General features: G+C 32.5%; 58 protein-coding genes and 1 other annotated feature (1 of these 59 running past the window's edge). Of the genes, 2 read left to right on the top strand and 56 right to left on the bottom strand.

Going from position 1 to position 57,671, the window contains the following annotated elements; genetic code table 11:
• From CDO51_RS04720 to CDO51_RS04705, 4 genes are all read right to left on the bottom strand, one after another.
• Positions 1 to 135, bottom strand: partial view of an alpha/beta-type small acid-soluble spore protein gene (locus CDO51_RS04720; protein ID WP_089023156.1) — the 5' portion only. Its footprint begins 90 nt before the window's first position; only the first 135 of its 225 coding nucleotides appear in the window; the start codon lies at positions 133 to 135; its stop codon lies off the left edge, out of view.
• Between the two features lie 144 nt (positions 136 to 279).
• Positions 280 to 1,119 (bottom strand): DegV family protein, encoded by an 840-nt coding sequence (locus tag CDO51_RS04715; protein ID WP_089023155.1) that lies wholly within the window; start codon positions 1,117 to 1,119, stop codon positions 280 to 282.
• 18 nt (positions 1,120 to 1,137) lie between these two features.
• Positions 1,138 to 2,805 carry a DAK2 domain-containing protein gene (locus CDO51_RS04710; protein WP_089023154.1) on the bottom strand — a complete coding sequence of 556 codons (1,668 nt, stop codon included), beginning with the start codon at positions 2,803 to 2,805 and terminating at the stop codon, positions 1,138 to 1,140.
• A 17-nt stretch (positions 2,806 to 2,822) separates the two neighbouring features.
• On the bottom strand, positions 2,823 to 3,182 hold the full coding sequence (locus CDO51_RS04705) for an Asp23/Gls24 family envelope stress response protein (protein ID WP_089023153.1): 360 nt from the start codon (positions 3,180 to 3,182) through the stop codon (positions 2,823 to 2,825).
• A 227-nt stretch (positions 3,183 to 3,409) separates the two neighbouring features.
• Between CDO51_RS04705 and rpmB the strand changes: the two genes are divergently transcribed.
• Positions 3,410 to 3,601, top strand: coding sequence for a 50S ribosomal protein L28 (gene rpmB, locus CDO51_RS04700; RefSeq protein WP_089023152.1), 192 nt, complete (start codon positions 3,410 to 3,412; stop codon positions 3,599 to 3,601).
• A 41-nt stretch (positions 3,602 to 3,642) separates the two neighbouring features.
• On the opposite strand, the gene spoVM is transcribed toward rpmB, so the two are convergent.
• The 21 genes from spoVM to CDO51_RS04595 form a co-directional block, all read right to left on the bottom strand.
• Positions 3,643 to 3,732, bottom strand: coding sequence for a stage V sporulation protein SpoVM (spoVM, locus tag CDO51_RS04695; RefSeq protein WP_089023151.1), 90 nt, complete (start codon positions 3,730 to 3,732; stop codon positions 3,643 to 3,645).
• A gap of 150 nt (positions 3,733 to 3,882) precedes the next feature.
• Positions 3,883 to 4,551, bottom strand: a complete 669-nt coding sequence (gene rpe, locus CDO51_RS04690) for a ribulose-phosphate 3-epimerase (protein WP_089023150.1) — start codon at positions 4,549 to 4,551, stop codon at positions 3,883 to 3,885.
• Position 4,552: 1 nt separating this feature from the next.
• Positions 4,553 to 5,425, bottom strand: coding sequence for a ribosome small subunit-dependent GTPase A (gene rsgA, locus CDO51_RS04685; RefSeq protein WP_089023149.1), 873 nt, complete (start codon positions 5,423 to 5,425; stop codon positions 4,553 to 4,555).
• Positions 5,426 to 5,440: 15 nt separating this feature from the next.
• Positions 5,441 to 7,378: a Stk1 family PASTA domain-containing Ser/Thr kinase gene (gene pknB, locus CDO51_RS04680; protein WP_089023148.1), complete on the bottom strand. Its 1,938-nt coding sequence runs from the start codon at positions 7,376 to 7,378 to the stop codon at positions 5,441 to 5,443.
• A 5-nt stretch (positions 7,379 to 7,383) separates the two neighbouring features.
• Positions 7,384 to 8,148 (bottom strand): Stp1/IreP family PP2C-type Ser/Thr phosphatase, encoded by a 765-nt coding sequence (locus tag CDO51_RS04675; RefSeq protein WP_089023147.1) that lies wholly within the window; start codon positions 8,146 to 8,148, stop codon positions 7,384 to 7,386.
• A gap of 5 nt (positions 8,149 to 8,153) precedes the next feature.
• Complete coding sequence (gene rlmN / locus CDO51_RS04670) at positions 8,154 to 9,200, bottom strand: dual-specificity RNA methyltransferase RlmN (protein ID WP_089023146.1); 1,047 nt, start codon at positions 9,198 to 9,200, stop codon at positions 8,154 to 8,156.
• Between the two features lie 115 nt (positions 9,201 to 9,315).
• Positions 9,316 to 10,680, bottom strand: coding sequence for a 16S rRNA (cytosine(967)-C(5))-methyltransferase RsmB (gene rsmB, locus CDO51_RS04665; RefSeq protein ID WP_089023145.1), 1,365 nt, complete (start codon positions 10,678 to 10,680; stop codon positions 9,316 to 9,318).
• Positions 10,681 to 10,684: 4 nt separating this feature from the next.
• Entirely contained in the window at positions 10,685 to 11,368 is a 684-nt protein-coding gene (locus tag CDO51_RS04660) for a zinc metallopeptidase (RefSeq protein ID WP_089023144.1), read from the bottom strand.
• A complete protein-coding gene (locus CDO51_RS04655) occupies positions 11,332 to 12,141 on the bottom strand; it encodes a DUF116 domain-containing protein (RefSeq protein ID WP_089023143.1) in 810 nt (269 codons plus the stop codon). Before CDO51_RS04655 ends, CDO51_RS04660 begins: the two co-directional genes overlap by 37 nt.
• A gap of 14 nt (positions 12,142 to 12,155) precedes the next feature.
• Positions 12,156 to 13,094, bottom strand: coding sequence for a methionyl-tRNA formyltransferase (gene fmt, locus CDO51_RS04650; RefSeq protein ID WP_089023142.1), 939 nt, complete (start codon positions 13,092 to 13,094; stop codon positions 12,156 to 12,158).
• 16 nt (positions 13,095 to 13,110) lie between these two features.
• Positions 13,111 to 13,575 carry a peptide deformylase gene (gene def, locus CDO51_RS04645; protein ID WP_089023141.1) on the bottom strand — a complete coding sequence of 155 codons (465 nt, stop codon included), beginning with the start codon at positions 13,573 to 13,575 and terminating at the stop codon, positions 13,111 to 13,113.
• A gap of 33 nt (positions 13,576 to 13,608) precedes the next feature.
• Positions 13,609 to 15,825: a primosomal protein N' gene (gene priA, locus CDO51_RS04640; RefSeq protein ID WP_089023140.1), complete on the bottom strand. Its 2,217-nt coding sequence runs from the start codon at positions 15,823 to 15,825 to the stop codon at positions 13,609 to 13,611.
• A 47-nt stretch (positions 15,826 to 15,872) separates the two neighbouring features.
• Positions 15,873 to 17,102 carry a bifunctional phosphopantothenoylcysteine decarboxylase/phosphopantothenate--cysteine ligase CoaBC gene (coaBC, locus tag CDO51_RS04635; protein WP_089023139.1) on the bottom strand — a complete coding sequence of 410 codons (1,230 nt, stop codon included), beginning with the start codon at positions 17,100 to 17,102 and terminating at the stop codon, positions 15,873 to 15,875.
• A gap of 15 nt (positions 17,103 to 17,117) precedes the next feature.
• Entirely contained in the window at positions 17,118 to 17,309 is a 192-nt protein-coding gene (rpoZ, locus tag CDO51_RS04630; protein WP_089023138.1) for a DNA-directed RNA polymerase subunit omega, read from the bottom strand.
• Positions 17,299 to 17,913, bottom strand: a complete 615-nt coding sequence (gene gmk / locus CDO51_RS04625; RefSeq protein WP_089023137.1) for a guanylate kinase — start codon at positions 17,911 to 17,913, stop codon at positions 17,299 to 17,301. The genes rpoZ and gmk overlap by 11 nt, the downstream gene beginning before the upstream one ends.
• 27 nt (positions 17,914 to 17,940) lie before the next feature.
• Positions 17,941 to 18,210, bottom strand: coding sequence for an extracellular matrix/biofilm regulator RemA (gene remA / locus CDO51_RS04620; protein ID WP_089023136.1), 270 nt, complete (start codon positions 18,208 to 18,210; stop codon positions 17,941 to 17,943).
• An 85-nt stretch (positions 18,211 to 18,295) separates the two neighbouring features.
• On the bottom strand, positions 18,296 to 19,174 hold the full coding sequence (locus CDO51_RS04615; protein ID WP_089023135.1) for a YicC/YloC family endoribonuclease: 879 nt from the start codon (positions 19,172 to 19,174) through the stop codon (positions 18,296 to 18,298).
• A gap of 14 nt (positions 19,175 to 19,188) precedes the next feature.
• Complete coding sequence (locus CDO51_RS04610) at positions 19,189 to 20,040, bottom strand: energy-coupling factor ABC transporter ATP-binding protein (RefSeq protein WP_089023134.1); 852 nt, start codon at positions 20,038 to 20,040, stop codon at positions 19,189 to 19,191.
• The gene (locus CDO51_RS04605; RefSeq protein WP_089023133.1) at positions 20,037 to 20,726 is read right to left on the bottom strand and encodes an energy-coupling factor transporter transmembrane component T family protein; all 690 of its coding nucleotides are present in this window, start codon (positions 20,724 to 20,726) and stop codon (positions 20,037 to 20,039) included. Before CDO51_RS04605 ends, CDO51_RS04610 begins: the two co-directional genes overlap by 4 nt.
• Before the next feature lie 10 nt (positions 20,727 to 20,736).
• A complete protein-coding gene (locus tag CDO51_RS04600) occupies positions 20,737 to 21,444 on the bottom strand; it encodes an energy-coupling factor ABC transporter permease (protein ID WP_158212322.1) in 708 nt (235 codons plus the stop codon).
• A gap of 420 nt (positions 21,445 to 21,864) precedes the next feature.
• Entirely contained in the window at positions 21,865 to 24,552 is a 2,688-nt protein-coding gene (locus tag CDO51_RS04595; protein WP_205842105.1) for a calcium-translocating P-type ATPase, SERCA-type, read from the bottom strand.
• A gap of 170 nt (positions 24,553 to 24,722) precedes the next feature.
• Here CDO51_RS04595 and CDO51_RS04590 point away from each other — a divergent pair, with 170 nt between their 5' ends.
• The gene (locus CDO51_RS04590; RefSeq protein WP_089023130.1) at positions 24,723 to 26,450 is read left to right on the top strand and encodes an Rqc2 family fibronectin-binding protein; all 1,728 of its coding nucleotides are present in this window, start codon (positions 24,723 to 24,725) and stop codon (positions 26,448 to 26,450) included.
• Positions 26,451 to 26,462: 12 nt separating this feature from the next.
• Here the strand turns inward: CDO51_RS04590 and CDO51_RS04585 are convergent, their stop codons facing one another.
• The 31 genes from CDO51_RS04585 to mraZ form a co-directional block, all read right to left on the bottom strand.
• On the bottom strand, positions 26,463 to 27,383 hold the full coding sequence (locus CDO51_RS04585) for an RluA family pseudouridine synthase (RefSeq protein WP_089023129.1): 921 nt from the start codon (positions 27,381 to 27,383) through the stop codon (positions 26,463 to 26,465).
• A 27-nt stretch (positions 27,384 to 27,410) separates the two neighbouring features.
• Positions 27,411 to 27,863 (bottom strand): signal peptidase II, encoded by a 453-nt coding sequence (lspA, locus tag CDO51_RS04580; protein ID WP_089023188.1) that lies wholly within the window; start codon positions 27,861 to 27,863, stop codon positions 27,411 to 27,413.
• 70 nt (positions 27,864 to 27,933) lie between these two features.
• Positions 27,934 to 28,584: a TraR/DksA C4-type zinc finger protein gene (locus CDO51_RS04575; RefSeq protein WP_089023128.1), complete on the bottom strand. Its 651-nt coding sequence runs from the start codon at positions 28,582 to 28,584 to the stop codon at positions 27,934 to 27,936.
• A gap of 16 nt (positions 28,585 to 28,600) precedes the next feature.
• Entirely contained in the window at positions 28,601 to 28,894 is a 294-nt protein-coding gene (locus tag CDO51_RS04570) for a DUF5665 domain-containing protein (protein ID WP_240503490.1), read from the bottom strand.
• A gap of 109 nt (positions 28,895 to 29,003) precedes the next feature.
• On the bottom strand, positions 29,004 to 31,778 hold the full coding sequence (gene ileS / locus CDO51_RS04565) for an isoleucine--tRNA ligase (protein WP_089023126.1): 2,775 nt from the start codon (positions 31,776 to 31,778) through the stop codon (positions 29,004 to 29,006).
• 47 nt (positions 31,779 to 31,825) lie between these two features.
• Positions 31,826 to 32,035 (bottom strand) — a binding site (T-box leader).
• 66 nt (positions 32,036 to 32,101) lie between these two features.
• On the bottom strand, positions 32,102 to 32,635 hold the full coding sequence (locus CDO51_RS04560; RefSeq protein WP_089023125.1) for a DivIVA domain-containing protein: 534 nt from the start codon (positions 32,633 to 32,635) through the stop codon (positions 32,102 to 32,104).
• Positions 32,636 to 32,659: 24 nt separating this feature from the next.
• Complete coding sequence (locus CDO51_RS04555; protein WP_089023124.1) at positions 32,660 to 33,457, bottom strand: YlmH family RNA-binding protein; 798 nt, start codon at positions 33,455 to 33,457, stop codon at positions 32,660 to 32,662.
• Between the two features lie 15 nt (positions 33,458 to 33,472).
• Positions 33,473 to 33,760, bottom strand: coding sequence for a YggT family protein (locus CDO51_RS04550; RefSeq protein WP_089023123.1), 288 nt, complete (start codon positions 33,758 to 33,760; stop codon positions 33,473 to 33,475).
• Between the two features lie 14 nt (positions 33,761 to 33,774).
• Complete coding sequence (locus tag CDO51_RS04545) at positions 33,775 to 34,245, bottom strand: cell division protein SepF (protein ID WP_089023122.1); 471 nt, start codon at positions 34,243 to 34,245, stop codon at positions 33,775 to 33,777.
• 2 nt (positions 34,246 to 34,247) lie between these two features.
• Complete coding sequence (locus CDO51_RS04540) at positions 34,248 to 34,955, bottom strand: YggS family pyridoxal phosphate-dependent enzyme (RefSeq protein ID WP_089023121.1); 708 nt, start codon at positions 34,953 to 34,955, stop codon at positions 34,248 to 34,250.
• Positions 34,956 to 34,970: 15 nt separating this feature from the next.
• A complete protein-coding gene (locus CDO51_RS04535; RefSeq protein WP_089023120.1) occupies positions 34,971 to 36,161 on the bottom strand; it encodes a biotin/lipoyl attachment domain-containing protein in 1,191 nt (396 codons plus the stop codon).
• Positions 36,162 to 36,248: 87 nt separating this feature from the next.
• Positions 36,249 to 37,064, bottom strand: a complete 816-nt coding sequence (gene pgeF / locus CDO51_RS04530) for a peptidoglycan editing factor PgeF (RefSeq protein WP_089023119.1) — start codon at positions 37,062 to 37,064, stop codon at positions 36,249 to 36,251.
• A gap of 123 nt (positions 37,065 to 37,187) precedes the next feature.
• Positions 37,188 to 37,463: a YlmC/YmxH family sporulation protein gene (locus CDO51_RS04525; protein WP_089023118.1), complete on the bottom strand. Its 276-nt coding sequence runs from the start codon at positions 37,461 to 37,463 to the stop codon at positions 37,188 to 37,190.
• Positions 37,464 to 37,639: 176 nt separating this feature from the next.
• Positions 37,640 to 38,428, bottom strand: a complete 789-nt coding sequence (sigG, locus tag CDO51_RS04520; protein ID WP_089023117.1) for an RNA polymerase sporulation sigma factor SigG — start codon at positions 38,426 to 38,428, stop codon at positions 37,640 to 37,642.
• Between the two features lie 76 nt (positions 38,429 to 38,504).
• Positions 38,505 to 39,215 (bottom strand): RNA polymerase sporulation sigma factor SigE, encoded by a 711-nt coding sequence (gene sigE, locus CDO51_RS04515; RefSeq protein WP_089023116.1) that lies wholly within the window; start codon positions 39,213 to 39,215, stop codon positions 38,505 to 38,507.
• A 1-nt stretch (position 39,216) separates the two neighbouring features.
• A complete protein-coding gene (locus CDO51_RS04510; RefSeq protein ID WP_158212321.1) occupies positions 39,217 to 40,098 on the bottom strand; it encodes a sigma-E processing peptidase SpoIIGA in 882 nt (293 codons plus the stop codon).
• A gap of 156 nt (positions 40,099 to 40,254) precedes the next feature.
• Positions 40,255 to 41,352: a cell division protein FtsZ gene (gene ftsZ / locus CDO51_RS04505; RefSeq protein ID WP_089023114.1), complete on the bottom strand. Its 1,098-nt coding sequence runs from the start codon at positions 41,350 to 41,352 to the stop codon at positions 40,255 to 40,257.
• A 52-nt stretch (positions 41,353 to 41,404) separates the two neighbouring features.
• The gene (gene ftsA, locus CDO51_RS04500) at positions 41,405 to 42,631 is read right to left on the bottom strand and encodes a cell division protein FtsA (RefSeq protein ID WP_089023113.1); all 1,227 of its coding nucleotides are present in this window, start codon (positions 42,629 to 42,631) and stop codon (positions 41,405 to 41,407) included.
• Positions 42,632 to 42,723: 92 nt separating this feature from the next.
• Positions 42,724 to 43,491, bottom strand: a complete 768-nt coding sequence (locus tag CDO51_RS04495) for a cell division protein FtsQ/DivIB (RefSeq protein WP_089023112.1) — start codon at positions 43,489 to 43,491, stop codon at positions 42,724 to 42,726.
• Between the two features lie 26 nt (positions 43,492 to 43,517).
• A complete protein-coding gene (gene murA, locus CDO51_RS04490) occupies positions 43,518 to 44,819 on the bottom strand; it encodes a UDP-N-acetylglucosamine 1-carboxyvinyltransferase (protein ID WP_089023111.1) in 1,302 nt (433 codons plus the stop codon).
• A complete protein-coding gene (gene murB, locus CDO51_RS04485; protein ID WP_089023110.1) occupies positions 44,812 to 45,735 on the bottom strand; it encodes a UDP-N-acetylmuramate dehydrogenase in 924 nt (307 codons plus the stop codon). Before murB ends, murA begins: the two co-directional genes overlap by 8 nt.
• Positions 45,736 to 45,848: 113 nt before the next feature.
• Positions 45,849 to 46,958: an undecaprenyldiphospho-muramoylpentapeptide beta-N-acetylglucosaminyltransferase gene (murG, locus tag CDO51_RS04480; protein WP_158212320.1), complete on the bottom strand. Its 1,110-nt coding sequence runs from the start codon at positions 46,956 to 46,958 to the stop codon at positions 45,849 to 45,851.
• 19 nt (positions 46,959 to 46,977) lie between these two features.
• Positions 46,978 to 48,084, bottom strand: a complete 1,107-nt coding sequence (gene ftsW, locus CDO51_RS04475; RefSeq protein ID WP_420811480.1) for a putative lipid II flippase FtsW — start codon at positions 48,082 to 48,084, stop codon at positions 46,978 to 46,980.
• Positions 48,077 to 49,465 (bottom strand): UDP-N-acetylmuramoyl-L-alanine--D-glutamate ligase, encoded by a 1,389-nt coding sequence (gene murD, locus CDO51_RS04470; RefSeq protein ID WP_089023107.1) that lies wholly within the window; start codon positions 49,463 to 49,465, stop codon positions 48,077 to 48,079. The genes ftsW and murD overlap by 8 nt, the downstream gene beginning before the upstream one ends.
• Before the next feature lie 34 nt (positions 49,466 to 49,499).
• Entirely contained in the window at positions 49,500 to 50,462 is a 963-nt protein-coding gene (mraY, locus tag CDO51_RS04465) for a phospho-N-acetylmuramoyl-pentapeptide-transferase (protein ID WP_089023106.1), read from the bottom strand.
• A 12-nt stretch (positions 50,463 to 50,474) separates the two neighbouring features.
• The gene (locus tag CDO51_RS04460; protein WP_089023105.1) at positions 50,475 to 51,848 is read right to left on the bottom strand and encodes a UDP-N-acetylmuramoyl-tripeptide--D-alanyl-D-alanine ligase; all 1,374 of its coding nucleotides are present in this window, start codon (positions 51,846 to 51,848) and stop codon (positions 50,475 to 50,477) included.
• A gap of 1 nt (position 51,849) precedes the next feature.
• Complete coding sequence (locus tag CDO51_RS04455) at positions 51,850 to 53,313, bottom strand: UDP-N-acetylmuramoyl-L-alanyl-D-glutamate--2,6-diaminopimelate ligase (RefSeq protein WP_276206989.1); 1,464 nt, start codon at positions 53,311 to 53,313, stop codon at positions 51,850 to 51,852.
• A gap of 92 nt (positions 53,314 to 53,405) precedes the next feature.
• Positions 53,406 to 55,568 carry a penicillin-binding transpeptidase domain-containing protein gene (locus CDO51_RS04450; protein ID WP_089023103.1) on the bottom strand — a complete coding sequence of 721 codons (2,163 nt, stop codon included), beginning with the start codon at positions 55,566 to 55,568 and terminating at the stop codon, positions 53,406 to 53,408.
• Between the two features lie 12 nt (positions 55,569 to 55,580).
• Positions 55,581 to 55,943, bottom strand: a complete 363-nt coding sequence (locus tag CDO51_RS04445) for a septum formation initiator family protein (protein WP_158212319.1) — start codon at positions 55,941 to 55,943, stop codon at positions 55,581 to 55,583.
• Positions 55,944 to 55,961: 18 nt separating this feature from the next.
• Positions 55,962 to 56,906: a 16S rRNA (cytosine(1402)-N(4))-methyltransferase RsmH gene (gene rsmH, locus CDO51_RS04440; protein WP_089023101.1), complete on the bottom strand. Its 945-nt coding sequence runs from the start codon at positions 56,904 to 56,906 to the stop codon at positions 55,962 to 55,964.
• 11 nt (positions 56,907 to 56,917) lie between these two features.
• Positions 56,918 to 57,349, bottom strand: a complete 432-nt coding sequence (gene mraZ / locus CDO51_RS04435) for a division/cell wall cluster transcriptional repressor MraZ (protein ID WP_089023100.1) — start codon at positions 57,347 to 57,349, stop codon at positions 56,918 to 56,920.
• Positions 57,350 to 57,671 lie beyond the last annotated feature (322 nt).

The raw sequence follows: 57,671 nt of genomic DNA, 5'->3' as shown, positions 1-57,671 counted from the left end.
AGAAGTTAGGTTACCCCAATAGTCACTTTGAGGAGGCTGAATTCCCAATTCATTAGCTACCTCATACTTGAACTGGTAAAGACCTTTTTCAGCCCCTTCCACTAGGGCTTTGTTTCTCTTTTGTCCTTGGCCCATTTTTTCACCTCCTTAATAAGTTTCTATTCATAGTGTTTCTCAGTAACAGAGATTAATACTAGAAGTGTTTTCCTAACAAAAAAACACAAAGGCAAAATACCTTTGTGTCAGAATTAATTCTTTTTTTTTTCTAAAAATACTTTTTTATAGTAAACATACACCTAAAGCATCCGGACCTACATGAACACCTATAACAGAACCAAAAGGATGATCTATAATTTTTTTGCAATTGAATTTTTGTTTAATCTGATCTATTAAAAAATTACGTTCCTCTTTGGATCCGCTATACAAAACACCTACTGTCACAGGTTGATCACCTTTTTCTTCATACAAAAAGTCAAGCATTTTTCTAATAGCCTTCTTTTTATTTCTAACTTTTTCTAAAGGAGTAATTTGTCCATCAGTCAAAGTTAATATAGGCTTTATATCTAAAAGTGTTCCTACCAATGCTTGTGCCTTTCCAATTCTTCCACCTTTTTGTAGGTACTCTAAAGTATCTACCAGGAAGTTTAAAGTAATTTCGTTTTTTGATTTTTCAATTTTTTCCAATATTTCGCTAGATGAAGCACCTTTATCTTTTTCTAAAGCAGCTTTTATTACAAGTAATCCCATAGCAATAGAAGCTGTTTCTGAATCTACAACTCTAATATCATAATTAGGTAACATATCTTTCGCCAAATTAGCTGACTGATAAGTACCACTTAATTTTGAAGACAAATGTATCGAAATAATCACATCTTCTTCATTTGCAATTTCCTGATATTTTGAAACAAAGTCACCTGGTGAAGGCTGAGATGTAGACGGGTGAATACTCTCTTTATTCTCAATAAGTTTTTTATAAAAGTCATTAGCCTCAAGTTCTAATTTATCTTTATAGCCCTCTTCTCCAAAATGAACATTTAGTGGGACATAATGTATGTTTAGTTCTTCTAGAATTTCATTTGGTAGATCACAAGTACTATCAGTTACAATGTGTACAGTCACTCAACTCATCCTCCTTTATTATTCAATAGCAAAAGTGTAATAATATAGAGGCTGACCACCAAAATGATACTCTACATCACATTCAGGCAACATTCCCTCTATTTCTCTAACCATATTTTTTACTGTTTTTGATTCAACATCTTTTCCATAAAATAAAGTAATTATTTCATGTTCATCTGTAACTGATTTCTTTAAAGCTTCTTTTAAAACTTCTTCTATACAGTCACCAAAGCTTTTTATCTCGCCGTCTATTATTGCAATTATGTCTCCTTCACTTATATTCATGCTTTCAAAGTTGGCATCTCTTACTGCATAAGTAACCTGTCCAGATACCACTTCGTTTGATGATTCTATCATCTCCTGAGTCATTTTAGCTAAATCTTCACCGTCTGGGTTATATGCAAGTAGAGCACTAATACCTTGAGGAATAGTTTTAGTAGGGATAACAGCAACTTCTTTCTCTGAAATTTCTTTTGCTTGCTCACAAGCCATAATAATATTTTTGTTATTTGCTAATAATATTACTTTATCTGATGAAGCTTTATTAATAGCATTTACAAAATCTTCAGTACTAGGGTTCATAGTCTGTCCACCGACTACAACATTTTCTACTCCCATACTTTTAAAAATGTTTGAAAAACCTTCGCCACTTGCTACTGCTATTACACTAATATTTTTATCCTCCACAGTTGTATCAGTATCTTCTTTCGTATTTGCTTCATTACCTTGTTGTAAAACTAGGCTATGGTGCTGATCTTTCATATTATCAATTTTAATATCGTTTATTTCTCCATAGTTCATAGCCTTTTCAATTATGTATCCTGGTCTATTAGTATGTATATGAACTTTTACAATATCAGAGCTTCCAACAATAACAAGAGAATCACCATAAGTTGCGAGATCTGCTTTTAGTTCACTTTCAGTAGTTTCTACACTTTCCACATTAGAAATCATTAATTCAGTACAGTATTGGTAAACTAAACTCTCATTTCTATCAGGACTTTCATAGCTTTTAGATTCAAAAGCAGTGACACCATTTTCTCGTTTTTTTAGAACATCTAATTCACCAGTTAGAGCTAATAAGAAACCTGTATAAATATAATAAAGGCCTTTTCCTCCTGCATCAACTACTCCTGCTTCTTTTAAAACTGGTAGTTGTTGCGGAGTTTTTTCTACACTTTCTTTAGTCTTTGTAATAACTCGTTCTAATAATTCCGTTAAGTCAGGATCGGTTGTATCCCTTAAATACCTTTGTCCTTCTTTGCTAGCATCTTTAGCTACAGTAAGTATTGTCCCTTCCACTGGTTTCATAACCGCTTTGTATGCTGTATTAACACCTTCTGTAAGCCCTTTTACGAAAAGTTTTCCATCAACTTCAGACTTATCTTCTAATATCTTTGAAAAACCCCGAAACAATTGACTCAATATCACACCAGAATTGCCTCTAGCTCCCATTAGTGCTCCTTTTGAAAGAGCCTTGGCCACTTCCCCAGCATGATTAGAATCAACCTTCTCTATTTCCTTCTTTGCTGATTGTATAGTTAAATTCATATTTGTTCCAGTATCACCATCAGGTACTGGGAATACATTTAAAGCGTTAATCTCTTCTTTTACATTATCTAAAGAAGAGGCCCCACCTAAAATCATCTGTTTTAATTTTAGACCATCGATTGTTTCTTTACTCAATTTCCTTCGTACCTCCTTTACTCCTGAACCCTAACTCCTTGTACATTGATGTTCACCTCTTCAACTTCTAGGCCAGTAAAATATTCAACAGTATACTTTACCTTTTCCATAACATTGTTAGCTACTACTGATATTTGAGTACCATAACTGACAATTATATATAGCTCGATAGATAATTTACCTTCATTATTTAGAATTTGTACACCTCTACTCAAATCTTCTTTTTTAAGTAATTCATTAATACCATCTTTTAACCTTCTTGATGCCATTCCAACTAAGCCGTAACATTCTATAGCTGAAGTGCCTGCAATTGTTGCTATTACACTTTCAGAAACATGTATTTGGCCATATTGATTTTCAATTACATTTCCATTCATATTAAACCTGGACAGTGCCAGGATTCACCTCCTTTAAACTCGATGTATTAATTTTAAATTTTATATTTAACTTAGCTGTATCCCACTATTTTATTCAATATGCTTACCATTAATTCCTTCTTTTCTTGTCAGTTTGCATATATTATGCTAAAATACTCATAGCTTGGGTACTAACTCAATACACTTAATAGTACATTATAAAGTTTATCGATAAGGAGGGACAATTAATGGCTAAAGCTTGTGAAATTTGTGGAAAAGGTTCAATGACGGGCTCTAACGTTTCCCACTCCAATAAAAAGACAAAAAGAAAATGGAAGGGAAATATACAAAAACTAAGAGCTATGGTAGATGGCAAACCTACAAGAGTAAAAGTTTGTACACAATGTATTAGATCAGGAAAAATTGAAAGAGCTTTTTAATTTATTTTAAAGTAAAAAAGCGCTTTAAACAAGCGCTTTTTTTATTGTTTACTCTTTTCTTCGGATTTTCCTGAAAAAATTCTTAAAAGTTTAGCTAAAAATTTTGGTAGTTTTATGGTATAAAATTTCATAAACTATACCCCCTCCCAAAAAAGTTCCCGATGAAAACCACAAATAAATAGGGTAGTATTATTTTATTAACGAAAAATCAAATTTGTGACAAATCAATACACTTTTTATATATGCGTATGCGAAAATTTAACAACTATGATGAAAATATGTTAAACATTTGCAGCTTTAGAAGCGTTTTTAAGTAATTGTACAGACTTTTCAATCCCTAATTCTGATGAAAAAACTGATGACCCAGCTACCAATATATCCGCTCCAGCCTTGACTACATCAAAAGCATTAGAATTTGTTATACCACCATCGACTTGAATAAAAAAGTCCAACCCATTTTCATAACGAATTTTATTTAGTTCCTTAATTTTATCTAGAGAATAGTTTATAAACTTTTGTCCTCCAAAGCCTGGGTTTACACTCATAATTAGAACTAGATCAACTTTAGTTAAAATCCATTTAATTTGCTCTATAGGTGTGGCTGGATTTATAGAAACTCCGGCCTTACAACCATTATTTTTAATTTTAGCAATATTTCTGTCCAAATGAGTTGACGCTTCTTGATGTATTGTCACTATTTCTGCTCCTGATTCACAAAAATCGTCAATATAGTTTTCAGGTCTCTCTATCATTAAGTGAACGTCTCTTTCTAATGAAGATACTTTACTTAAAGACTTTACTATCCAAGGACCCATTGTAATATTTGGTACAAAATGACCATCCATAACATCTATATGTACCATTTCGGCTCCACCATTTTCAACTTGCTTAATTTGATCTTTTAAGTTAAGCATATCTGCAGAAAGAATAGAGGGTGAAATAATTGTCATATCAAAATCTCCTTTCCTGTTCTACAAGTTCCTCAAATAGATTAACAAAACTATCTAACCTACTTTTCGAAATATTTCCTCCTACCTGTGGTCGAACCTGACATCCTGGCTCTTTACGATGGGAACAATCGTTAAACTTACAGTTAATAGCATACGCTTTTATATCAGGAAAAGCATGTATTAACTCATATGGAGATATATCAGGAAGCTTTTTTTTATTAAATCCTGGTGTGTCAACTAAATATCCATCTTTAACTTCGAATAGTTGACAATGTCGTGTTGTATGTTTACCGGTACCAGCTTTTTTACTAACTTCTTCGACTCGTAGATTAAACTCTGGATTAATTGTATTTAAAAGACTTGACTTCCCTACTCCCGACTGTCCAGCTAAAACAGTAACTTTATCTTTTAGGATATATTCTAAATCACCTAACTTATTATTAGCTGCACTTGTCTTAACTGTATCATACCCAGCCTTAGTATATTTACTAACTAATTCATCTGTCTTTTCTAAATCTAAATCTTTTTTGTTAATACAGATAATACCTTTTAACCCTTCAAAATACGCCCATACTAATATTCTATCAATTAATTGCAAATTAGGATTAGGTTCTTTTGGAGATGTTACAATAATAACCTGATCAACATTAGAAACTGCTGGTCTAATAAGGCGATTCTTTCGTGGACAAATTGATGTTATTTGACCTTGGGAGTTTTCATAGTCAGTAATTTTTAATTCAACGACATCACCCACTAATGGGTAACACCGTTCTTTAAGCAAAGTACCTTTTAATTTGCATTCAAATTGAGGATTATTATCCATAGCTTTTACATAATAAAAGTCGTTAATAATCTTAATTACTCTTCCCCGCATAAACACACCTCCAAATTAGGGGAATGGAATGATCTGGTTTATCCTAAAGTCGTCATCCTCATCTTTAATTAAAACTTCAACTCTACCTGAACCATATCCTACAACTTCTTTTTCTTCGTCATCTAATTCACCTTCAAAAACTAAATGTGTACCCAGATAATCATCAACAACTATTCTAATGGTTTCATCAGTTGGAAGGTCATCTAGTTTAATTGTATGCTCTTTGGCTTCTTCATCTTCATCTAATTCTTTAATATTAACCCAAAGGTCTATACGATCACCAGGCTGAACCTCTTCACCTGAATCAGGGTTTTGATCAGTAACTGTATCTTTAGGAAGTGAATGCTCTTCATCTTCGTGTTTATTTCTTAAATCCAGATCAAGATATTCAAGTTCTTCTTCAACATCTTCTACATCTTCACCTATAAAACTTGGAAGTTCAAAGGGTTCTTCTCCTAAACTTACTTTTATTTCAACTTCATCTCCCTCTTGCATTTCATCACCTTTTGGCGGGTCTTGAGAAATCACTTGATTTCTTGAAACTTCAGCATATTCTTCTATAATTTTTACTTCAAATCCAGCCTGAGTTAATTCTAGCTCTGCAGCTCTTCTATTCATACCTGTAACATCTGGAACTTCAATATATTCTGGGCCAACACTAATTATTAATCCTATACTTCTGTTTTTCCTAACCTCTCGTCCTGATTCCGGACTTTGACTTATTACATTTCCAGCTGAAATTTCTGGATGTGGTTCTTCATCTCTTACCTCACCAGAAAGTCCTTGTTCCTCTAATATGGATTGAGCTTCTGATAAAGAAACACCTTCAACATCAGGTACAGTAACTTCTGGTACTGTGATAAAGTCTCTAACCTGATTAACAGCCCATACACCACTTACAACCAGGATACCCAAAATTAATAAAGGGATAATTATTTTTTTTAGTGATACCTTAGGTTTAGACTTAGTTCGTCTTTTTTTTCTAGTCACTTTATTTCCCTCCGCATTATTTTCTTTGCTTGTATAATCACTGGTTTCAGCAACAGGGATCTCTTGAGTAGGACTATCATCTGGTGAAACAGGTTTGGGGTTCGAATACCCGTTTGTATTTTCAATATAAGTACAATTATCATTAAACTTATCAGTAAATTGATGCAAACCCATTTTTAAATCCTTTACATTCTGATAACGATAAGATTGATCTTTTTGTAATGTGTTCATAATGAGCTTCTCTAATTCTATAGGAATTTCAGAATTATAAACAGAAGGACTCTCTGGATTTTCTTGAATGTGCTTTAGAGCAATGGATACCGGACTCGTACCATTAAATGGAACATAACCGGTTAGCATTTCGTACATAACTATTCCTAATGAATATATATCAGAACGCTCACCAGTAAAACTTCCTTTGGCTTGTTCTGGTGAAAAATAATGTGCAGACCCCATTATTGAACCTGTGTAAGTCTGTGTAGTTTCAGAAACTGCTCTTGCTATTCCAAAATCGGTTACTTTAACTTTCTCTTCAGGTGTAATTAGAATATTATGAGGCTTTATATCTCTATGAATAACGTTATTAGTATGGGCATGGATTAGAGCATCTGAAATTTGACAGGCATAGCCTGCAGCTTTATTTACAGGTAAAGGCGCTTTTTCCATAATAACTTCTTTCAAACTTTTACCTTCAACATATTCCATAACTATAAAATGTCTGTCATCATCTTGTCCAACATCATATACACTCACTACATTAGAATGGCTTAAGCTTGCTGCAGCTTGTGCTTCTCTTCTAAACTTTTTTATGAATTCTTCATCATGTGCAAATTGAGGTAACAGGACTTTAATAGCAACATATCTATTCAGTACGTTGTCTTTTGCCTTATATACAGTAGCCATACCGCCTGTACCTACATGTAACATAATTTTATATCGATTTAATAATAATTCCCCAATCATTTTCTTCACCTCTTAAAAATTCCGGCCAAGTTATCGCTTGCTACCACACTGATTGTTATATTGTCATGGCCACCACGTTCATTGGCCAGTTCTACTAGTTTTTTACATCCTTCCTTTAAATCTTCGGAGTTAGACAAGGTCTGATAAATTTCATCATCACCAACATAGTGAGTTAGACCGTCAGTACAAAATAACATAACGCTTTCTGGAGGAAAAGAACATTTTTGAATATCAATACTAATAACATCATGTGTTCCTAAAGCACGAGTTAAGATGTTTTTCTGTGGATGATTAGCAGCACCTTCACTAGTAATTTTCCCTTTTTGAAATAACTGATTGACTAGAGAATGATCTTCAGTTAATTGAACAATTTTATCTTTTCTATTAATAAGATATGCTCTCGAATCACCAACATGTGCTATAACAACATCATCTTTATAAATAAAACCTACTGTTATGGTTGTTCCCATATGATAAAAATCATTATATTGCTGTTTATATTTATTAATCTCTTCATTAGCTTTTTCAACAGCTTCTTTTGCAATTTTAGGTAACATGGCAATATTTTGATTAGTCAATTCTTGATTTTTTAACATAAAATCTTTAATCGTTGATACTGCTATATTGCTAGCAATGTTTCCCCCTCGATGTCCTCCCATTCCATCAGCAACACCAATGATAAATATTTCACCAACTTTAATTCCATCTAAATATTTATCTTCATTTTTTTCTCTAGTAATCCCTACATCCGTAATACTGTAATGCCTCATTCTATTCACCTCTTGTCAGATCTCAATTGGCCACATGCCCCTTCTATATCAGAACCACGCTCTTGTCTAATAGTTGTATTTATTCCTTTGTTCTTTAGGATGTTTTTAAATTTAATAATCCTATCATACTTAGGAGCTTTAAACTGTGATTCTTTTACTGTGTTAAATGGTATTAAATTAATATGAACTAACATATCTTGACTATTTAGTAAATCAGCTAATTGTTCTGCTTGATGTTTCGATTCATTTACATCTCTTAGAAGAATAAACTCAATAGTAATACGTCTCTTGGTTTTGTTAAAATAATAGTTACAAGCTTCCATCAAACTTTCAATTGAATACTTTTTATTTATAGGTACTAATTTATCTCTTAACGAATTAGTTGCGGCATGTAAAGATATTGCTAAGTTAACCTGGTATTTTTCATTAGCTAGTTTTTTGATTTCAGGAACTAAGCCACAAGTAGAAACTGTGATATTTCGCTGACCTATATTTAGTCCTTTATCATGATTTACAATTTTAATAAACTGGATAAGATTTTCTAGGTTTTCGAGGGGTTCACCTGAACCCATAACAACAATATTCGATATTGTTTCATCTTTTGAAAGTAACTTCTCGGCAACTATAAACTGATCTATCATTTCACCTGGTGTCAAATCTCTATCTTTACCATTAACTCCCGATGCACAAAAAGCACAATTCATATTACACCCAGCCTGTGAAGAGATACACACAGTATTACCATACTGATATTTCATAATAGCAGTTTCAATCCCAACACCATCATTAAGTCTACTCAAAAATTTTATTGTTCCATCATGTCGAGATTCAAGTTTATTTTCATAATCTACAGTAAGTGTATTTAAGATAGTTTTTTCTTTTAATTTTAATCTCAACTCTTTCGGTAAGTTAGTCATATTTTCAAATGACTCAACTTTTTTTTGATACATCCATTCAAAGATTTGAGCACCTCGAAATTTCGGTTCACCTAGATCTGATATTATAGTTTTAAGTTCATTTATTGTATAATCTTTTAAAAATACGTTTCTCATAGTACACCAACCTTTTTAAAGTTGTTTCACGCAAAGTATACCAAAGTACTAGACTTTAAGCAACTACATTAGTTTCCAAAGTATTATACGCAAATAAATAAGAAGAGACTCCTTTTTAGGAGTCTACTTTCTTCATACTAACCATATAAAACCCATCACCTTGTTTATGATCTGGCAGTAATTGTAATCCTTTATCTAGTAGTTCTTCGCCTATTGAAAATTCATTGTTGACCTGCTCTGGTATGTATTCACTGAAATTAGTGTTATTTTCTAAAAAATTTACTATTTGATGATAGTTTTCTTTTAAACTTACAGTACAGGTACTATAAACTAATTTACCACCAGGTTTGACTAACTTTGCTCCAGTTTCTAAAAGGTTTTTTTGCAATTGTGTTAGTTGTTTGATGTCATCCTTGGTTATATTCCATTTCAACTCCGGTCTTCTTCTTAATGTTCCTAACCCAGAACAAGGGGCATCAACTAAACAAATTTCAAACTTATTATGGTATTTGCTATATTCATTGTTAATTAATTTTGTGGCATCCATAGTCATTGGTGTAATACTGTTTAAATGCAGGCGATCACTTGCCTTTTTAACTAAATTCACTCTATGCTCATGAATATCTAAAGCTAGTATTTCCCCTTTATCTTTCATCATTTGAGCTAGGTGAGTAGTTTTCCCTCCAGGAGCACTACATAAATCAATGATTTTGTCATCTGATTTAGGAGAAACAAAATGTGAAACTAGCATAGAATTTATATCTTGGATCTGAAACAATCCATCCTTAAAAGGTTGAATCTCAGTGAGATCATGTAAATTATTAATGATAAGTGCTTCCGGAATTTTTTCTACCTCTTCAGACTCAATACCATATTGTTTTAACACATCTATTAGCTTATACTTATCCGTTAAGGTCGTATTTGTTCTAATAGAGTGTTCTGGAACTTCATTATTGTTAATTAGTAGCTGTTTTGTTATATCAAAACCATATTGATTATACCACATCTCAACCATCCATTTTGGATGAGAATAACATGCCGCTAAGTATTTAATAGGATCTTGATCTACAGAAGGTAAACTGAGTCTATCTTTTTTTCTTATTAAATTTCTCAAAATCCCATTTAAAAAAGAAGCTATCCCTCTATGAGTTTTTTTCTTGGCAACTTTTACAGTTTCATTTACAGAGGCACTATCAGGGACTTTATTTAAAAATAATAACTGATAAGCACCAAGTCTTAGTAAATAAACTGCATCATTTGATAGTTTACCAAAAGGTTTACTAGATAACTGTTTTAGATAATGATCTAATAAACCTTGCCATTGTAAAGTTCCATATACTATTCTTGATACCAAAGCTTTATCTTGTTGTGAAAGATGACTCCTTTTTAGAAAAGTTTGTAGAACTAAATTACTATATCCTTTATCTTCAATAATTCTTTTATATACTTTATAAGCTAGTTCTCGAGAATTTTCAGTCATTTAGTTAGTCCCTACCTCTTAGTATTAAAAGTCGTAATAGTTGTGCTAATGCCATCGCAGTAGCTGCTACATAAGTCATAGCTGCAGCGTTCAACACTTCTTTAGTTGGCTTCAATTCATCATATTCAAGATAACCTTCTCCTTCTAATGAAGCAACTGCTCTAGTACTTGCATTAAATTCGACAGGTAAAGTTATAATTTGAAAGAGAACAGCAAAGAAAAATAATGCAATCCCTAGATCCATCAGAATTTCTATTCTTCCCATTATTAAACCTATAATAAACAAAGGGACACCTAATCTTGACCCAAAATTTGCTGCTGGAAATACCATATTCCTTACAGATAGTGCAAAATATCCTTCAGCGTGCTGCATTGCATGCCCAGTTTCATGAGCAGCTATCCCTAAAGAAGCTAAAGACTTTCCATTATATACTTGAGAAGATAGTCTAACGACTTTCTTTCTAGGATCATAATGATCTGTTAGATGTCCTTGACTAACTTCTACCCTTACATCATTAAGTCTAGCTTTATCAAGTAAAGCTCGAGCTACATGAGCCCCTGTAAATCCACGTTTACTAGGTACTTTAGAGTATTTATTATAAGCAGTTTTAACTTTATTTTGTGCCCACATAACAAAAAACATTGCAGGGATCACGAAGAGTATGAACCCTTGATCGAAAAAGAACATGATTGAACGCCTCCTTCAGTTAAATAAATAATTGCATCTTCCACTCTCGATAAATCAACTTGAGTATCAAAACAAGGACCATAAGGCCTTTCGTTTACGACTCCTAAGACAGGTAACGGGTTAGTATCTAAAATACCACTAGTTAAGTCCCTCTCACAAGCAACAGCTATGATTGCTTTAGGACGAATTTCTTTTACTACTTTACGTGCTAAAGTTCCACCAGTAGCTACACGAACAGGTACACCGTACTCTTCTGATAAGTGTAGTAGACCATCAATAGCACATTTACCACACCGATGACAATTATTTATTTCCAAAGTAATTCTATGAGGACACTGTGAACTTTGTAAACAATGAGGAAGTAATATTAAAATTCTATCACTAGTAACTTTACCACGTAATTCTTTTGCTTTAATAGTAACTAATTTGTTATTAACCTCTACAAAAGATTGCTGAATCTTTTGCTTTGTTATTTTAAATAGTTTTCCTAAATAAACCACTACTGGATAAAATAAATTTAAAGTTAATGAAATCCACCGATCCATTACAGGATAATTTTTTTCATTGATAATAGTTAGTAAAATACCAAACAATCCAAGGGAAAATAAAACAGTTATCGAAACTATAACAATAGTTGATATTGTTACAAATATATCAGTTGCTAATCGTCCTTCTTCAAATATTAATAATTGACTTAAATACCATAGCAAAAAACCACTCAAGATTATCGTAAGTGATACTAATCCCAAGAAAAGTCTTTTATTAGCTCTCATTATGACCACTTCCTTTAGTTTAAAGCTTCGTTTTCTTTAATATGAAAACCACGAACAAAATCTGACCCAGAAATTGGTTTTTTACCTTGTAACTGTACCTTAGTCAAAATTATTTTTCCACTTTTACATTGAATTACAGGTCCATTATCGCTTACTGCAACTATCGACCCTAAATTATTATTATGTTCATTAATTTCTTCTAAAAGTTCACTTTCCCACACCTTTAACCTTTTATCTCTAACGTAAGTGTATGCTCCTGGCCAAGGATTCAAACCTCGCACCTGATTATAAATTTGTTCTGCCATACTATCTTTAAAGTTTAGTCGTTCATCCACTTTTGTAAGTTTAGGAGCATAAGTAGCTCTACTGTCATCTTGTTTTTTAGCCACAATTTCATCTCTTTTAAATTGTTCTACTGTATCTACTAATAAACTAGGAGCAACATCTAAAATTTTATTAAAGATATTACCAGAATTATCATTTTTATTAATAAGTATTTTTTGGTAGTTTAAAATATCTCCTGCATCCATTTTTTCAGACATCTTCATAATTGTAACACCAGTTATATCTTCACCATTTATAACGGCTCTATGAATAGGTGCAGCTCCACGGTATTTTGGTAAAAGTGAAGCATGTACGTTAATAGCATCATAATTTGGAATCTCTAGGATCTCTCTTGGTAAAATTTGTCCATAAGCCGCTGTTACAATTAGATCTGGATCTAACTCCTTTAATTCATCAATAAAGTTTTGATTTGAAACTTTTTCTGGTTGACATACAGTCAAGCCTAATTCTGTTGCACACTTTTTTACAGGAGGAGGCTGTAAAGCTTTACCCCGTCCTTTCTTTCTATCAGGTTGTGTAATAACCCGTTGAATAGTATTATCAGTTTTTGCAAGTTTTTCTAATATAGGGACAGCAAAATCTGGAGTACCCATAAAAATTATTTTCATGACTCCCACCTCATCTTTATGATTCTTCTCTATAAACGTTTTCAGCTCTATCAATAAAAGTTATACCATCTAAATGATCAATTTCATGTTGTAAAGCACGAGCTAATAGTCCAGATGCTTCAATTATCACTTCTTCACCATTTAAGTCTAAAGCTTGTACTGTTACTTGTCTTGGACGAATAACCTCTCCTTGCAAACCTGGATAACTTAGACACCCTTCAACTGCCTTTTCCTTTTCTTGCGAGCTGTTTGTTATTTCGGGATTAATTAGCTTATATACATCTCCTTCATCTGTATCGACAGTAATTACCCTTTTTGATATACCTATTTGAGGTGCTGCTAAGCCAATCCCATCAGCGTCATACATAGTATCTAACATGTTAGATACTAATTTTTCAATTCTATCATCTATTTTTGTTATTCTTTTAGCAACACGTTTTAATGCAGGGTCATCATTAGTTCTAATAATTTTAATAGCCAATTTCCTCGCCACCTTTCCTAGTTCTCATCTCTACTATAATAGATTAATAGGATCAACGTCTATACTTATTCTTATTATTCCCTGTTCTGTTATGTTATGTTTTTCTTCTAATAAAAAATCTTGCAATTTCTTATCATTAATGAATTTATCCTTTTTAACTTTTACCATAAGATGCCACCTATACTCATCTTTGATTTTTAGTATTGGACATGGGTTAGGACCTAATACTTCGTATTCTTGATCTTCTAGTTTATCAGCTAAATGATCAGCGTAGTTCTCTAAAGCATTTTCTTCGGATGATCTTAAAACTATTCTAATTAGCTGTGAATAAGGTGGATAATTTAACTTTTTTCGCATAGCAAGTTCTTCTTTTGCAAATTTCCTAACATTTTCACCTCTTACTGCTTGAATACTATAATGAGACGGATTATATGATTGTATAACCACATGACCCTTCCCCTCACCTCTACCAGCACGGCCTGAAACTTGGGTTAATAACTGGAAAGTTTTCTCACCTGCACGAAAATCTGGTAGGTTTAATGCAGTATCTGCAGTAATAACTCCTACTAACGACACATTTGGAATATCTAACCCTTTGGTTATCATTTGAGTTCCGATCAGTACTTGTGCCTTTTGGTTTTTAAAATCATCTAATAACTCTTTGTGTGAATTTTTTTTACTTGTAGTGTCTACATCCATTCTAATAGTGCTTAAGTATGGAAAGTACTTTTTAAGTTCTAATTCAATTTTTTGTGTCCCTGTACCGAATTCTTTTATTTTATTACTCTTACAACTAGGGCAATGAGAAGTTACTGGTTCAGTATAATCACAATAATGACACAATAAACGATCAGAAAACTTATGATATGTTAATGTAACTTCACATCTCGGACATGTAATAGTATATCCGCATTCTCTGCATAAAAGAAAGCTAGCATAACCACGCCTATTTAAAAATAAAATAACTTGTTTATCTAAATCAGTATTTCGTTTTATTTCATCTAACAAGGTTTTACTAAAAATTGATTTATTACCTCTTTGAAATTCACTTTTCATGTCTATTAAGGTTATATCAGGTAAAGTTGCGTCTGTAGCTCGTTTAGAAAGTTCAGCTAGCTGGTACTTATTTTCTTTGACTTTATAAATACTTTCCATAGAAGGAGTTGCACTCCCTAAAATCAATGAACTATCAGTCATTTCACATCTTTTCTCTGCTACGCTGCGCACATGATACCTCGGAATTTCTCCTTGCTTATACGAGTTTTCGTGTTCCTCATCAATTATAACTAACCCTAAATTTTTGCAAGGAGCGAAGATAGCAGAGCGTGGGCCAACTACAATTTTCGCTTTTCCTCGAAGAACCTTTTCCCATTGATCGAATCTTTCTCCTGTACTTAACCTACTATGAATTACTGCTACTTTATCACCGAATCTACCTACAAAACGTGCAATAGTTTGAGGTGTAAGTGATATTTCAGGTATCAGTACAATCGTGTCTTTGTTGTTTTTGAGTACTTCTTCAATTACTTGAAGATACACTTCAGTCTTACCACTACCTGTCACTCCAAAAAGTAAAGTAGGAATTTTATCTCTAGAATGTAGCTGATCTTTAATCAATTTTAGCACAGTTTTTTGAGCGTGTGTAGGTTCTTTATAAGCATAATGAGCCACTTTGTCATAGGAAATAGGCTCACGATAAACCCTTTTTTTATTTACTGTTATAACACCTTTTTCTTGTAAAGACTTTACAGGGGCTTCTGTGCAATTTGCTTTTTGTAATAATTCATTCCATTTTAAAACATTTTCTTCTTGCAAAATTTCACATACATTTTTCTGCTTACTCGCTTTTTTTGAAATTGAATCAGCCATTTCTTTATCAGTTAATTCAACATATTTTTCATATGCGGGATTTATACCTAATTTAACTCCTTTAGGTAACATTGTATTAACTACCTTTGAAAGTGAGCAAAGATAATATTGACTCATCCAATTTGCAAGCTTTAATAGATCATTAGTTAAAACTGGTGTGTCAAAGACAACTCCAACTATATCTTTTAACTTTTCTTTTGGAAAATCAATCTTAATAACTTCCTCCACAACAAGAGCAAGTAATCTTCTCTTACCAAACGGAACTTTTACTAATACTCCTTCTATTATTTTGTCTAGGTATTTTTCTGGTACTCTATAGGTGAATTTACGATCTAATTCATCTGAAACGATGTCTAATATAATAACATTACAATATTTCACATTATACACCCTCCCCAAAAAGGGATTATTTCTATAAATTAACCGACCTAATAAGGTCGGTCACTGTAAATACAATTTTCTATTTCATCAACTATAATATCCCCTAGTCTAGTTTTAGACATAGTAGGTAATTCTTTAATTTCACCACTTAGAAACAGAATTTTAACTGTATTTACATCTGTTTCAAAGCCAGCATTTTTTGCTGAGATATCATTTACTATTAACATATCAGTATTTTTGTTTTTCATTTTTTTCTTAGCATTTTTAAGTATATCATCAGTCTCAGCTGCAAAACCCACTACTATTTGCCCATCTTTATTTTTTCCCACTTCTTTTAAAATATCTGGATTTTTGACTAGTGATAATTGATAATCATCATTTACGTCATCTTTTTTTAATTTAGACGAAAATTTAGTACTTGGTCGATAATCACTTACAGCAGCTGTTTTAACTACAATATGAGCTTTATTTAAATTTTCCATAACTTGATCATACATCTCTTTTGTAGATGTAACATTAACAACTTCAGCAAATTGTGGAGGGGTTAGATTAGTAGGTGCAGTAATTAATATAACATGTGCACCCTTTTTAGTAGCTGCCTCAGCAACAGCATACCCCATCTTACCAGTACTTGGATTTGATAAATACCTAACTGGATCTATTTGTTCACGAGTTGCTCCGGCAGTAACCAATATAGTTTTACCTTTTAAAGGTTGATCAGCTTGTACATTAAATTGATATTCTATCTGATCAAATATTTTATCTATTGAGGCTAATTTCCCCCTACCAGTATCCCCACAAGCTAATTGTCCTGAATCTGGTGATATGAAATTATATCCATAGTTACTTAAAGTTTCTAAATTTTTTTGTATTGATGGATGTTCATACATAGCCGTATTCATTGCTGGGGCAATAATACAATGCGCTTTTGTTGCAAGTAATGTTGTAGTAACAAAATCGTCACAAATTCCACAAGCCAATTTACTTATAATATTGGCTGTTGCTGGGCAAACAACTACCAAGTCTGCCCACTTTGCTAAGCTAATATGTTCTACATCCCAATGCGTAGTTCTAGAAAACATTTCAGATATAACTGGATTTTGAGTTACTGTTTCAAAAGTCAATGGTGTAACAAACTCTTTAGCCGATTTTGTCATCATAACTTTAATATTATAACCATTTTTTCTTAGTTGACTACATAGTTCTATAGATTTATAAGCCGCAATTCCTCCTGAAACAGCCAATAAAATATTACCCTTAGATTTTTTGTCACTCATGACATTCACTCACTTTTATCTAGTAATATTGATTTTGTCTCTATCAAGTTCTTTAAGAGCAACTGTTACACTTTTTTGCGAATTACTATGAACAAGTGCTTCAGAGTTATCAGTAATATCGCGGGCTCTTTTCGCGACTCCTATTACTAAAGAATATTTACTATCTACTTTTTTAATTAGATTGTCAATATCTAAATTATTCACCATTAATCACCTCTTTAACAAGTGTTTCGCCTACCCTGTCAACATTACACTTTTCAGCAGATATCACTGAATAAATCCAATCTGCTGTTTGCTGTATGTCAGTGTTGATAATAGTATAATCATATTGAAAAACTGTATTTATCTCACTTTTTGCAGCTTCTAATCGTTTAGACATTGCATCATCATCTTCTGTTCCTCTCTTTTTAATTCGATGACGCAACTCTTGTAATGATGGAGGTAATAGAAAAATGAAAACTCCATCAGGTCGCTTCTTTTTAACTTGTAAAGCTCCTTGAATGTCAATTTCTAATACTACATCTTTACCTTGTTCTAATCTTCTATCAACAAAACTTTGAGGGGTTCCATAAAAATTCCCAAATACTTCTGCCCACTCCAAAAGTCCATCATTAGCTATCATTGTTTGAAATTCTTCTTTAGACACAAAATGATAGTTTTCGCCATCTGTTTCTCCAATTCTAGGAGATCTAGTAGTCATAGATATTGAATACTCTAAATTAGAGTAACTTGTAAGTAATTGATCGCATACTGTATTTTTTCCCACTCCAGAAGGTCCCGAAAGAACGACTAGTAATCCTTTTTTTTTCATATTTATTCCCACCCGCTATATAATATTTTAATGCAACTCGTCCTCATCTTCAGTAGTATCAGTGTGTAACCTTTGTTTAACAGTTTCTGGTTGAACCGCAGATAAAATTACATGATCACTGTCAGTAATAACAACGGCCCTTGTTCTTCTGCCATACGTAGCATCAATAAGCATACCTCTATCTCTTCCTTCGGTAACGATTCTTTTAATAGGCGCTGACTCAGGACTTACTATTGCCACTATTCTATTAGCAGATACGATATTTCCGAAACCGATATTAACCAATTTAATTGACACAGCGTTTCCTCCTTTTAGAAATCATTATAATAATAGTATAGCTTATTTGAGGGGAACAATGCAAGTTACTCCCTATTTAACTAACTTATTCTACGTTTTGCACTTGTTCTCTAATTTTTTCTATTGTGCTCTTTGCTTCTATCACTAACTGAGAAATTTCTTCATCATTTGCTTTAGAAGCTATGGTATTTATCTCTCTATTCATTTCTTGAACAATAAAATCTAATTTACGACCAATCGAACCACTTTCTTCTAACACTTCATTCATTTGATTAATATGACTGTTAATACGAACAAGTTCCTCGTCTATATTAGCTTTATCTGAAAGAATTGCTACTTCCTGAAGTATTCTATTTTCATCAATATTTTGATCTTCAATCATTTCTCCCACACGATCTTTTAGTCTTCCTTTTACTTTATCAGTTGACCTATCTTTTAATTGATAAATTTTCGATACTAGATCATTTAAATTATTTTTATGAGTTATAATATCTGCTTTCAGTTTGTCACCTTCTCTTTCTTTCATTGATAGCAATTCATCAAGTGCCTCATTAAGACTAGACTGTATCTTTTGCCACAGCTTACTATCATCAACTTCTTCTCTTTGAAGTATAAACACTTCGGGTAACCTTGAAACGATAGATAGCAATGATCTATCATGTTCTTCTGTCATTTCCTTTAATTCAGTCAAACCTTGTAAATAACTTTCAGCTAATGGTTTATTGAGTTCTGCGTTAGCATGATGCTGCTCAGTAAATTTAATATTAAAACGTATTTCGATCCGTCCTCTTGATATTCTATCTGAAACCATTTTTCTAATACTTTCTTCTAATGAGAATAATTCACGGGGTCCTTTAACTTGAATATCTAAGTATTTATGATTTAAAGTCTTAATTTCAATTTTACCTTCTAATTCAGAGTCAGATAACTTGCTACTCCCAAATCCTGTCATACTGTATACCAAATTAATTTCCTCCTTTATGTAATTTCTTTCTTGCTCAGTTTTAATTGATCAATAATTTCTTTAGACAAATAATCAACATCAAATGTGATCGGTATATCTAAACCAGCTTGTTTGAGATTATACAGCAATTGAACCATATGAGGCAACTCAAGGTTATTTTTTTCAAATATCGCTTTATTAGTTAAAATTTCTTTTGGAGTTTTTTTATCAATGACTTCTCCTTGGTTTAAGATATAGACATAATCAGCTAATTTATAAACTAATTCCACTTGATGAGTTGCTACTATTATAGCAGTTTTTTTATCTTGGTTATACTTGTTCAAGGTTTGTAAGATTTCTTTTTTTGAAATAGGGTCTAACTCAACAAAAGGCTCATCTAATACTAATATTTCAGGTTCCATGACTAAAGCTCCAGCTAATGCAACTTTCCTTTTTTCCCCACCACTCAAATAATGACAAAGTTTATTTAACAAATGTCTTATTCCTAATACATCAGCGATTTCATAAACTTTATTTTTGATAACTTGTTTACTCCACCCATGATTACGAGGTCCAAAAGCTATATCATCATAAACAGTAGGTCCAAGTAATTGTTCTTCTACATGTTGAAACAAAACTCCTAGCTTTTGTGATACTAAATCAGGATTTTTTGCAGGGTTTCTATTCAAGACTTCAATACTACCACTCGTTGGTTCTAATAGGCCCGTTATGTGTGAAAGTAATGTAGTCTTACCAGAACCATTAGACCCTAATATCACTATACGCTCTCCTTGATTTACTATAAAATCTAACCCACATAGGTCAACTTCTGTTTTATCTAAATACTTATGTTTAATACAGCTCACATGAACTACTCTTTTGGTCATAACATCACCGCCAAAAATAAGGTTATTACAGCTGTTATTATACTATATAAATTGTAACTGTAAAAACCTTTTGTAGTACTCCCCATAAACCCTGATCGATAGCCCCTAATAGCCATAATAGCGTAAAGTCGCTCACTCAAATCGACACTTTGTATTATTGACAGGCCTATTGCTGATCCTACATGTTTTAAATTTGTCACTAATTTTTTTGGATTATATCCGCCACGTACTCGCATTGACTTAAAAACCAGATGAAAACGATATAACATTATAAAAAAAACACGATATGTTAGAAAAATTATATCGATTAATAATTGTGGTACTACAGGTTTTAATAAAGCTATAATCTCAGTTATTGGTGCAGTACTAAACAATAATAAAACATTAAATACAGATGCAATTGCTCTGATTATTACTACCCATCCTAATTCATGTGAAAACACCAGTAGGTAAAAACTTGCGAAAATGATTGGATATAAAGTTAGTAATACTAAATATTTTAGACTAATTCTAGTTAGTAATAAATTAATTAATATAATTATTGTTATAAGTAGTAATGAAGATAAAGACTCGCTATAAAAAATTGCAGCAAAATATAAATGAGTTACTAAAAATTTCACCCATGTAGATCTTTTATGTAAAAACGATTCAGTATTTGCTAGATAATCAAAATAGTTTAGTTTCATTTTTTCCTCCCTATTTCACAGGATATCTGATAGAATAGTCAATTAAGTCTGGTTTTACTTTGGTAATATATCTAACAATCAATGAAATGATAATACTTTCTAATATAATTCCACCACTTACGATAGGAAGCACTACTAAAAGAAAAGATATAAAATTATTTGTAAAGTGATCAGTTGACACTGATATCGTTTCATGAGTATGATGTGAACATTCTAAGTGTGCAGCCACTTCTATAGGCATATTCATAGTTGATACTACCCCTACCATCAATACTGTTACTAGTAACAATGCAAAAACTGTTGTAAAAGCAACTCGTTTTACTAAACCAATATTAGACAAAGAATTAAAAATCGTCCTAGCTAAATACACTTCAAATCCAATAATTAAAGTATTAAGTCCTACTACAGTCAACCCTCCATGACCTACTAAAGCAAGAAATAAATTAACTATAAAAGCCGCTATAAATCCCAGGCCACTACCTAAAACTATCCCCGCTAATACTGTCAAATTTAAATGATATGGTATTAGACCTAACGGTATAGACATTCCTAGTAACATTAATGCAGATATAACCGCTGTATGAATAATCTTTTTTTTACTATTTTTATGTTTTTTTACATAATTTATAACTAATCCAAGGACTACAAAACATAAAGCAAATGAAATGAATATCCATATTCCTGGTAAAACTCCGTCTGGAATGTGTAAATGAGTCATCAATACTCCCCCTTTTCTAATGACAATCATGACATAAACCAAAAACTTTAAAACATGAGTAATTACTTTAAAACTTACATGCTCTTTTCAATGAGCTCTTAATTTAACGGACAGAAGTAATTTAAGGCAGTCCCACACCTAGTACATATTGCACGATGTTTATTTTAAGATACAAACAAGTATGTTCTTTGTTCTTCGAAACAAATTCAAGTTCTATATACTGTTGTGAGACTCCGCCATTTATCATGAAGTTTTGTGAAGATTGCCTTAGCAGATAGCGGTTTGTTTAGCGTTTCTAATAAAGAAACTATTTATTTTCGTTGAGTATTTTATATAGCAGTTATTTACAACCCCTATTTGCTTATTTACTGAAGATGTTTTAGATCTGTTAAAAATTATATTTTTTTACCATAAATTTTGTCAAAAAATTCTATCTTTAATTTTGCCATATATAACAGAAAACACAGTAGGAAATAAGGATAGTACAAGTATAGTCATCCAATTCTCTAGATTTAAAGGATGAGTATCAAATATCTGGGCTAATGGCTCTATATATACAACCAGACAAAATAACATAAATGAAGCTATTACTGCCATTATTAATTGTGGATTTTTAATAACCTTCGCTAAAGAAAGTCCACTTCGTACACTTTGACATTCAAAAACATAAATAAGCTGGCTTACTACTAAAGTTGAAAAGCCCATAGTTCTTGCAAAATCTAAATGGTCTGGTTGAAGTTCTAGTGCTCTATAAAATGTAAATATTGTTATCAAGCCGATCAAAAGTCCTCTTCCTAAAATCGTTTTAAAAAGCCCATCCGAAAATACACCTTCTTCAGGATCTCTAGGCTTTCTTTTCATTATATCTGGATCTTTTGGATCTACTCCTAAAGCAATAGCCGGCAATCCATCAGTTACAAGATTAACCCAAAGAATTTGAATAGGCTTTAAAGGTAGCGGTAACCCCATTAACATACCAAATAGCATAGTTAAAATTTCTCCAAAATTACAAGAAAGCAAAAACCTAATAAATTTTCTAATATTATCATATATTCCTCGACCTTCTTCAATAGCAGCTTCTATAGTTGAAAAGTTATCATCAGCTAAGATTAGTTCTGCCGCACCCTTAGTCACATCTGTTCCTGTAACCCCCATTGCAATTCCAATATCAGCTGATTTTACTGCTGGTGCATCATTTACACCATCTCCAGTCATAGCTACAATATTTCCACGATCTTTTAAAGCTGACACTATTCGCAACTTATGTTTAGGTGAAACTCTTGCAAATACTCTAATGTTATTTATCTTTTGATTAAGTTCTCGATCAGATAAACTATCTAATTCTTTACCATCCATCACCTTATTATCGGCATTTTTTGAGAAGAGATTAATCTTTTTTGCAATAGCTATTGCTGTTGCCTTATGGTCACCTGTAATCATAACTGGAGTAACTCCTGCTTTTTTGCATTTTAAAATTGAATCTTTAACCTCTTCTCTAGGTGGATCTAATAACCCCATTAAACCAACGAAAATCAGATCATTTTCAAGGTCTTCTAGCTTTTCATTTTTATTTTTATAATCATCATAACTAATCACTTTATAACCTACTGCTATATTACGCAAAGCTTTATTTGCCATTTCTTCATTTTTTTGCATAATGTTTTCTGTTGTTTTATGGTTTAATTCTCCGTTTTTATTATCAGTTATAATTTTTTTACAACGTGGTACGATTACTTCAGGTGCACCTTTGACAAACATTACAACTTGATTAGAATCATCTTTATAAAAGACACTCATTCTTTTTCTGTTGGAGTCAAATTGAATCTCATCTAAGTAAGTTATATCAGAAAAACTTAGTGGTGTAATATTATAATCTACAGCTGCTTGCAATAATGCTTTTTCTGTTGGTTCACCTCTAACTATTCCTTGTTCTTTTGTATAAAGAGTATTATTACATAAAGCAACAATTTGAAAACATAAGTTTAAATCTTTATTTTTCTTTGGCGAAACTTTTTTATGATTTGATGAGATAAAAGAGTGTCCATTATTCGTATTATTATGATAATGTAGAAGAGGAGTGTAAATTTCATCAACAATCATTTTATTTGTAGTTAAAGTTCCTGTCTTATCCGAACATATCACCGTTGCACAGCCTAAAGTTTCAACTGCTGGAAGTTTTCGTACTAGTGCATTTTTTTTCATCATCTTTTGTACACCAACCGCTAATGCTATTGTAACTACAGCAGGAAGTCCTTCAGGAATAGCAGCCACTGCTAAACTTACTCCAGCCATAAACATTTTATAGATCGGTTCTCCTCGTAAAACACCTAAAAAAGCAACAGCTATACATACTAATAAACAGATAGTAACTAATACTTTCCCTAAATTTGCCAACCTCTTTTGTAGGGGTGTTTCAACTTGTTGATTTTCATCAGCTAACATATGAGCTATCTGGCCCATTTCAGTCTCCATGCCAATATCTGTTACAATTCCAGTTGCAGAACCTTTAGTGACCATTGTTCCCATAAAGGCCATGTTATTGATATCTCCAATAGAATCAGGAGTAGAACTTAATCTATCTTCATGTTTTTTAACTGGTAAGGATTCACCTGTTAAGCTAGATTCTACTATCTCTAAGTTTCTTGTTTTATTTAATCGAATATCAGCTGGGACACGATCTCCAGATTCTAAATAAACAATGTCACCAGGAACAATTTCAGAAGCGGGGATTTCAGTAATCTCTCCATCTCTAATTACTTTAGCTTCTGGGGCAGTTAACTCTTTTAGTGCTTGAAGAGACTTTTCAGCCTTAAACTCCTGATAAAAACCTAATATAGCATTTAGTACTACAATAGCAATTATTGTTATCGCGTCTGTATATTCACCTAAAAGCCCTGAAACTGTGGTTGCTGCAAGCAAAACTAACACCATAAAATCCCTGAATTGATCTAAAAGCACTTCCCACCAGTTAAATGTTTCATCTGCCTTTAAACTATTTTCACCATAGTCTTTTTGTCTTTTAGAGACTTCACGATAAGATAATCCCCTTTTAATACTGGTTGATAGTTCAGCTTCAGTTTCTTCTGATGATTTAATGTAAAAAGACAATATATGCCCCCCCTTTTTTCATTAATGGGACTACTACTGATAATGTTTATTACAATAAATCTAAAATAATACTTTTATTGCAATAAAAGTATACAAAATTTGACCTGATATTTTTTTACCCTTATACTTTAACTGGCAATATAATTTTTACATAAACAGGAGTGAGATAAATGCCAATTGATGGTTTCTTTATAAAAGGTTTAGTATCAGAGCTTAAGCAAATAGAAAATGGTCGCATTGATCGAATTCACCAACCTACGAAAAATTCCCTAAAGATACAAATCTATAGTAAATCTGGAAAAAAGACATTATTATTAAGTGCAAATTCTAAATCTAGCAGTGTACATTTTACTAATAAATCTATGGAGAACCCACCAACTCCACCACCATTTTGTATGTTATTAAGGAAATTTTTAATTGGAGGTAAAATAACTAATATATCTCAATATGAAAATGATCGTATCATAGACTTTCATATAAAAAGAACCGATGAGTTTGATCTAACTAAAGAATTTATGTTGCCATGTGAACTGACTGGAAAGCACAGTAACATAGTTATAGTTAATAAAGGTACAAATCGAATTCTAGATGGAATTAAGCGAATTCAACGAGAACTCTCTGATGAAAGAGAAATTATTCCTGGAGTGCTGTTTGAAAGACCACCAAAGCAAAACAAACTAAATCCTTTTGATATAACTAATAATGAGCTTAAAAAACTTCTACAAAACACTTCTATCGAAGATGATTATGAAAAAATATTTTTTGAGAACTTTCAAGGTGTTAGTCCTCTTCTCTCAAAAAAAATAGTTAAAAAAAGTGGTTTTTTTAGTACTCAAGATTATAATGACCTTATTTCATACTGGAGTTCTACTAAAGAAAAGTTAATGTCACAAAATTACACTCCGATTCTGATAAAAGATGAAAAATTTGATGAAATAAAGGACATCTATTGGGATAAAAGTCTATTTGATAATGTTAAAACAATTGAATATAGCTCATTAAATGATGCAACCGATGATTATTTTTACTATAAGGAACGAAAAGAACTTACACATCAATTACAAACAAATTTAAAAAAGAAAGTAAACCAAGCATTAAAAAAGGCAAAAAAGAAATTTAAAAAACAAAAGAAGGAATATGAGAATTCGGAAGAAGGAAGTATATATAAAATTTATGGTGAGCTACTCAGTGCTAATTATCACCTATTAGCAAATGCCCATAGTAATGAGGTTTCAGTGTATAATTTCTATCAAGATCCACCTGAAGAGATAAGTATTCCTATTGATTCAAGCAAAACACCTGGAGAAAATATTGAAAATTACTTTAATAAATTTAAAAAAAGCACAAATAGAGTAGAAAAATTGGGTAAAGAAATAAAAATTACTAAAAATGAAATCAAATACCTTGAAGGATTAGTTTTTCAAATCGATGAAGCTAAAACATTAGAAGAGTTAGAAACTATTAAATTAGAAGCTATTCAGGAAGGCTATATTAAAAGAGAAAAAACACAAAAGAAAAAGAAAGAAACACAAAAAGATGACTATATTCGTTATTACTCTCAGGATGGTTATTTAATATTAGTAGGTAAAAACAACAAACAAAATGACTCTCTAACTTTAAAAGAAACTTCTAAAAATGATATTTGGTTACACACTAAAGAAATAGCAGGTTCACACGTAATTATTAAAGGTAACAATATACCAGAGAGTACTTTAAGTGAAGCAGCTAATATAGCTGCTTATCATTCAAAAGCAAGACATTCTGAAAATGTCCCAGTTGATTATACCTATGTTAAACATGTCAGAAAGCCAAAAGGTGCTAAACCTGGTATGGTATTTTACGAGAATTACAAAACTATCTATGCAAACCCTTATGAATTAGAACAAAATGAGAGCTAAAAAAGCCACCCTTTAGGTGGCTTTTTTAGCTTCTTTTAATATATCTTTCATGTCGTTAGGTAACGGGGCTCTAAAAAACATTTCCCTTTCATATTTAGGGTGATTAAAGCTTAATGAAAAGGAATGTAGTGCCTGTCCTTCTATTTGTTGTGTTAACGATTTACTAGTTCCATATACAGGATCACCTACTAAAGGATAACCTAAATGACTCATATGCACTCTAATTTGATGAGTCCTACCGGTCTCTAACTGTATTTTTAAAAGAGTCATATTTGAAAAACTATTCAAAACTCTAACACGTGTTACTGCTCTTTTACCACTTGGTTGTACAGACATCTTTTTTCTATTTCTGCTATCTCTAGCTATTGGTAGATCAATTGTTGCTTTATCATTTGGAAAATTTCCAGATACTAGAGCTAAATAAGTTCTTTTAATATCACGGTTTTGCAGGTCTCTAGATAATATTTGATGTACATAGTCATTTTTTGCAACTACCAATAATCCAGAGGTGTCTTTATCTAATCTATGGACTATTCCTGGACGTTCTTTTGATGTCCCCTCAGAAAGGTTTTCACAATGAAATAAAAGAGCATTTACTAATGTCCCTTGATGATTACCTGCGCCTGGATGAACTACCATACCTCTTTCTTTATTGACAACTAACACATCTTCATCTTCATAAACTATATCAATTGGTATATTCTCTGGTTTCACATTTATATCATCAGCACACGTCTCAAAGTTAACTATGATTTCATCACCGGTTTTCACTTCATATCTAGGTTTTTTATGGTGACCATTAACCTGAACTAATTCTTTTATAATCAATTCCTTTGCTTTTGATCTACTAAGTTGTGAAACTCGTTCACTAATAATAAGGTCTAGTCTTTTTTGACTATCTTCTTGTTGACATTGAAACTTAGTTTCCTCCAAATTACTTCCCCTTTCCTACACAATGTTTTAAAACAAGTCATCTGTCTCTTTATAAGAAAAAAGTATAAAATATACTAAAATCGATACACCCATTACAATAGCTACATCAGCAACATTAAAAATCGGCCACACTCTAAAATCAAAGAAATCCACCACATAACCTGTTCTAATTCTATCTATTAAATTACCAACAGCACCACCAAACTGAAGTGCTAAAGCGAATTTTACAAGCTTATAATTATCATTTAGCTTATAAAAAAGATAAAGAATTACTAGTAGTAAACCTATTGTCATTATAATGAAAAAAGTAGTTCTATGGGCTAAAATTCCAAATGCTGCTCCTGGATTAACTGAATATGTAAGATGAAAAACATTATCAATAATTGGAATACTCTGACCTAATTCCATATTTGTTTTAATATACCATTTACTAATCTGATCAATAGCTATAATTAAAAAAATCAAAATGAAAAGCCCCACTAACACCAATCCCTCCTACAATCTTTTTATACCCTCTTAATTTTAGCACAATGTTATTATATTGACAATTTTATTCTTCTCTACGCCTCCTATATCTCTTTCTCTTTTTAAATCTCATAGGATCAATATTAGGATCTTGCATTTCAGGATCTTCAGTAGAAAAACTATCTATCTTATCGACCGACCCATGAGCTTCTTGTGGGAAATCATAATCCTCTTCTGTTTCGTCGGCACTACCCATTCTTTCTAATTTCTGCCATGTATCCTCTTTATCAAAATATGTATAGTTATTTGGATCATTTGTAGTTCTCATTTGTTCTATATGGGTTTCATCTTCAAAGTAAGGAAAATCTTTGCTATCTTGCTCTTGATCTTGTGCACATTCAACACAATATCTAGTATATGGTACTGTCTCTAATCTTTCTAGAGATATCTCTTCATCACAACATTCACAACTACCATATTCACCTGACTCTATCTTATCTAATGCTCTATTAACTTCCTGTAACCTTTCTCTATTAACATTAGACATAGTTATATCTTTTTCCATCTCATATTGTTCTGATGCTAGATCACCTGGGTGATTATCATGACTAGAAAGTTCTGAAGTTGTCTCTCTCAATTCTTCTTGACGTTCTGTATTATCTTCATATTGGTTTTTAAGCTTCTCTTTTAAATTTAATAATTGATTTTCGAAATATTTTAATTCTCGATCTGTCATTGAATTGTACCTCCTTTTAGAGATGTTTTTGTACTATTTTTACAATCTCTGCTATAAAATCTCCGATAACAGGAAGATTTAATACAACCAATTGTTGTAAAAAGTAGATTAAAAGAGCACCTAAAATAGTTACACCAACTGAAAATCCTAAACCTCGAGCTACTCCCCCTAAAAAGTTAATCCAAAAAAAACGAATTGGACTATTTAGCAATTGCATATATTCTGATAATTTAAATCTTTCTAATTTATCTAAAAGTTCAGCGGTTTGTTCAACCAGTTTTTCTTGTAATTTATTATCGTTATTTTTCATTATTTCATCCCCCTTATTAATTTAACCAGCTTTTTAATAATTATTTTATGTGTTAATAAATGTTAAAAACCCCCTGAAAAATTTTTCAGGGGGTATAAATAAATGAGAGCTAGTCTTCAGATATAACTGAATCACATCTAGGACAAAGTTCTCCATCTTCTGATATCATACTATGATAGTTCCAACAACGTGGACATTTTTCTCCTTCAGCATTTTCAATAACAATAGTTACTCCATCTTCTGTAGTTTCTACTAATAATGCTTCTTTTATTTCATCTTCATTAGCCGAATCCTCTTCGTTTAGCTCTCCTTGAGATACAATAAAGAGTTCAGCAAGGCTTTTTGAAAAAGGCTGTAATTTCTCTTGTTTTTCTTCAGGTGCATAAATCTTAACTTTAGCCTCTAAAGGACTACCAATTTTTTTGTCTCTTCTTACACTCTCTAATGCTTTTGCTACTTCTTTTCTAAATTCTAAGAAATATTCCCATTGCTCTTCTAATTTATGATCAACAAACTTTTCATTCACTTGAGGCCAATCAGCTAATTGCACTGACTCTTTATTTTCACCTGGCATATGTGACCAAATTTCTTCACTCGTAAATGTTAATACAGGTGCTAGTAATCGAACAAGAGCATCTAAAATATAATACATTGTAGTTTGTCCTGCTTTTCGTTCAGTTGAGTTTTCAGGCATAGTATAAATTCGATCTTTTATGACATCTAAATAAAATTGACTTAACTCAACTACACAAAAGTTATGCACCATATGATAAAATTCATGGAAATCAAATTTATCATATGATTTTGTTGCTTCTTTAATCACATGTTGCAATCGAGATAAAATATATCGATCAACATCTTGTAACTCATCATATGGAACCTGATCAGTTTCTGGCTCAAAATCGTGTAAATTACCTAAGATAAATCTAGCTGTATTTCTGATTTTTCGATAGCCTTCTGTTATTTGTTTTAAAATGTTCTCTGAAACTCTAACATCATGCTTGAATTCACTTGAAGCAACCCAAAGTCTGAGTATATCAGATCCAAACCTATCAATAATTTCTTTAGGTGCTATTACATTACCCATAGATTTACTCATCTTCTTACCTTCTCCATCAACTACCCAGCCATTAGTTAGAACTGTGCGATAAGGTGAATTACCTTTAGTTGCTACAGCCGTAAGTAGTGATGACTGGAACCAACCACGATATTGGTCACTTCCTTCTAAATAAAGGTCAACAGGCCATGTAAGTTCTTCACGCTGTTCACAAACTGCTTTATGAGTTGAGCCAGAGTCAAACCAAACATCCATTATATCTGTTTCTTTTGTAAAATTCTCATGTCCACACTCACATTTAATTTCATCTGATAAAATTTCATCAGCTTCTTTTTCGAACCAGGCATCAGAACCTTCTTTACCAAAGAGATCAGCAACAATAGAAATACTTTCTTCTGTAATAAGCTCTTTACCACAATCTTTACAGTAAAAAATCGGAATAGGTACTCCCCAAACACGTTGTCTTGAAATACACCAGTCATCTCGGTTATTAACCATATTTCTTATTCTTTCTTCTCCCCATTCAGGTACCCACTTAACGTCATTTATAGAATCTAAAGCTTGTTTTCTAAATCCATCTACAGACGCAAACCATTGCTCTGTTGCACGAAAGATAACTGATTTTTTACAACGCCAACAACCTGGATATTGGTGTGTAACAAAGCTAAGGGATAATAAATAACCTTTTTCTTCTAGAGCTTTCGTAACAGCTTTATTAGCTTTGTCATAATACAGTCCAGCAAATTGTCCGGCCTCATCTGTAAATACTCCACTTTCATTAATTGGTGAAAACACCTCTAAATCATACTTTTTACTTATTTCATAGTCCTCTTGCCCATGTCCAGGAGCTGTATGAACACAACCAGTACCTTGTTCTAATGTTACATGATCACCTAGGATTAATAATGATTCACGCTCAAACAGAGGATGCTGACATTTTAATCCTTCAAGTTCTTCACCTAAAAATTCTTCTTTTATTTCATAGTCTGATACTTGAATTTTTTCCATTACATCTTCAACTAATTCTGAGGCAAGCAGATATTTTCTCTCTTCTACTTCTACAAGAGAATACTTGAATTCAGGATGTAAAGATATCGCCATATTTGCTGGAATTGTCCAAGGAGTTGTAGTCCAGATCATTACCTCAACTTCTTCTTCTTTAAGCTTTCCTTTTCCATCTTTGATAGTAAAACCAACATAAATTGATGGAGATCGTTTGTCTTGGTATTCCACCTCTGCTTCCGCTAAAGCTGTTTCACAATCAGTACACCAATAGACTGGTTTTTTACCTTTGTAAATATAACCCTCCTGCGCCATTTTACCAAATAATTTGACCTGTTCTGCTTCAAATTCTGGAGAAAGAGTTAAATAAGGATTTTCCCAGTCTCCACGTACACCTAGACGCTTAAACTGTTCTCGTTGAATATCAACATATTTTAACGCGTATTCACGACACTTTCTTCTAAATTCGACATTTGAAAGTTTTTTACGGTTAACTTTCTTCTTTTTTGTAATCTGGTGTTCAATAGGAAGTCCATGAGTATCCCAACCGGGTACATAAGGTGAATCATAACCTTGCATTGTTTTAAACTTAACTACTATATCTTTTAATACTTTATTTAATGCATGCCCCATATGGATATCACCATTTGCATATGGAGGTCCATCATGTAACACATATTTAGGTTTACCTTTTTTATGTTCTAATACTTTATTGTAAATATTTTCTTGTTCCCATTTACTAAGAATTTCAGGCTCTCGCTGTGGTAATTTAGCTTTCATTGGAAAATCTGTTTTAGGTAAGTTTAAAGTATCTTTGTAACTCATTGTTAACCACCCTCCTATTTTTATTAAATAACAAAAAAGCACGCCCCTCTAGGGGCGAGCTTATCCCGCGGTACCACCCTAGTACTGGAAATTTTACCAGCACTTTAAGCAGTTAACGCCTGCTTAACGCTTTAAGCTACTAAAATTCACTTAAAGAGCTCTGGGATGATCTTCGCCTATTTTAAATCACCAGTTCTCAGCCACCTGGCTCTCTGTAGATTTTAAAAAAAGGCTACTCTTCCCTTCATAGCTATTATCCATCAAGATATTTTTATAAATTATAGCATATTCAAAAATTCCGTGCAATAATATTACATATCCTTTTAAGAGTCACCTTGTTCCTCACTAGTAAATTCATTAGAGTCAGCTGTTTCTACTGAATAATCCTCCTGATAATCAACATCATTCTCTTGCAAATTATCTGATTCTAGTAATTCTAGCTGTGTCTCTAACATCGACTTAAATCGAGCTTTATATGTTTTTTCTTGTTTTTTAAGTTCTTCTATTTCAGATTTTATTCTACTAACTTGGTTATTAGCTTCTTCAATTTTCTTATTTGCATCGCTCTCAGCTTCACGTTTAATTAACTCTGCTTCTTTTTGTGCACTTTCCTTTACTTCCTCTGCAGTTTCTTGAGCTACAATTATTGCATTATGCAAAGTTTCTTCCATTTTTTGATAATGTTCTATTTTATTATTTAATTTCTCTACCTCATCTTTTAGTTCTATATTTTTCTTAATTATACTTTCGTAATCTTTTACTACTTGATCTAAAAACTCATTAACTTCATCTGGATTATAACCACGGATACCTTTGGAAAATTCTTTATTATGTATATCTAAAGGAGTTAAAGTCATCATTACACCTCCTATGGATGAAAATTATTTATAGCGTCTTAATCTGACATGCCTCCTTCCTTTTCGACTTTTCCCGCCAACTTCTGCTACTTCAACCCTTCCCTTTCCTCGAAGTGAAATAACATCACAGGTGTTTACAGTAGTTTTAGGATCAGATGTTGGTTTCCAATTAATTTTTACTCTTTCTGCTTTTATAAGTTGATTCATTTTACTTCTTGATGCTCCAAATCCTATACTTGAAACTGCATCTAACCTTAAACTTGATACTGTACCTGTTATTTCTTTTGTAAATTCTTCCTTAGGTAGTTTTAACTCATCATCAGCAACATAAATTGATACACTTGTATTCTTAATTTGAACTAGATTATCACATATAAATTGTGAGATCTCTCTATCAACAGCTAAAAAAACTTTATTATTTTCCATAAACAACTGAATATCACCGATTTTTTCTCTTTTTAAACCTAGACCTAATACTGCTCCTAATACATCCCTGTGTGAAACCTTTTCAAACTCAAACCGAACTTGTATCTCCAAAACTTCTATTCCTAGATCTTTTTCTGTAATATTCCATACTTTTGGAAAAATCCCTACTTTTTTACGTTCACTACTATCAAACCCTCCATGAAATACTGCAGAAATATCTGCAAAGCTATTAATGATTCTCTCAGCAATATCCACTTGATGTGGATCCAAAAAATCAGTGATTTCTAATTTTTGCTGCTCAAAAACCTTATTTGCCTTATCATATACTTTACTTGCAGTTTCTTTATCAACAGGATGGGTATAATGGTTTAAAATTTTATGTTTATCATCTTCCATCTTATGCCTCCTTCTCTAAAGTAAATAACTAAAACTAAACAATATACGCTGTAATAAATTTAATATCAATAAAGCAATTAATGGTGAAAGATCAATATATCCTCCACCTCCAACAGTTATTGGCGACACTAAATTTCGGATTGGAGATAAAAAAGGTTCTGTTATTTTAAATATAAATTTATTTGCGTTAAAAAGAGTCCGATACCTAAAAGGGTCTGGTTTTAAAAAAGAGAAAATAACTCGTAAAATTAGTAAAGTATATATTATTTGAAATAAAAAACCGAATATTCTTGTTACAAACAATTACCTCAACCCCTTTATTCCTCGTTATACTTTTGCTCAAGTTCATACTCACTATTAATAGAACTTATTTCACCTTCAATTTCTATATTTGGTGGTGAAAATAAGAAGATATTTTGACCTATTTTATGTAGGTTGCCATCAAGAGCAAATACCGTCCCACTTACGAAATCAATAAGCTGTTTAGCTGTTTCGACTTCTAAATTTTCTAAGTTAACTATAACTGGGAATCCATTTTTAAGATACTTACCAACCATTTGAGCTTCATCATACTTTTTAGGGGCTAATAAAAAGACTTTAATATTATGTTGGTTAGATGCTTTGTGTAACGGTACTACCTGATTATCTTTATTCTTTCTAGCAACCTTCTTCTTTTTGTTTCTTTCTGAAGTTTCTCGAACTGGTTCAGTTTCTTCTTCTTCAATAATTTCTTCTTCAGTTTCTTCTGCTAGACCTAAAAATACTAACATTTTTTCAAAAAAACTCATGTTTAATTCCCCTCCTCTCTAGATTTGAAAAAAGCACGTCCAATTCTCACAAGATTAGCCCCTTCCTCTATAGCTATTGGGAAATCATGTGACATTCCCATAGATAAGTACTTAAAGTCATCAATTTCAAACTCATCTTTAATTTTTCTAAATAATTCAGTCATTTTAACATAATATGGCCGTATTTCTTCTGGATCTGGATAGTATGGAGTCATTGTCATTAATCCTCGTATATTAATGTTAGGATAACTGTTCATAGTTTTATCTATAAAAGGTGTAACTTGATCAGGTGAAATACCATATTTTGATTCATCTTGTGCTATGTTAACTTGAACTAAGGCATCAACATAAATATCATCTTTCTTAGCTCGCTTATCTAACTCTTTAGCTAGTGATTTCCTATCTAAGGAATGAATTAAGTCTACATAATTAATTAAATATTTCACTTTATTACTTTGAAGATGTCCAACAAAATGCCAGTTCACTTGATCACCTAATTTCTCAATTTTCGGTACTGCAGTTTGTACTTTATTTTCACCTAGATCTGTAACACCTAAGTCAAGTAGTTTATTCATCTGATCTAAATTAGCATATTTAGTAACTGCTACCATTTTGATATCATTTTCTGAAGTTCCTGCTTTTTTCGCAGCTTCAGATATACAATGTTTAATATCAGACAAGTTATATTTAATACATTCTATATTAGTCATGCTAATCCCCCTTTCTTACCTTAATTTGTCACCCTCTCTGACAAAAAAGGTGCTTGTCACTATTAAACTTCCTTCATCTAAACCATCTGCTAGTACATAATCATCTGCCTTTAACTCATCTATAATTTCAATACTTTTAAAGCGGACAATACCTCTTTTAATAAGATATACCCCAGTTTGTCCGTCTTTTTCAGTAAGTGCACTTTCCGGTATTTTAAATCCTGTACGTGTATTCTTAACTAAATTTACTTCTGTAAATCTTGTTTCCCAAAAGTCTTCAATTTCGCGCCTAAACTCAAGATTTACAATTCCATAATCATCATGTTCTTTAACATCTAAAACTTTACCTGTAAGAGTGTCCCCTTGATTAAAATGAAATTCTGTTGGTACACTCTTCCCCTCATCAAAATAAGATAACTTCGATGAATTTACAATTACCATAGCTTCCCATCGATGATTATCTACCATTTTAAACAATGGAGCTCTTGCAACTGCAACTTCATAGTCCTGTAAATATTCTTCATATTGACCTTTGTATTGATTAATTTTTTCAGGTGTAATACTCTCTTTGTCTAATTTTTCTTCTAACCCGTCAATGAAAAAACTAATAATTCCTGGTTTAGGTGCATTAATTTTAGTAGACTCATCAGTATTTCCCAGTTCAATATCAGGATTAACTAGCTCTTGATAATTAGAATCTAATTCTTTTAATTCTTCTATAGTTTCACTTATATGAGCTCCACTAGAATCTTGATTTCTTAAAGCAGATAATTCTATTTCAAATCTAGCTAGTGTTTTGTTAATCTCATTTGCTATATCATCTGTGGTTTGAAAATCTTTTTCAGTAATTGATACTTGATCATAAGAAATTATAGGTTGGCCTTTCTGTACTCTTTTTCCTTCTTGTACCAGTCGATTTGTTTTACCTGAAACTGGTGCATAAACGATTTCTTCGTCTCTTCTTATAACAGCTGTGAGATCTTCTAACCAATATTCTTGTTTGTCTTTTTCAAGAACTTCAATATCTACAAACCTAGCAAAAATAAAACTACGTGCCCACGACAAGAACAAAACCAAAAAAAGTATTAATAAAAATAAAATCAAAAGAGGCAGTAATGAAGGTTGCCTTTTACTATCATTTCTAGGTTTTTTATTACGGTTCTTTGGAAAATTTACTACATTACCTGTGTTGCTATTTCGATTCAAACTACTCCCCCTTCCAAATCGATTACATTAATTTAATATTGCATTATTATAAATTCTCCTAAAAACTGAAAGTTCCTGCTAAAAAGTTTATTTTAACGATATTAAACCCATCATACGTCCTGTTTTTTTTCCTCCTCTACGATATGAGAAAAAAATGTCATAATTACAAAAGGTACACATATTACTCACCATAATATTTTTGATTAACACTCCAGCCTCTTGTAGCTGTAAAAAATTGGTCTTCCATAAATCTAAATAAAGTCCACTTTGTTTTTTTAGAAAAATTTCAGACTTATATGATAGTCCTTGCGCCTTTTTATATAGTTCATCACCAACTTGATAACAACATACTCCAATTGACGGGCCTATAATAACTTTGATATCTTCAACATTTCCGCCTAACTCAAGTATTTTTAAAACTGATTTTTTACCTATCTCTGAAAAAGTACCTTTCCATCCTGCATGTACTAAACCAACTAATTCTAATTTAGGCTCATAGAAAAATATTGGAACACAATCAGCAAAACTACCAAGTAATGTGACATTTTTTGTTAATGTTATTAAACCATCAGTTCTTTCGATCCCCATCTCATCATTTATCAACATCCCTTTTGAGCCTAAGCTTTCTATGATCTCAATATTATCACCGTGTACCTGATTACCAAATACTACACGTTCAGGATCACAATTTACACCTTTTACAAATCTAATTCTATTATTTTTAACATTATCTTTGTTATCTTGAACTGAAAAACCTAAGTTAAGACTATTATATGGTTCTTTACTCACACCACCAAATCTAGTCGAAAAAGCCAAATTAACCTCTTTTGAGCTAAAAAAATCAGTAGTTAAATAAACTATTCCATTTTTCCCTTCAGTAAATTTCATGTTACGATCAGACAATAATAACTCCCCCAGTAAACATAAAATATCATCTATTGTTTATCTATTAATTATAACAACAAAAAACCCCGTACAAAAGGGTACGAGGCATTCTCTATAAATTAATTTAATCCTAATTAATATTTAGCTTTTTGTATCTTTTGAATTCCGTGATTTCCTATGGGTTCCAGGAACTTCTACTAAAATAACATCAGAACCTATTTTTACTATTTTTTCCCAAGGTATAATATAATCTCTGTCTCCTCCAAATAAACCAAAAAATTTACCTGGTCCTGGTACTATAATCGCATTGATATAACCTTCAGAGTCATCGATCTCTAAATCACTTACAAAGCCTAACCTTTTTCCGTCAAATACATTAACAATTTCTCTTCTTCTTAGGTCGGAAGCTTTTATCATTTTTATGCCCCCTCACTAACATGTATATGACTATGATTCAATATTATTGCTATTAATTAAAAAACTTTCTTTAATCCAATCCTTAACAACTCTATTATATAAAAGCTGCATTTCAAATGTGTTAGTTTCAGTATCTAACATTTGAAATGCAGCTCAAAATAGTCAACAATATATATCTATGATTGTTTTTCTGATATATTCTTTTTTAATTGAGATAATGCTGCTTTTTCTAATCTTGAAACCTGTGCTTGGCTAATATTAATCTCCTCAGCAACTTCCATTTGTGTTTTTCCGTTAAAGAAACGTTTGTGAACAATTAATTTCTCTCTTGAAGTCAACTTGTGCAAGCCTTCTTTTATCGCTAATTCTTCTAGCCAATTCTTATCTTGATTTTTTTCATCACTAATCTGATCCATTACGTAAATTGGATCTCCACCATCATGATAAATAGGTTCAAATAATGAAACCGGATCTTGGATAGAATCTAACGCAAAAACAACTTGTTCTTTACTTATGTCTAACCTCTTAGCAATTTCAGATACAGAAGGCTCTTCGGAATTCTTTTCTACCAACTCATCTCTAATTTGTAACGCCTTGTAAGCTATATCTCTTAAGGAACGACTGACCCTAATCGAATTATTATCTCTTAGATATCTTCTAATTTCACCAATTATCATTGGAACTGCATAGGTGGAAAATTTAACATTTTGAGATAAATCAAAGTTATCAATAGCTTTTATTAATCCCACACAGCCAACCTGGAAAAGGTCATCAACATATTCTCCGCGATTATTAAATCTTTGTATAACACTAAGTACTAACCTCAGATTACCATTAATTAGTTCTTGTCTTGCAAAATCATCACCATCTTGCATCCTCTTAAAAAGTTCTTTCATTTCATTATTTTTTAATACGGGTAACTTGGAGGTGTTAACATTGGAGATTTCCACCTTTGTACTGCTCATTTTTCATCGCCCCCCTGTTGCATTGCTTATCTGTCCTTATTTATCTCCAAGTACCCTTTTTTTATACTGAGGACAACTACTGCATTTTATTAATTTCTTTTTTCATCCTTTTAATTATTCTCTTTTCAAGTCTAGATATATAAGACTGTGAAATCCCTAATATATCGGCAACTTCCTTTTGTGTTTTTCCATATTCTTTACCAAGACCAAACCTTAACTTCATTATAGTTTTTTCTCTCTGAGAAAGTTTTTCTAAAGCAATTTTTAATAAGTTTTTATTCACCTTTTTCTCTATATTTTTATGAATAACATCAATATCTGTACCTAATACATCAGACAATAATAATTCATTACCATCCCAATCAATATTCAATGGTTCATCTATAGAAACTTCATTTTTTAACTTATTATTTCTTCTCAGATACATTAGTATTTCATTTTCAATGCACTTTGAAGCATAAGTAGCCAGTTTAATTTTTTTTTCAGGATCAAACGTATTCACTGCTTTTATTAAACCAATTGTCCCAATTGATATTAAGTCTTCTATATTAACTCCAGTATTTTCAAACTTTCTTGCTATATATACCACTAACCTAAGGTTTCTTTCTATTAAAGTTGATTTGACTTCTTGGTCTCCCGACGTCAGTTTTTCTAATAGTTCTTTTTCTTCTTCCTTTGATAGTGGCGGGGGAAGCGCTTGACTACTACCAATATAATGTATTGGTGGTTTTTTTAAAATATTCCACTTATACAAGATAAATAGAATTTTAAACAAAATTGCTCTCATATTATCCCTCCGCATAATTAAATAATTCTAGCGATATCAAACCATTATTTTCTCCATCAATATTAAGATTTTGAAAAGTAACGGCGATTAGCGCTGACACTTCTTGCCATTCTTTATCATTTACTTCTTTTTTTATGAATAACTCTTCGGGGCGAAATGCAAATAAGAAACCATGTTGATTACCTAAAGATTGAAACCATATTGGAAAAAATCTTACTTTTGTATTACTATGCAAATTTTCTGGCTCTATGTCTTGTGATAAGTTTGCAAATTGTGACATAAAATTTTTCTCCTGAAAGGAAAGTAAATCCTCTAATATCTGTGCTTCTACTACTAGGCAATATTCCCCGGTAAATGTTTTCAACTGATTTCCAGTGTCTACAAGTACCTTGAAATTTTTACTTTTCCCATTAAACTTGACTTTAACAGGTATAGATAATCTTTTTAATGTTGTTTTTCGCTCTACAAGTCTTGTTGCAGATATCACCCCAAATCCTAAAATTAATACTAAAAATAGATACTTAAAGGACAAGTCACCTGGTAATAGAATAATAGGTTCGTGAATATTAGCAGTCAAATATAATATACCGAATATTCCGCCTCCTACTAAAAAACTTACTCCATAAAATGATAATAAAACAACAATAATAGATTTTGGGTTAAATCTACCAAATGCTATTAATACCATTAGCAGGGAAATTACAATTTTTAAAATAATATCACCATTAAACGATGGCAAAAGAACTCCAATTGCACCAACTAAACTTGCTAAAAATATTTTGTACTTTAATATTCTTATATTAAGAAGTTTTCCTGTAATAAATAATAAAATACTATTAATAAGCAAGTTAATAATTAGTAAAACTTCTCCAATAATATACACTTTAGGTACATCCCTCCTCCAGACGAACTTGTCCTGTATAAAATTATTCATCAGTTATTTCAGTTATGACAATTATATCATTATAGGTTAAAAAAGTTTGTCATAAACAATATATAAACATAAAAAAAGAGCGACTAATTTAGTCGCTCTTAACTATTACTTGTCGGAATTTTTCTTCCTTCGTAAGAATGCTGGTATGTTAATGTCATCTCCAACAAAAGAACTATTGGCTAATTCTTCTTTGGTAGCTTTTTGAACATTATTATGTTGCTGTTCATTTTGCAATTGCCCTTGTCGTTCATCATCGTCAAAACCTGTAGCTATTACAGTAACCTTTACTTCATCCCCCATATTATCATCAATTACTGCACCAAAAATTATATTAGCATCTTCTGAAGCTGCTTCAGCTACAATATCAGCAGCTTCATTAACTTCAACTAGACCTAGGTTTGATCCACCAGTTATATTTAATAATATTCCTTTAGCTCCTTCGATACTTGTTTCTAACAACGGACTTAAAGTAGCTGATTTAGCAGCTTCAACAGCCCTGTTATCATCATCACTCGAACCAATTCCCATTAATGCAGTTCCTGTATCTGTCATAATAGTTTTAACATCAGCAAAATCTAGGTTTATCAAACCTGGTACAGTTATTAAATCAGAAATTCCTTGAACACCTTGCAATAAAACTTCATCAGCAACTCCAAAGGCTTCAACCATAGTCGTTTTTTTCTCTACCACTTGAAGTAACCTATCATTAGGTATAACAATCAGAGTATCAACACTTTGTTTAATCTCTTCTATTCCAGTCTCGGCCTGTTTTTTTCTTTTACGTCCCTCAAAAGTAAATGGTTTAGTACAAACTCCAACGGTTAAAGCTCCTAGCTCTCTTGCAATATTAGCTATAACAGGTGCTGCACCAGTACCTGTTCCACCACCCATTCCTGCTGTAACAAAAACCATATCTGCGCCTTTTAAAGCTTGTTCTATTTCATCACGGCTTTCTTCAGCCGCTTTTTTTCCTACTTCTGGGTTAGCTCCTGCTCCTAACCCTTTGGTCAAGTTTTGTCCTAATTGTAGCTTTAAGTTGGCCTCAGAAATGTTTAGTGCCTGTGAATCTGTATTTACTGCCACAAATTCGACACCACCTAATCCGGAGGATATCATACGGTTCACTGCATTATTTCCTCCTCCACCAACTCCAATAACTTTAATTTGTGCAAACTGATCTGTTTCCATATCAAATTCCAGCATGGGCATTCCCCTCCTTCTCTAGCAGATAAAATTATTGTATATAATCAGATGTTTATTCAAAAAAATCTAACACCCAATCCTTAACTTTTGTTATAACTCCTGTAAGCTGTGTATTTTCATTCCCTTCAGGTTCAAGAGAATGAAGGTTGTTTTCAGTTACATATTGAATAATACCAACCCCGACAGAATAAATAGGATTATTTGCCCCTAATAATCTGGGTTCGGCAATACGAATATGAGCATTTAGTTCGTGTTCTGCAATTTCTTTAACACCCTTTAACTTTGTAACACCTCCTGTTAAAACAATCCCGGCTGCCAGATCATTGCTATTATAACCAAGTTGATCGAGCCTTTCCCCTACTAAATAAAAAATCTCTTGTACACGTGGTTCAATGATCTCTGTAAGTTCAACTGCATCAATTTTGACTGATTCTTTTTTTCCTACTTGTACTATCTCTAACATTTTGTCATTATCTGCTATTTCAGTCAATGCTATTCCATGTTTAACTTTAAGTTGTTCAGCTTCTTCTTGTGGTGTTTTAAGACCAACAGCTATATCATTAGTAATAAAATTTCCACCAACATTTATTACATCTAATTGATGTAAATGTCCATTTTGGAAAACACCTATCTCTACAGTACCGCCTCCAATATCAACTAAAACTACTCCTAGTTCTTTTTCATCATTTGTAAGTACTGCTTCTGCATTGGCCATTGGGTTCAGTACTAGCCCATCTACATCTAATCCTGCCCTTGTAACACACCGTAAGATATTATGTACACTTGTACTTTTCCCTGCTAGTACTAGAGCTTCAACTTCCATTCTCACACCAAGCATCCCGACAGGATCTTTAATTCCATCATACCCATCTACTATGAATTGCCTTGGGATAACATCAATTATTTCTCTATCGGGAGGTAAAGCTATTACTTTTGCTGCTTGGATAGCTCTATCAACATCTTCGGGTGTAATTTCTTTATCATCACGACTAACTGCAACAACACCATTATTTTCTATCAATTGAACATGCGATCCTACAACGCCTACAAAAACTGACTCAATTTCTACTCCTGCCATTCTTTCAGCTTGTTCAACTGCACTTGTAATTCCATCAATAGTTTTTTCTAGATCTACAATCCCACCATTTTTAATACCATCTGATAGACTTGTCCCAACACCGATTATATTTATATTATCACCGGTCCCCATTTCGCCAACTATAACGCGAACATGGGTGGTGCCAATATCTAAACTGGTAATTATATTTTTTGTGACCAAACTAGCACCTCCCATCAAACACTACAAATATACTATTATTAAATACTTCAACGTCTATAAAAAATTTCCTTTTTTTATGTACACTAAAATTATTAACTATCTTTTCCATTTTCAACTAAAACTGGATTACTTGGGACACGTAAATCTAGATAATAATTATCACTTAAATTATATAATTTGTGTTGAACATTTTTTAGAGTATCAAATTTTTGTTCGATATCTGAATATGTACCGAGTTTAACTAAAAAGCCATTATCTAAATAGAGTCTAAACTTATCTTCTGTTAATTTAATTTCAGATATATTGTTTAACTCATATTTTGCGATACTTTTAAATATACTTTCTACTGAAGAAGATAGTTGACTTTCTAAAGAATTACCTACTTTAATTTCAGAGAACAAACCTTCTGTTCCAGTTACAAATGGTAGCCCTTGTGAAAGATTAGATACTTCTTCTAATATTGTTGAATCTGACGATACTAAATAATGTTCTCCCTCATATATCAATAGTGCTTCTGGTCGTTTTTCATCAACTTCTATATATATATCATTTGGGAAACTCTTCTCAACAGTTATGACGTCATCTATCAAATGATTTAAAGAAAGTGTTTCTTTTATATCTCTTTCTTTTAAAAACCAATAATTCATATTATGATCTTTTATCAGATCCTTCACTTTTTCTTCTCTAATGTAGTTAGTCCCAATTATATATATATCGTCAATAACAAAATAACTTGAAGTCATAGTAAAAACAAGGGCTAAAAGACCTAAACAACTAAGTAAAACTACCCAAATTGTTTTCTTTATTCTTTTATTATTCTTTTTTATTGTTTTACGCCTTTTCTTATTAAGCTTGTCCATATAAAACCTCCATGAAAACGCCTAGATTAATAGGCGTTTTCATTTGATAAGTGAGTTATTTGATTTTTAGGTATCCTTAATATATTAGCACCTAATGATTTTAAATCTTCATCAAAACTCTCATGTCCTCTTTCTATATGATCTATATTTTCTATAACCGTTACACCTTCCGCCCCTAAAGCTGCTAAGACCAAAGCTGCCCCTGCTCTTAGATCAGTAGCTTCAACTACTGTTCCGCTTAAAACAGAAACCCCAGTTACTTTTGCGGTTTGTTTTTTAACTTCAATTTTCGCACCTAACTTTCTTAATTCAGGAACATGGTTGAATCTTCCATCGAAAATTTTTTCTGTAATGAAACTGGTACCTTCAGTAAAACAGGAAAATGCTAACAACTGTGGTTGCATATCAGTCGGAAAGCCAGGGTAAGGCTGTGTCGTTACGTGTTTAGGTGAAACTATATTACGATTTTTTGCTGAAATAGTAACATTTTTTTCACCAAATATCACTTGAACACCACATTGTTCTAATAAGTTAGCCAACCCTCGTATATGCTCAGGGACTACATTTGTAAGTGTGATCTCACTACGCGTTATAGCTCCTGCTAACATATAAGTTCCTGCAACAATTCTATCAGGGATAATACGGTAGTCAGTTCCTTGCATACTCTGTTTACCTTCTATTGTTATCTTTTCAGTTCCTGCTCCTTTGACATTTCCTCCCAATGCATTTATAAAGTTTGCTAGATCTTGTATTTCTGGTTCTTTTGCTGGATTATATATCTCAGTTGTTCCTTTTGCTTGAGCTGCAGCCATCATAACATTCTCAGTTGCTCCTACACTAGGGTAATCTAACTCTATTTTTGCACCTTTCAATCCATGTTTTGGAGCTTTAATTAAAATTTCATCATTTTTTTCAAAAATCTCACAGCCCAATTTTTTAAAGCCTTTTAAATGAAGATCAATAGGACGGTTTCCTATAGCACATCCACCAGGTGGAGAAACCTTCACCCAGCCAATTTTATTTATAATCGAACCACAGATTACAATACTAGATCTCATCTCTTGCATTAATTTTTTTGGTATTGTTCCTGAATTAAGATGGACTGTATTAATTTGCATACCTTCAGAAGATCTGATCACAGTACCACCTAGCTCTGTAATTATCTTAACCATCGCACGTACATCACGTAAGTTAGGTACATCTCTGATTACAACTTTTTCTTCTGCTAATATAGAAGCAGCTAATAAGGGGAGTGCTGAATTCTTTGCTCCATGGATTCTTACTTTTCCATTTAACTGATCCCAGCCGGATATTACAAATTTATCCATAGTTTGCACCCCCAATCTCTCCCAATACTTTTACTTCTAACTTTAGCTCTACACCAAATTTTTCTTTCACTTGAGTTTGAGCTATATTAATTAAATCTAATACATCTTGCGCCTTAGCATCATCTCTATTAACAATAAAATTGGCATGTTTTGTAGAAATTTGTGCCCCACCTATCTTGTATCCTTTTAAGCCGCATAGATCCACCAGTTCACCAGCTGTATAACCTGGAGGGTTTACAAAAACACTTCCAGCGCTTGGTTCATGAGGTTGCTTTTGTTTACGCAGCTGAATTAATTTTTTTAATTTCTCTTTAGAAGTATTATTAAAATCAGAAGATAAAGATAGGTTTACAGATGTGACCACTACCCTTTGTGTAATCAGATCTGAATATCGATAACCAAATTTTAACTGACTTTTAGAGTAACGGATTTTATCTCCGTTAGTTTTATAACCATCAACGCTTCTTAATAAATTACAAAAATCATTTGAAAAAGCTCCTGCATTAGATCGAGCTATACCTCCAATACTTCCAGGTATCATTGCTGCCCACTCTAGTCCAGAATATCCTTTATTTGTCAAGCGATTAGCGACTTGTGGTAATAAACTTGCTGCTCCTAATTTGAATTCTGTTTGGCGTATAGGTTGAATATAATCAAAATTATCCCCTAATTTTAAAACTACACCACGAAAGCCTTCATCAGCTACTAAAAGGTTTGAGCCATTACCTAGCAAAAACCACGGGATATCATTTGAATAGCAAACTGTCAAACATGTTTTCAAATCTTGTTCTGATTTTAGTTCAATAAATAGGTCACACGGACCACCAATTTTAAAAGAAGTTAAGTTTTTCAAAGGTACATTTTTATACCATGGGCTAGATATTTTCGATATTAATTTAGCATATCCATCATTCATTCTAGGTCCGCTCCTTTAACTATATTGTGGCCACAATCTTAATATATGATATGCGATAAACATTTCATATGTCACTTAATAGCTTGTCCGTAATTTGTATGAAGAAGAATTATTTATCCTATAAAAGAACTTAGAACATCACAAACATTACTAGCAGCTTTGGGATATCCTAATTCAAAGTTTAGTTTTTTCATTTCATTTAATTTTTCCTCATCTAGAATAATTTCATTCAATACTTCTGTTACCTTTTCCTTAGTCAAGTTATTTTCTTCTATTAATTTAGCTGCTCCTCTCTGCGCCAATATACTGGCATTTACCATTTGATGATTATTGGTAACATTAGGAGAAGGGATCAATATTGATGGTTTTCCTGCTGCAGTCAGTTCAGCAAGAGTAGTTGCGCCTGCACGGCTAACAACTAAATCAGCACTCGCTAAGGCATCAGGCATATTTTTTAAGTATGGATAAAATTTTAAATTATCAACACTAGTATAATCGATATTATTTTCTATCTCACTTTTGATATCATCATAATACTCATTTCCAGTCACATAGATAATTTGGATTTTATTTGAACTAGTTAATATTTCAGGAATAGCTTGTGACATAATCTTATTAATTACCTGTGCTCCTCTACTACCACTTACAATTAATATAGTTTTTTTATTAGCCGATAAATCAAAAGACTTCAGGGCTTCATCTTGAGATTTTTGGTTCAACTCTTCTGCTCTTGGATTTCCGGTTACAATAATATTCTTGGCTTTTTTGAAATATTTTTTTGATTCCGGAAAGCTCACACATGTATAGTCTACCATTCTCGATAAATATTTATTAGTTATACCCGGAATTGCATTTTGTTCATGAATAACAGTAGGAATTCGAAACTTCTTAGCTGCTAGTAATACAGGTCCACATACATATCCCCCAGTGCCTAGAACAACGTCTGGGGTGAACTCTTTTATAATTCTTTTTGATTGGTTAATTCCTTTCATTAGATCACGACTAAAATATAATAAATCTTTATTTAATTTACGTGGTAAACCTCTTGCATTGATTGTAGTAAAATCTAATCCTTTTTCCGGAACAATTTTTTGTTCCATCCCCGTAGATGTCCCCACATACAAAGTTTCAGCTTTAGGATATTTTTTATTTAATATATTTATCACGGCAAGGGCAGGGTAAATGTGCCCCCCTGTACCCCCACCTGTTACTAACACTTTCATAAGGTTCCTCCTTACTATGTTAAGGATGATTATACTTTGAAACATTGAGTAAAATTCCAATAGCACTCAATGTAAAAAATAGTGAAGATCCTCCAGCACTAATTAAGGGTAAATTAATACCAGTAACTGGCATAGAAGCTGTTACCACAGCAATGTTCATAAATGCTTGCAAACCAATCAGAGAAGTGATACCAGTGGCTAATAAAGAACCAAACATATCTGATGATTGCATTGCGATTTTAATTCCTCTCCAAATAAAAATAAAAAACAATATTACAACTAAACTTGCACCAATAAAACCTAATTCTTCACCTATAACAGCAAAAATAAAGTCATTATGTGGTTCAGGTAAATAAAAAAACTTTTGTCGACTCCTTCCCAAACCAGTACCGATTAATCCACCTGGCCCAAGTGCATATAAAGATTGGATAATTTGATAACCACTTTCTAATTGATCTTCCCACGGGTCAAGAAAAGATAAAAGTCTCTTACGCCTATAATCTTCCCTGAAAACCAGACTTATACCAGCAGGGATCATAATACAAGATAAAGCAAATATATGAGAATACTTCATACCAGCGACATAAATCACAAGCATCACACTGCCTGCAATAGCAATAGCTGTACCCATATCTGGTTGCATAAGTATAAAAAGACAACTAGCTCCTAATGCTCCTAAAGCAATAGATAAACTTTTGAAATTTTTAGCTGAATGATTTTTTCTGGTCAATAATGTTGCCACAAATATAATCAAGGCTATTTTGGTAAATTCTGAAGGTTGTATTGTTACTCCCATAATACCTATCCAGCGCTCTGCTCCATATACTCTTACACCTAAACCGGGTATAAAAACAGCTGCTAACAAGATCAAATTCATGATCATGATTGGCATCGACAAAAGCTTCCATTTCCAATAACTTATTCTACTAGTCATATACAGTCCAATTAATCCTAAAACAGCCCAAAATGCTTGACGTTTTAGAAAATAATAAGTATCACCGCGTTGAACTTGTGATACTATTGCACTAGAACTAAATACCATAATTAACCCTATGCCTAGTAAAATCATTGTAACTATGAGCAAAGCAAAGTCGGGAGTTGACTGGTTTTTTTGCAAATCATTCACCCCCGAATGAAAGTACCAAATTTTTAAAGTGCTCTCCACGTTTTTCATAACTGTCGTACATATCCCAACTTGCACAAGCTGGGGATAATAATACAACATCACCAGCCGAAGAGGAATTATAACTAACCTCAACTGCCTCTTCCATATTATCAACATGAATATATGAATTAAATCCTTCTTTCTCTAAAACTTCAGAAATTCTAGAACTAGTTTCTCCTAAAAGTATCACATATTTAACATTGTTTATTTTTATTTCTTTAGCAAAATCTCTAAAATCTGCTCCTTTATCTTTTCCACCTGCTATTAGTATTATTGGAGATCTAAACGCATTAATTGCTCTCAAAGAAGCTTCTACATTTGTTCCTTTAGAATCGTTGATGTATTTTACTTCACTTATTTCACTAACTAACTCTAGTCGATGAGAAACTCCTAAAAACGATGATAAGGTATTCCTTAATGAATACGTGTTAACTTCTAACGTTAATGAAATAGCAGTTGCTGCCAAGACATTTTCTAAATTATGTTCCCCTGGTAAAGTAATCTCATTAATTGGCATAATTGAAATTAATTCACCACCATTTTTATACATTAGTTGATTATCCCATGTGTAGGTTCCTACATTTATATCCTTATTTTTAGAAAACGATATAGCTCTAGCCTTTGTTGTACTATCTACACTTTGAATCACTTTATCATCCTTATTTACTACTAAAAAATCGTTTTGATCTTGGTTAATAAAAATTTTCTTTTTCGATTCTAAATATTTTTCAAAACTTCCATGCCAATCTAAATGATCTGGGGTGATATTTAATATAGCTGACACTTTTGGTTTAAACTTATCTAAATTTTCAAGTTGAAAACTAGAAACTTCTAATACAAAATAATCGTCATTTGTAGCAAAAGGAACTACTTTTGTTAATGGTACACCAACATTTCCTGCAACATGTACTCGTTTATTATCACTTCTTAAAATTTCCCCAACAAGTTCAGTAGTAGTTGTTTTACCATTAGTCCCAGTAATTGCTATGATTCTATCTTCTGGTCTCTTGAGTTTTTTCTTCAATAATTGATAACCTAATTCTAGCTCATCATATACAACTTTTCCTTGATTCATTGCAGCAGTTATAACTACATTATCCATAAATACACCTGGACTCTTGATAATTACATCAAATTTATCAATATTCACTGAAGCTTCAGATTCAGTCATAAATTTAACTTTTTCTTCATTAAGTAATTTCTGTACATTTTCATTGAAATCTTCTATGGTTTTCTTGTCTGTTACTGAAACATTACATGCATAATTTTTAGTTAAGACTTCAACAGCCGCTAATCCACTTTTACCTAATCCTACTATTAAAAAAGATGAATTCAAATCCATTAATATCTCTCCTAGAAACACTTTTTAATTCAATCTAAATATAAATATTTGTTACTGATAAAACACCTAAAGCTGCAGTAAATAAAGCTAATAACCAAAAAACTATAACAACCTTCCATTCACTCCATCCTTTTAATTCAAAGTGATGATGTAATGGGCTCATTAAAAATATACGTTTTCCCCATGTTTGAAATACTATTACTTGTAAAATAACACTTAAAGTTTCTATAACTAATACAAATCCGATAATTATTAATGCTAATTCTGCTTTAGTAAGGATAGCCATAGAAGCTAACGCACTTCCTAAAGCAAGACTACCCACATCACCCATAAAGATCTTAGCTGGATGTAGATTAAATATTAAAAATCCTGCACAAGCACCTATTAATGAGCTACCAAATAGAGCTACTCCTGTCATTTCACTCATATGTGCTAAAATCACATAAGCAGTAAAGCATATGACTACTACACCAGTTGCTAATCCATCCAATCCGTCTGTCATATTAACTGCATTAGAAGTTCCGAGTATTATAAAAATCAAAAAGAAATAATATCCCATTCCTAAATCAAACTGAAAATCTGTAAAAGGAATTATTAATTCAGTAGAATGATTAGTAACAAATAAGTACCAACCAAAAATTGCCACAACAATTAACTGACCTATGATTTTTTGTTTTGCTCTTAAACCTAAACTTCTTTTCTTTGCAATCTTTAAAAAATCATCTAAAAAACCTATTATACCAGTGGCAAGTGTTACAAATAATAATATTAAAACATCTGTTTCTAAAACCCTAAAAATTATTAGAGTAGTTAAACTAGAAATAAGAAATATAAGTCCACCCATCGTCGGTGTTCCTGATTTTTCCAAGTGACTTTGTGGGCCTTCTCCCCTGATCTGTTGTCCAAACTTAAATCTTCTTAGTATTGGTATAAATACTGGAGACAAAATTAAACTAATTAAAAAACTGACAAGTATTAATGTGTAAATATTTTCCATTATATCTTCCTCCTAAATTTCCTGCAGTGCATACACTATTTTTTCCATAGCCATTCCTCTCGATCCTTTTACTAGAATGGCATCACCAGATGATATTATTTCTTCTAATAAATCTACTGCTTGGTTATTATCTTTAACATGATAAATTTGAGTTTTTTGTGGTTTTAAATCTTTCGCTTTATTATAAGTTTCCTCAGTGAGCTTACCCACTGTTATTAAACAATCTATTTCTCTCTGGATCACTTCATCACCAATTTCCATATGAGCTTTCACAGTATATTCTCCAAGCTCATACATATCACCTAAAATTGCTATTTTACGTTTTGCTGATAAGTTTTCAAGTATCTCAAGAGCAGCAATTGTTGATTGTACATTTGCATTATAAGCATCATTTATAATAGTCAGACCTTTATGATGCTGAACTTGTGTACGCATACTAGTTATAGAGAAATCCTCTAATCCTTTGATCGCAGCATTAATTGTCAAACCAAAAATTTTCCCTACAGCTATTGCAGCCAAAGAATTACTAACATTATGTTTACCAAGTAGAGGTAATTGTAGTTTATAGACCTCGCCCTGATACTTAACTTCTGCAGTGGTTTCTTGATCAGTAATTCCAATATTACTAGCTATTAAATCCCCTCCTGTTAGGCCATAAAACAACACTTCTCCTGGGGCTTTTTTGTTCATATTTTTTACTCGCCAGTCATCATGATTTAATACTGCGGTTCCTCCGGGCAAGAGTCCTTCTAACAATTCACTTTTAGCAGATGCTATATTATCTAGTGAACCTAGTTTTTCTATATGAGATTCAGCCACATTTGTGATAACTGCTACATTAGGCCTTGCTATCTCGCAAAGTCTTGATATTTCTCCTTTGTCATTCATACCCATCTCTAGAACGGCTACTTGATGTTCTTTTTGGAGCTTTAATAGCATTAACGGTAAACCTATTTCGCTATTTAGATTACCTTCAGTTTTTAAAACTCGATATTTTGTACTCAAAACTTCATTAACCATATCTTTTGTCGTTGTTTTACCTACACTACCTGTAATACCTATAACAGATACTCCAAACTTTTGTCTATGTTTTTTTGCGATATTTTGCAATGATAAAAGCGTATCTTCAACTTCAATAATAAGTGGATCATTATATCTTTTATCAATATCAATTTCTTTACTAACCAAGCAACCGCTTGCCCCATTATTCAAAGCATCGTTTATGAATTTATGCCCATCCGTTTTTTCCCCTGGTAAACAGACAAATAAGTCTCCCTCTTCTACATATCTTGAATCTACCTTAAATCCTGTGACCGTTGTATCTGGATCACCGTTTATTATTTTTCCGTCACTATTCTTCGCTAGTTCATATCCTGTCCAAGCCATATTAATACCCCATTTTTTCTAAAATTCTCCTTGCTACTTTTCTATCGTCAAATTCTATCACATTATCATCAAATATTTGTTTTGTTTCATGTCCTTTTCCGGATATCAAAACAACATCATTTTCACCAGCCCAACTTAGCGCCCGTTCTATAGCATATTGCCTATTCAGCTCTATAACTACATTTCTATTATCAATCCCTTTAACTATATCCTTTGCAATATTTTCAGGTTTTTCAGATCGTGGATTATCATTTGTAATAAATATTTTATCACAATAGTTTGAAACTACAGTCCCCATTTCTTCACGCTTTTCTTTATCCCTTTCCCCACCACAACCAAAAACAACTGAGAGCCTACCTTCAACTAACTCCCGGATTGATTTTAAAACATTTTTAAGAGAATCAGGAGTATGTGCATAATCAACTAGTACGATAAAATTTTGCCCCATTTCTATCTTTTCGAATCTACCAGGAATACTTATAGGATGTCGTAATAATGTTTGAATTTTATTAACTGATACACCTTCAATTAATGCTACAGTAATAGCTGCTAATAAATTATAACAATTATATTTCCCAGGTAAAGTAGTTTTTATCGTAAAACTACCCCAAAAAGATTCTACACTCATAATAGTACCAAAAAGGTCACACTTTTCTATCTTACCTTGTACATCAGCCTGGTCTCCTAATCCGTATGTCACTGTTTGCACAGCAACTTGCTTTTCAATAAAAGAAGAATACGGATCATCTTTATTAATCACAGCTACTTTAGGATATTTATTGTGCTCAGGTAATAGACCAAGATAAGAAAATAATTTACCCTTTGTATTTCTATATGACTCCATGTTTTTATGATAATCTAGATGATCCTGAGTCAAGTTTGTAAAAATTGCAATATCTAATTTAGTACCTACTACCCTCATTTGATCTATTGCATGTGAGCTCACCTCGATAGTAGCATGAGACACTCCATCTTCTTTAGATCTATATAATAATTCTTGTAAGTCTAATGATTCAGGAGTAGTTGTTTGGTGGGATTCAGTCTTTTTACCCACCTTATTATAAACAGTTCCTGAAAGAGCTGTTTTGGTATCTAATCCTAAACTCAACAAAGAATCAATCAAAATAGTGGTAGTTGTCTTACCATTTGTTCCTGTAACAGCTACCACACGTATCTTATCACTAGGATATCTATAAAAAACAGATGAAATAATTGCTAATGCCTTTCTAGTATCAGACACTGGAATAATTGGTATATTATTTTTTGAGTCAGAGCATAAGTTAAATCTGTTTTTGTCAACAATAATACAACTTGCTCCTTTTTCTATAGCATCTTGGATATAATTATGTCCGTCATCAGTCACTCCTTTGATACAAACAAAAATTTCTCCCTTTTTTATATCTCTTGAGTCATAAGATATTCCTAACACATTACTATCTCTAGTTATAGTCCTTTTGTCAGTTATTAGAGGAGAAATGATCTCAGAAAGTAAAATAATACTCCCCTCCCTTTATTGATCATGGACTAACTATTATTATTAACAATTCAAAACTAATTTTATTCGTTTAGATAGTCTTCCATCTCTGGTACTTCTTCAGCATCGTTTAGCTCTTGATTTTGGTCAGGTTCTGTAGGCTCTCTAAATTCAACTTTTATTTCAGTCCCTTTTCTCACTTGTTCTCCAGGCTCGACCTCTTGTGATTCTACAATACCGCTTCCTTTCGCGTCCATATCTAACCCTATCATTTCTAAAATTTCAGTAGCCTTTCTCAAGGTTCTACCTTTTAAGTTAGGTACTGTTACGTACTCGCTCTCTTCTTCTCCTTCTGTAGCCCCTAAATATAACATAATTGAAGATTGTACCGAAACTTGTTCTCCGGGTTCAGGAATTTGATCTGTTATAATTTCACCATCACCAACAATATCTACAATCAGTCCTTTTTGATCAAGTTGTTCTTCTGCTTCATCAAAAGTTAGATTTAGTAGATTAGGAACTTCAACATATTCTTGTTCTTCTTTTTCATCGTAACTAGAAGGTACATCTAAATGCTTTAAAATATCTTCCATCATATTTTTAAATATAGGTGCGGCTATCTGACCTCCCCATGCAGGGCCCTTTGTTGGAGTGTCTACAGCAACGTATATTAAAACTTCAGGATCTTCTGCTGGTGCAAATCCTACAAAAGCTACTATTAATTCACCCGGTATATACCCTCCATCAGGACCAACTTTTTCTGCTGTCCCAGTCTTTCCAGCAACATTATAACCATCAATATCTGCATTAGTTCCACTTCCTTCTTCAACTACACCTTGCATTATATTTCTTACTTCTTTAGAAGTTTCTTCAGATATCACTCTACGAATCTGTTGAGGCTCTTGTTCTATAACCTTATCATTTTCATCAATAAAATTCTTTGCTACTCTAGGTTCATATAGTTCTCCACCATTTGCAATTGCACTCACAGCTATAACCTGTTGTATTGGTGTTACAGAAACACCTTGCCCGAAAGAAGAAGTGGCAAGTTCTACTGGACCAACATTATCTAAATTAAATAATAGTCCTACAGTTTCTCCTGGTAAATCAATTCCAGTTTTTGAACCAAAACCAAATCCAGAAATATAGTTAAATAATTTTTCTTTTCCTAATCTTTGCCCTAAAGTTACAAAACCAGGGTTACACGAGCCGTAGACCACTTCTAAAAAGTCAATAGCACCATGCCCATTTCGAGTCCAGCAACCTATTTCAACTCCAGCAACATCAATATGACCAGGACAGAATAAATCTTCATCAGGATTATATATGCCTTCTTCTATGCTTGCAGCAAGAGTTACTAGTTTAAAAGTAGAACCAGGTTCAAAAGTGTTATTAATTGGTGAAATTCTTCTTTGCTGTTCATCAAATTCATCATATTCTCCTGGGTAATAATCTGGTTTGCTACTCATCCCTAAAATTTCTCCTGTATCAGGTTCCATAGCAACAGCCATAGCCCCTTCAGGTTTATATTCTACCATAGCTCTCTCAAGTTCTCTTTCCATTATATATTGGATCGAATTATCTATAGTAGTTTGTAGTGTCATGCCATCCTTTGGTGGAATATATTGCTGAACACCATGAGGTAGTTGTTGCTGTCTCCCATCTGTCTGAAAGACCATTCTACCATCTCTTCCTTGTAGTTCATCATCATAATAATACTCTAAACCAGCCCAACCTTGATCTACTCCGACAAAACCAAGTAATTGTGAAGCAAGTCTTCCATGAGGGTAGTACCTTTGAGTATCACTAGTAAGTTTTAGACCTGGATTTCCTAAAGCTCTTATTTTTTTAGCTTTATCCTGACTAAGAACTCTTTGGATAATTTCTTGAGAAGAATCCGCTGTCAGCTTATCATATATTTCATCTTCTTCCTTTTCTAATATAGAAGATAATCTCACCGATAGCTGTTCGGGATCATTAATTTGTGGAGGCAGAGCGATTAAAGTTTCAGCAGTTAAGCTACTAACCATTAGTTCTCCATTTCTATCAACTATATCACCCCTCGGAGAACTTGCTGGAATGCTCGTATTCCATTGTTCCCAAGCTTTTTCTTGAAACTCTTCACCTTTAACTAATTGTATCCAACCTAACCTTCCAATTAATGAAATGGTAATTACAAAAAGTGCTATAAATAATAGTACTAACCTACGTTTCGTTTGCAAAAGATGTTGCTTTCGCTTATCCAAAAATGACCCCTCCTAATTAACCTGGGAAGGTTTTTTCATGTTCAATTCTTCTCTAGCATACCTTTCAATACGCTCATAAGATTGCTTTTCCGTAATTTTCATTTCAAGATGTGCTTTTTGATTCTCTATTTGTTCTAGTTCTCTTTCTAACTGCGATATTTGATAATTTAATTGCGCGACAAGAGCAAAATGAGCAACTGTTAGAAGTGCTAACAATACACCACCGACACATATACCAACAGCTTTAGCTTTTGCGAGTTTAGGCACTGTTTTACTTCTACGACGTGTTTTCGTTTTGCGTACAGGATCACTCTGTTTATTTAGATTTTGCCTTCTTTTCGGAGCAGCTTCAGCTGTTAATTGATTTTTATACAATAATATTCACCCCTTTTACTAATTAGAACCAATTACTTCTATAGCTCGTAATTTTGCACTCCGTGCTCTAGGGTTTTCTTCAAGCTCAACTTCCGTAGGAAGTATCGGTTTTTTTGTCAACACTTCTACTTTCGCTTCTCCTTTGCATTGACATATTGGTAACTCAGTAGGACAAATACATGAACGCGCTGCATCCTTAAACTTGTGTTTAACTATACGATCTTCTAAAGAGTGAAAGGTGATTACTACAAACCGTCCTCCGGGTTTTAGTATGTCTAATCCGCTATCTATAGCATTTTCTAAGCTTTCAAGCTCTCGATTAACATAGATACGTAAAGCTTGAAAAGTACGTTTAGCTGGATGTGGTCCATCAACACGAGCCTTTTTTGGAATGGCAGCTTTTATAATACTAACTAACTGGCCAGTTGTTTTTATCACTTTTTCATCTCTCTCTTTGACAATAAAATCCGCAATACGAGCAGCCCATTTTTCTTCGCCATATTTTTTTATCACTTCTGTTAACTCCTGTTTATCTAGATTGTTAATAACGTATTGAGCATTATGCTGTTGTTTTTTATCCATACGCATATCTAAAGGCGCGTCTTTTTGATATGTAAATCCTCTTTTGGCATTATCTAACTGAAAACTTGAAACACCAAGATCTAAAAGAATACCATCTACTTTTTTAACTCCTGCCTTATCGCAAACTTTATTTAGATTCTGAAAGTTTTCTTGAACTATTGAAACATTATCTTGATATTTTTTTAATCTTTCTTTACCTACTTCAATAGCATCTGGGTCTTGATCGACCGCTATCAATTTACCACTAGGCTGTAATCTTTTAACTATTTCACTAGAGTGCCCTGCACCTCCCATAGTTCCGTCAACTATTGTTTTGGCAGGAGATGGGTTTAACAATCTAATTGTTTGGTCAGACATCACTGATTTATGATTAAATTCCATATTTACCACCCTTATATCTCAAAATCTACTATTTCTTCAGAAATCTGTTCCAACGAATCTTCAGCTTTTTGCTGATAGCTTTCCCAAATCTCTTGACTCCAAATTTCCACTCTATTTGAGACACCTATAACTACAGCATCTTTTTCTAACTTAGCATATTTTATTAAATTAGAAGGGAGATTTATTCGACCTTGTTTATCAAATTCACATTCAGCAGCTCCTGATAAGAAAAAACGACTAAAAGCTCTAGCATCAGCTTTTGTTAAGGGGAGATTACGTATTTTTTCCTCGAGCTTTTTCCACTCATCAATAGGATATACAAAAATACAATTATCCAATCCTCGAGTGGCTACAAATTTTTCTCCTAATCCATCTCGAAATTTAGCTGGAATAATTATTCTTCCTTTGGCATCTAATGTGTGGCTATACTCCCCTAAAAACATACGATCCACCACTTTCATAGAATTATGAACCACTTTTCACCACTATTCCCCACTTATTTTTTTCGCGTTTATTTTTGATAATCCTGCTTTTCTTATAAAAAAAATAAAAAAAAGCGAGGTAAAAACTTCGCTTCAGATTGTACTCGAGTAGGAGGTAAATAATTAATTTATCTACCGACCTCTCACACCACCAAGCGCCAGATTGTCTAACAATTAAGCAGAAAAAATTTCAAAAAAGATGGTATCAGCCATCGCTTTCGAATTTATTATAGTAAAAGAGTTAATGGCGATGGCATTTATTGAAAGTGCAAATAGAAATCAA

This window comes from Natranaerobius trueperi (genome assembly GCF_002216005.1).
GTDB classification, from domain to species: Bacteria; Bacillota; Natranaerobiia; order Natranaerobiales; family Natranaerobiaceae; genus Natranaerobius_A; species Natranaerobius_A trueperi.
Note: the sequence above shows the minus strand (reverse complement) of the source record. Positions and strands in the feature narration are given on the sequence as shown.

Bases quoted from the DNA above. Each gene is read 5' to 3' on its own strand.
- mraY (WP_089023106.1), bottom strand. From the start codon at position 50,462: ATGGAAAATATTTACACATTAATACTTGTCAGTTTTTTAATTAGTTTA.
- rsgA (WP_089023149.1), bottom strand. From the start codon at position 5,425: ATGCGGGGAAGAGTAATTAAGATTATTAACGACTTTTATTATGTAAAA.
- CDO51_RS04675 (WP_089023147.1), bottom strand. From the start codon at position 8,148: ATGAGGCATTACAGTATTACGGATGTAGGGATTACTAGAGAAAAAAAT.
- CDO51_RS04590 (WP_089023130.1), top strand. From the start codon at position 24,723: ATGCCAATTGATGGTTTCTTTATAAAAGGTTTAGTATCAGAGCTTAAG.
- CDO51_RS04655 (WP_089023143.1), bottom strand. From the start codon at position 12,141: ATGAGAGCTAATAAAAGACTTTTCTTGGGATTAGTATCACTTACGATA.
- CDO51_RS04555 (WP_089023124.1), bottom strand. From the start codon at position 33,457: ATGGAAGATGATAAACATAAAATTTTAAACCATTATACCCATCCTGTT.
- sigE (WP_089023116.1), bottom strand. From the start codon at position 39,215: ATGAGAGCAATTTTGTTTAAAATTCTATTTATCTTGTATAAGTGGAAT.
- mraZ (WP_089023100.1), bottom strand. From the start codon at position 57,349: ATGTTTTTAGGGGAGTATAGCCACACATTAGATGCCAAAGGAAGAATA.
- murG (WP_158212320.1), bottom strand. From the start codon at position 46,958: ATGAAAGTGTTAGTAACAGGTGGGGGTACAGGGGGGCACATTTACCCT.
- murB (WP_089023110.1), bottom strand. From the start codon at position 45,735: ATGAATGATGGATATGCTAAATTAATATCGAAAATATCTAGCCCATGG.
- gmk (WP_089023137.1), bottom strand. From the start codon at position 17,913: ATGAAAAAAAAAGGATTACTAGTCGTTCTTTCGGGACCTTCTGGAGTG.
- CDO51_RS04545 (WP_089023122.1), bottom strand. From the start codon at position 34,245: ATGAGTTTTTTTGAAAAAATGTTAGTATTTTTAGGTCTAGCAGAAGAA.
- rpoZ (WP_089023138.1), bottom strand. From the start codon at position 17,309: ATGGTGAATAATTTAGATATTGACAATCTAATTAAAAAAGTAGATAGT.
- ileS (WP_089023126.1), bottom strand. From the start codon at position 31,778: ATGAGTTACAAAGATACTTTAAACTTACCTAAAACAGATTTTCCAATG.
- CDO51_RS04560 (WP_089023125.1), bottom strand. From the start codon at position 32,635: ATGACTTTAACTCCTTTAGATATACATAATAAAGAATTTTCCAAAGGT.
- ftsZ (WP_089023114.1), bottom strand. From the start codon at position 41,352: ATGCTGGAATTTGATATGGAAACAGATCAGTTTGCACAAATTAAAGTT.
- rsmB (WP_089023145.1), bottom strand. From the start codon at position 10,680: ATGACTGAAAATTCTCGAGAACTAGCTTATAAAGTATATAAAAGAATT.
- CDO51_RS04570 (WP_240503490.1), bottom strand. From the start codon at position 28,894: ATGAAAAATAACGATAATAAATTACAAGAAAAACTGGTTGAACAAACC.
- CDO51_RS04460 (WP_089023105.1), bottom strand. From the start codon at position 51,848: ATGGCTTGGACAGGATATGAACTAGCGAAGAATAGTGACGGAAAAATA.
- murA (WP_089023111.1), bottom strand. From the start codon at position 44,819: ATGGATAAATTTGTAATATCCGGCTGGGATCAGTTAAATGGAAAAGTA.
- CDO51_RS04705 (WP_089023153.1), bottom strand. From the start codon at position 3,182: ATGAATGGAAATGTAATTGAAAATCAATATGGCCAAATACATGTTTCT.
- CDO51_RS04660 (WP_089023144.1), bottom strand. From the start codon at position 11,368: ATGTTCTTTTTCGATCAAGGGTTCATACTCTTCGTGATCCCTGCAATG.
- CDO51_RS04600 (WP_158212322.1), bottom strand. From the start codon at position 21,444: ATGACTCATTTACACATTCCAGACGGAGTTTTACCAGGAATATGGATA.
- rpe (WP_089023150.1), bottom strand. From the start codon at position 4,551: ATGACAATTATTTCACCCTCTATTCTTTCTGCAGATATGCTTAACTTA.
- CDO51_RS04495 (WP_089023112.1), bottom strand. From the start codon at position 43,491: ATGGACAAGCTTAATAAGAAAAGGCGTAAAACAATAAAAAAGAATAAT.
- coaBC (WP_089023139.1), bottom strand. From the start codon at position 17,102: ATGAGTGACAAAAAATCTAAGGGTAATATTTTATTGGCTGTTTCAGGA.
- rlmN (WP_089023146.1), bottom strand. From the start codon at position 9,200: ATGAGAAACGTATTTTTAAAAGATTATACAATAAATGAACTTAAAACT.
- spoVM (WP_089023151.1), bottom strand. From the start codon at position 3,732: ATGAAATTTTATACCATAAAACTACCAAAATTTTTAGCTAAACTTTTA.
- sigG (WP_089023117.1), bottom strand. From the start codon at position 38,428: ATGAGCAGTACAAAGGTGGAAATCTCCAATGTTAACACCTCCAAGTTA.
- rsmH (WP_089023101.1), bottom strand. From the start codon at position 56,906: ATGGAATTTAATCATAAATCAGTGATGTCTGACCAAACAATTAGATTG.
- CDO51_RS04575 (WP_089023128.1), bottom strand. From the start codon at position 28,584: ATGACAGATCGAGAATTAAAATATTTCGAAAATCAATTATTAAATTTA.
- fmt (WP_089023142.1), bottom strand. From the start codon at position 13,094: ATGAAAATAATTTTTATGGGTACTCCAGATTTTGCTGTCCCTATATTA.
- murD (WP_089023107.1), bottom strand. From the start codon at position 49,465: ATGGATTTGAATTCATCTTTTTTAATAGTAGGATTAGGTAAAAGTGGA.
- CDO51_RS04605 (WP_089023133.1), bottom strand. From the start codon at position 20,726: ATGAAACTAAACTATTTTGATTATCTAGCAAATACTGAATCGTTTTTA.
- CDO51_RS04525 (WP_089023118.1), bottom strand. From the start codon at position 37,463: ATGATAAAAGCTTCCGACCTAAGAAGAAGAGAAATTGTTAATGTATTT.
- pknB (WP_089023148.1), bottom strand. From the start codon at position 7,378: ATGATTGGGGAATTATTATTAAATCGATATAAAATTATGTTACATGTA.
- CDO51_RS04610 (WP_089023134.1), bottom strand. From the start codon at position 20,040: ATGACCAAAAGAGTAGTTCATGTGAGCTGTATTAAACATAAGTATTTA.
- rpmB (WP_089023152.1), top strand. From the start codon at position 3,410: ATGGCTAAAGCTTGTGAAATTTGTGGAAAAGGTTCAATGACGGGCTCT.
- CDO51_RS04540 (WP_089023121.1), bottom strand. From the start codon at position 34,955: ATGACTAATATAGAATGTATTAAATATAACTTGTCTGATATTAAACAT.